We start from the raw sequence: 48,522 nt of genomic DNA on the forward strand, positions 1-48,522 counted from the left end.
CCTCGCGTCTCTCCTAATCTTGCCCGTCCCATTTTTTCTCCCCCCCCGGGGGTCTTTTGGCCCCTATGCCCCCCTGGGGGCGGGGCCCTCTCTACACCCCCCACGAATCGCGATCGGCGATTTCTGAGAAAACCCTCAGACGAGTCGTTCTATCCCTGAGCGCGGGGTGCGCATAGGGTGCAAATCGGGCCGTCGCGATGGAGCGGCGGCGGGACATAGGGAGCAGTATGAAACGTTCGTCGTTCGTCTCAGTCAGCCTCGCCATCGCCGGAGCCGCAGCGCTCGCGGTCGCTGTCACAGCACCGGCGTCCGCGGCCACACCCAGCGCCGCGACCCCCGACACCAGTGGCGTCTACAGCGTCCACCCGATCGTCGAGAAGGCCGGACTCGCCACCAGCGCCGTCACACCGTCGCTCACGCCGGCCCAGTGCCTCGCGCAGACCGCCGGCCGCGTGGCGTGCCAGACGCCGGACAGCATCCGGGCGGCGTACGACATCCCGGCCACCATCAACGGCGTCCCTGCGGGCACCGGGCAGACCGTCGTCATCGTGGACGCGTTCGGCAGCCCGACAGTCCAGTCTGACCTCGCGGCGTTCTCCGGGGCGTTCGGGCTCCCGACGCCGAATCTGACGGTCTACTACCCGGGCGGCAAGCCGACCTGGACGGGCAAGAAGACGCAGACCGGCTGGGCCGAGGAGACCTCCCTCGACGTCCAGTGGGCGCACGCGGTGGCGCCTGGCGCGAAGATCGCGCTCGTCGTGGCGGCGAACGACCGTGGGGCGACGATCGACAACGCGATCAAGTACGCGGTGGACAACAAGCTCGGAAACGTGCTGTCGATGAGCTTCGGTGAGGCGGACAACCTGATCAAGACGCCGAACGCCAACAACGGCCAGACCGCGCAGGGCGTGCAGGCCCTCGCGCAGGGTGCGGCTCAGGGGATGTCGCTCTTCGCGTCCTCCGGGGACAGCGGCTCCGACAACGGCGCCGGCTTCGCGAACTACGCGTTCCCGGCCTCCGACCTGAACGTGACCTCGGTCGGCGGCACCAACCTCTGGGCGGGCAGCGGACAGAACCAGCCGCGGGAGACCGTGTGGGGCGACTACGCGAACTGCCCGCTGACCTGCGCCTTCGGCGTGGTCGGTGAGACCGGCGGTGCGCCGAGCCTGTTCACCTCGAAGCAGGGCTCCGACGTCGCCTACAACGCGAGCGTCTACACCGGCGTGCTCACGTACCTCGGGTTCCTGGGCGGCGACAACAACGGCCTCTACTTCTTCGGAGGAACGTCGGCGGGCTCGCCGCAGTGGGCGGCCCTGACGGCCGACACCATCCAGGCGACCGGGCACACGGTCGGCAACGTCGGCCAGCAGGCGCAGGGCTGGGCGTCGAAGGGGCTGCTCTACGACGTGACGGTCGGCAGCAACACGACCCCGACGTTCAGCGGCGGCTACTCGGCGACGGCGGGCTGGGACCGCCCGACCGGGTGGGGGACGCCGGACGTGAATGGCATCATCGCAGCGCTGAAGTAAGGCGCGACGACGGCCCCGGTGTCCGATGGATGCCGGGGCCGCCGCATGCGCGCCGTGTCGTCGTCGGCGTGCGCTCACGCGTGGCCCAGCGCCTACCACAGCCCTCGCCGGAGGTGAATGGCCTTCCTGCATACGGAAGGCGGACGTACCGTCTGCAGGGATCGGCGCGTCGCGCGCCGGAGAGGAAACCTCGATGAACGACGACAGCATGTCCGACCAGCCGCTCTCCGCGGAGGAGCTCGCCGCAGAAGCCGCAACGCCCCTTCCCGACAAGGAGGTGGCCTCCATCCTCGACCTCAACGCCGACCTGAACCTCGGGCTCGGGCTGGTAGCACCTGTGGACCTCGGTGTCGCGGCCAACGCCAACGTCGCCGCTCCCATCGAGGCCTCCGCCGGCGCCAACGTGCTCTCGGCCGGCTCGACGGCCGTCGCGGGCGCCGACCAGAGCGCGGGCATCCATCAGGGCATCGCCGCGGACGCGGTCGCGAACTCCCACCAGGTGAGCCAGATGGCTCCCACGGCGGACACGACCCCTGCCCCTCCGCAGCCGGCCGCCACCCCGGGCTCGATCACGGACGGCAACCTCCTCAACGTGAACATCAACGCCGCCGCCGACGCGCACATCGCGGCCCCGATCAACGGCGCCGTCGCCGCGAACGCGAACGTCGCGGCGCCGATCGACGCCAGCGTGGCCGCCAACATCGGCTCGATCGACAGCCAGGCCGCCGCCGTCTCGCACCAGGACGCCGCGATCGATCAGAACATCACCGGTTCCGCGGACGCGACCGCGGGCCAGCAGTCGACCATCGGGCAGCCGCCTGCGCAGCCGTAACCCCGCAACGCTGTGACGATCGCATCGAAGCCGCCGGCCGAGCAGGACGGGCCGGCGGCGCAGGAGGACGGGCCGGCGGGGCAACAGACGCCGGCCTGGGGGAGCGCCGACCGCTCGACGGAGGTGCTCGCCCGCGCCGACGGCGTCCAGCTGATCGGCGCCATGCGCGGTTCGGGGTACCGCGAGCCGCCGTCGCTCGCCCGCCGCGGGGACGGTCAGGTCCTCCAGCTCACGCCGCTGCTTTTCGCGATCCTCGACCAGGTCGACGGCACGAGCGACATCGGCCGGATCGCGGAGCGGGTCGGCGAGCGGGTGGGCCGCGCCATCCGTCCCGACGACATCGCGCACCTGGTGGACTCATCACTGCGCCCGCTGGGCCTGCTCACCCGCGCGGACGGCGGCGAGCCGGAGGTCAAGCGGTCCTCCCCGCTGCTCGGGCTCCGGCTGCGGAAGGAGATCACCGATCCCGACCGCACCCGGCGGCTCACCGGGCCGTTCGCCCGGCTGTTCCATCCGCTCGTCGTCGTGCCGGTGATCTGCCTGTTCGTGGCGGCGTGCTGGTGGCTGCTGTTGGTGCAGGGCCTGGCGGCGGCGACGTACCACGCGTTCCAGGACCCGGGTGTCCTGCTGCTCATCGTCGCCGTGACCGTGCTGTCGGCGGGTTTCCACGAGTTCGGCCACGCGGCGGCGGCGCGGTACGGCGGCGCGACCCCGGGCCGGATGGGGATGGGCCTCTACCTGTTCTGGCCGGCGTTCTTCACCGACGTCACCGACTCGTACCGGCTCGGGCGGGTCGGCCGCGTCCGCACCGACCTCGGCGGCCTGTACTTCAACGCGATCGTCGCCGTCGCCATCGTCGGCGTCTGGTTCGCGACGCGCTGGGATGCGCTGCTGCTCGTGGTGCTCACCCAGCTCCTGCAGATGGTCCACCAGCTGCTGCCGACCGTGCGGTTCGACGGGTATCACGTCCTGGCGGACCTGACCGGTGTTCCGGACCTCTTCCAGCGCATCGGCCCGACCCTGCTCGGCCTGCTGCCGTGGCGCTGGCGTCGTCCGGAGTCCCGGACGCTGCGGCCGTGGGCACGCGCCGTGGTCAGCGTGTGGGTGCTCGTCGTCGTGCCGATGCTGCTGTTCTCGTTGGTCGCGATGGTGCTGACGCTTCCGCGTGTGATCGCCACGGCCTGGGCCGCGCTGACAGAGCGGGGTCACGCGCTCGCGCTCGAGTTCGGCCGCGGCGACACCGCAGCGGGAGCGGCGCAGCTCGTCCTCATGCTCGCGACGGCCCTGCCGATCCTCGGCACTCTCTACATCCTGTTCCGGCTCGCGCGGACCGGGCTCGTGCGGCTCTGGACGGGCACGCGCGGGAGGCCGGTGCGCCGCGGAGTCGCGGCCGCACTCGTGCTGGCGATGGTGGGGGGCCTCGCCTTCGCCTGGTGGCCGGCACCGCAGACGTATCGCCCCATCCAGCCCTACGAGCGCGGTACGATCACCGACATCCTCGCCCCGGCCTCCCTCCAGTCCGGACGGCTCTCCGCCGGCACGACGGGCGCCGTGCAGACGGTTTGGCCCGGCGCCGGCGCGCGGCCGACCGCCGACCATCCACAGCTCGCGATGGTCCTGGTCCCGCGCGACGGCCGGTCGCCGTCCTGGGTCTTCCCGTTCGACAAGCCGGCCCCGCCGCGCCCCGGCGACAACCAGGCGCTCGCCGTGAACACCACGAACGGGTCGACGCTGTACGACGTCGCCTTCGCGCTGGTCTGGGTGAGCGGCGGCCAGTCGGCCCTGAACACCAACTCCGCGTACGCGTTCGCGCACTGCTCCGGCTGCACGACCGTCGCCGTGGCCTTCCAGGTGGTGATCCTGGTCGGGGAGACCCACGTCGTGATCCCGCAGAACCTGTCGGAGGCGGCCAATTACGGCTGCATCGACTGCGTGACCGCCGCCCTCGCGAACCAGCTGGTGCTGACGGTGAGCAGCCGGCCCGACAGTGCGACGATGAGCCGGATCAGCGCGCTCTGGGCCAAGATCATGGCCTTTTCGCACAACCTCCAAGGCCTCGGGCTGTCGGCGGTGCAATCGCAGCTGCTCGTCTTCGAGCAACAGCTGAAGGACATCATCGCCCGCGATCCGGCCGCGGTTCAGGTGCCGGGCGGTGGAGCGGCCTCCGTGCCGGCGCCCGTTCCGTCGCCGGCGCCGACCGGCTCGGACGCGCCGGGCAGCACCCCCGGTCCGACCGCGAATCCCGGGCCCGCCCCCGCGCCCGCTCCGGCTCCCGCGCCGACGGGGACGCCGGCGCCCGCGCCGACCGACACCCCGGCGCCCGCGGCGACGCCGACGCCGGTGCCGACCGCCACGCCGTGAGGTGCGGGCGATGAGCGTGCGGCCACGCTGCGTGCGCTCAGAGCACGCTGAACAACCGGGTCCGCAGGGCGCTCGGTGACTGAACCCCGCCGAGCGCCCCGCGCGCGGCTCGTGCTGCGTGCCGCGGTCGACGTCCAACTGGGACGACGCCGACACAGGAGAGAGTGCGGGAGGCGGTGATCGTGACGCGGCGATGAGGTGAACGAGAGCGCCCGCTCCGTATCGCCGACCTCCACCCACCGGAGTACCCTCCCACCCAACGAGGGGAGCCCCACCCATGACCGTCCGCGACCTCGACGCGTTCCGCGGCCTGCACCACGGCGACCAGCCGCTCCTGCTCCCGAACGCCTGGGATGCCGGCAGCGCCATCGCCTTCGCCGCCGCCGGCTTCCCCGCCGTCGGCACGACGAGTTTCGGGGTTAATGCGTCCGCCGGGCGCCCCGACGCCGGCAGCGCCAGCCGGGATGCCACCATCGCGCTCGTCCGCCGGATCAACGCCCTCGACGTCTTCGTCACCGCCGACATCGAGGACGGCTACAGCGACGAACCGTCCGAGGTGGCCGCCCTCGTGGCGGCGCTCGCCGCGGACGGCGTGGTCGGCGTGAACCTGGAGGACTCCACGGATGGGCACCTGGTCGACCCGGCCGTCCCCGCGGCCAAGATCGAGGCCGTCAAACGGGAGGCTCCTGGCGTGTTCGTCAACGCGCGCGTCGACTCCTACTGGTTCCACGAGGACGACACGGTGGAAGCGGTCGCAGCCAGGGCCGCGACCTATGCCGACGCCGGAGCGGACGGGATCTTCGTGCCGGGCGTCACCGACCCCGCCACCATCGAGCAGCTCGCCGCCGCCATCCCGCTGCCGCTGAACGTCCTCGTCGTCCCCGGGCTCGGCCTGGACGACCTCCAGGTGCTCGGCGTCCGCCGGGTCAGCACCGGCTCGCTGCCGTACCGGGTGGCGATCGACGCGGCGGTGGACGCCGCCGAGGCCGTGCGCGACGGGCGGGACGTGCCGGTCGCGACCTCCTATGCGGAGTCGCAGCAGCGGCTGATCGCGTTCGCTCAGCGTGCGGACGCGGACGGAGATCGGCCCTCCAGTGCCGCACGGTAGCGCCGGTACCGCGGACGCCCCACCCACCGCCAGATCAGCACGACCGGCCCTGGCAGGTTCTTCTTCAGCCAGACGTCGCCGCCGTCCGGCTGCGCCGCGAGGATCGCGCCCAGCATGTTCCACTGCTGGCCTTTCGGCGTGCTGCGGCGGCCGTGGTCGGCGAACCACTTCTCCTCCTCCTTCGTGACCACATGCTCCATGACCGGGACGATGTTCGCCTCCTCGTCGGGGAGATGCTCGGCGAGCGCGGCGTTGATCCCCGTGAGCGCCGACCGCACCGGCTCGACGGTCGCGGCTCCGGGAGCCGCGCGCCAGCCGGGCAGCGCGGCATCGAGCGCCGTCAGCTGCACGAGCATCGCCGCGTGCTGCCGCTTCATCCGCTCGACGTGGAGGGCGCACGACGGCGCGCGCTCGTCGATCGCCGGCCAGAGCCTCGCGTCCTCGCCCTCGTGGTGGGCGTGCAGGGAGACCGAGATGAGGTCGAGCTGGGACGCGACGACGTCGGCGTGGGCGCTGTCGCCGTCGGCCACGCCGTCCACCAAGCCTCCCGCCTCGCCGAACGCGTGCCGGTAGAGCCGGTGGATGTCGATCATCCCTTCGGCGTCACAGGTCTTCGGGCCGTCGAGCGGTGGCTCGCCGGACGAGGGGAGGGGGGTCGCGGCCATGCTGCGAAATCTACGGGCTCGTCGGCCCGGTGGGGACCCCCCGCTTCTGGAGGTGCACATCAGTTGGATGCGGACGGCCCAACCGCGATCAAGTTGGTGATGAGGCGGATGACGGTCTCCTTTTCACGCGGCTCGCTGTTTGCGACCATGAGCGTGAGCGCCGTCAGCATGTTCGCCGGAACAAGCTCACGGCCGTCGGCGCTGGCCAGTACGCCGTTCGCGCCGAGGTAATGCGCGAAGAGGGCTGCTGCGCTGCGCTTGTTCCCGTCGGAGAACGGGTGATCCTTCGTGACGAAGTAGAGCAGGTGGGCGGCCTTCTCCTGCACGGTCGGGTATAGCTCCTGGCCCATGAAGGTCTGCTCGATGGCCTCGATCGCGCCGAGGAACGCTTCGCCGCGTTCGTTGCCGAGTAGGTCGTCGTCGGGAAACGTCCGCCGAAGCTGTTCAACCACCTCGCGCGCGTCTTCGTACCCGAGGCGATAGCTCGGCTCGGTTCCGGCAGGTTCGGGCAAGGCGTCACGGTCGTACTGTTCGAGCATGGTGAGGCTCGGAGCATATCGGCGCACAAGCGACGCGATTCCCGAGACCGCCCCATCCGCCGAGCGCTCGAGCATGTTTGCCACCAGCGCGATGTCGCGAAGGCGAGACTGGTTGGTAGCGACGCCATCGATGAGGTAGCGCCTCAGGACATCGCTCGCCCAGCGGCGGAACCGAACACCCTCAGGCGACTTCACGCGGTATCCGACAGACAGGACCAGGTCGAGGTTGTAATGCTCGACCTGCCTCTCCACCGTTCGCGAACCCTCGAATTGAACTGTCGCAAATTTTGCGACAGTTGGAATGCCGGCGAGTTCCTCTGCCTGAGCGTTCGTGACGTGCTTGCCGATGGTCTTCACATCTCGGCCGAAGAGCGTCGCCAGCTGCTGGCGCGTCAGCCAGACTGTCTCACCGTCGGTCTTGACATCGACGCTGACCGTACCGTCCTCCGACTGGTAGAGCTCCACAGCGGTCGCCTCTTCGTCGTCTGACGGAGAAGAAAGGCTGATCTCGGGATCCGAACCGGGATGCGACGCGTTTGAACCCGAGTTGGACGTTGCGGAGGTCTTCCCTCGATGTGCTTGCGGCGTCACGTCATTCCTCAATGCGGCAGGGCATCCGATCTGGCTACGCTGACATGCTACGGGGAGACCTCCGATGTCGCCGCTCCGGGCTGCGAAGCCGCAGAAATCAGGGTCCCCTCCCGCCCCGGCTCACGCCCGCCGGTACCGCGTCAGGCTCGCCGGCCCCACCTGCTCCGACGAGGTCAGCGTGAGGAGCGCTCCGTCCGGGAACAGCCGCCGTCCCGCACCGACCGCGGCCGGGAAGGTCAGCAGCCGGTACTCGTCCACGCGATCGGCGGCGGCGAGCCGGGCGAGCAGCGAGCCGCTGCCGATGACGACCACATCGCGCGTCGGCAGCGTCTTGTCGAGCCAGTCCTCCAGCGTCCCCGTCACCTGCTCGGTGTTCGACCAGTGCGCGACCTCCACCGGGCTGCCGCTCACGACCGCCTTCGCCGCCCGGTTCATCGACCGCGAGAAGTCGTCGTCGCGCGCCGGCCACAGCGTGCTGAAGTGCTCCCAGGTGCGGCGGCCGAACAGCAGCGTCCCCGTCTCCAGGATCGCGCCGAGCCGGAACTTGTCTCCGGCGACGCCCTGCGGTCCGAAGCGCATCGCCCAGCCACCGAACGGCGTGCCGTCGCTGCCGTCCGGGTCCTCCACGACGCCGTCCAGCGTGATGAACTGCACGACGATCAGCTGTCCCATGATGGTCCCTCCTGACGGCACCGCGTCTCGGTGCCATCAGTGGATACGTGCGGGAGGGCCGGAAATCATCGCACGGCCGCGGTCTCCTCGAACAACGCGAACAGCCGCGGGTGCTGGTAAACGAGCACATGCCCGATCGCGCCGCCGGCGTCCCCGTCGAAGAGCTGGAGCGTGTGCGGCTCGCGCGCCTCCCCGACGCCCCGGTAGAGCAGGAAGCCGGGCTGCCCGCCCGCCGAGACCGGCGTAGTCGACCACTCGACGCCGCGCCAGGAGAACAGGTGCTCCATGAACGCCAGGTAGGGCGCGACGCCGATCGACCAGTCGGGCACCGGCGGCATCTCGAACACCAGATCGTCGGCGACGAGGGAGGCCAGAGCGCCCACGTCGGCCCGCTCGATCGCCCGCGCGTAGCCTTCGACGGCCCCGGGCGCCGGCGGATGCGCGCGCTCGACCCCGGCGGCGATCGCGGCGCGCGCCCGCTGGAGCGCGGAGTTCGCCGACGCCACCGACACCTCCAGCACGGCGGCCGTCTCGGCGGCGCTGAGCCCGATCACGTCGCGGAGGACGAACGCTCCGCGCTGCGCCGGCGACAGGTACTGCAGCATCGCGGTCACCGCGAACCGCACCTCCTCGCGCCGCTCGGCGCGACCCTCGACCTCCGAGGCGGCCGCCCAGCCGGTCGGCGCCGGCAGCAGCCACGGCACGTCGAGCGCGGGCACCAGCGGGGCGCCGGCCTCCAGCCCTGGGTCCTGAAGGTCGCGCGGCAGCGGCCGCCGCGGCGCCTCCCGCAGCCGGTCGAGGCAGACGTTGCGGGCGATCCGGTAGCACCAGGTCGACAGCGACCCCTTGGCCGGATCGAAGCTGTCGCGGGCGCGCCAACTCCGCTCTAGGGCGTCCTGCGCCGCATCCTCCGCCTCGAACGGCGAGCCGAGGAGCTGGTAGCAGAACGCCGTCAGCCCTCGCCGGAGGCGGCCGAGCGCCGCCTCGTCGAATGCCGTCATGCGCCGATCCTAAGGCGACCATCCCGGTGCGCGTCCGCAGGCGACGGCGTGCGCGTTCAGCCCCAGCCGGGCGTAGGCGCCACGGCCGCCGTCTCCCTGCTCCGGACGCGCCGCACGACGTACAGCCAGGTGAGCCCGCTCGCCGCCGCGAACACCAGCGAGAGCAGCACCACGAGAATCCCGGACGCCGGGCCCAGGGCGCGGACGCTCCCCAGCCACTGCAGCGCGTCGAACAGCCCGTGCGCCGCTGCGACGCCGAGGTACGCGAGCACCACGCCGAACGTGATCCGGAACCGCCCGCCCCGCGCCGCGCCGAACACCGCGGCGCCGAGCAGCGCGGAGAACACCGGGTGCAGGAACGGTCCGCTCAGCTGGCGGGCCGCCGTCGTGGTGAGGAATAGCCCGAGCCCCGCGCCGTCGGCCTGCCCGAGCGCGAACGCGTGCTGCAGGTAGCCGAGGTTCTCGATGACACTGAACCCCAGGCCGACCGCACCGCCGACGAACAGCCCGATCCTGGCGTTCTTGACCGGCAGCCGCAGGCAGAGCAGCACAGCGCAGAGCATCTTGGCCAGCTCCTCCACCAGGCCGGCGGTGGCCAGCACGGCGAGGCTGGGATGCAGCGAGGAGCCTCCGGCCGCAATGTCGATGAGGCCTTCGAAGGGCAGCACGAGCAGGGTCGCGGCGGCGCCGCCGAGCAGCGCGACCGTGACGAGGCGCGGGACGCTGAGCCGGTCCTCCGGCCGGAGCTTGTAGGCCATCGTGTAGAAGATCGCGGCAGCAGCGGTGCCGCTGCCGGTCACCAGCAGGTACGGCGAGAGGACCGCGGGCGAGCCGTCGTGCGCGTGCGGGGAGAGGGCCGAGAACAGCAAGCTGAGGCCGAACAGCCACAGCCACACCACGGCGCTGGCCGCGACGATCAGCCAGCCGCCCCAGCGGCCCAGCCACTTGGTGCGGCGCGGGGAGCCGGGGGCGGCGGCGAACTCCTGGCCGCCGCCCCCGAACGGCACCGACGCGGCTGACACCGACGCGACCGCCGCCGTCGCGGCCAGCACCGACGCGGCCGGCGCCGCCGCGGCCTGCGCAGCGCCCGGCCAGGTGTACCCCGTCCACGACCCGCCGCTCCACCAGCGGTACGACGGCGTGGGGGTGGGGTCGGGATACCAGCCGGGCGGCGGCGGAGGGGGCAGGACGCTCATCCGATCAGGATAGGTATCAGTTCCCCTCGATAGCCGCTTTGAGCTTCGGAAGCTGCCCGACCTCCGCCGTCATGGTCTTCTCGATCATCCCGTTCATGAGCTTCTTCAGCCCGGTCGGCGTGTAGTCGAGGGCGAACAGCACGCGCGTGCCCGTCCCGTCCGCGGTGAGCGTGTAGACGCCCTCGGGACGCGCCGGCCCGGTGATGACCTCGAACCGCAGCTCCTGGCCGGGGAGCGCGGACGTGATCCGGTAGTCGCCCGCGATCGGCCGCCCGCCCGGCCCGGTGAGCGTCTGCGCGTACACGGCGCCGACCTCGCCGGCCGATCCGCTGCGCAGCGAGATCTCCTTCACCCCTGCCCGCCAGCGCGGGTTGTTCAGGCCGTCGGCCAGGAACGCGTACACCTCCGCCGGGGAACGGTCGATCGTGATGGTGCCGTCTGCGTGCGCCATGCTGCTCCTTCTGCTGCGCCGTCCGTCGGCGTGTGCTGCTCAGATTATGGCCCGGGAAGAAATCTTCCGCTGCCGCGTAACCTTTCGGCCCTCCCGGCGATCTATTCAGCGAAGGCATCGGCCTTCCCCGGATGTCAGGAAGGACCTGGATGCCCCTCTCGACCCCCGTCCCCACCTCCGCCGTCTTCGCCGCCCCCGCGGAGCCGGCGCCGGGTACGGGTGCCATCGCGGCGTGCTGTGCGGCTCCGGTCGCCCTCGTGAAGTCCGCCGCCCATCGTCTCCGTGTCACAGCTCCGGCCGGCGTCCGCTTCGCGGAAGCCCCGGCCGGGCCGGACGGACCCGCCGCGCCGACCCCCCGCGGCGCGCGGGCATCGACCGGCCCGGCCGGGGTGCCGGCCGGCTCGCGGAAGGCGTAGCCGATGGACCACTGCCTGCCGCGGGCTCGGGTTTTCGCGGCGGGCGGTGGTGATGGTGGCATCGCTCTGCGTGCCGCGGTCGGTCTCCTCCCGGCGGAGTGGCTGATCCCGCTAGAGTGGCCGCGTGAGGCCCGGCCCGTGAAGGATCACGCGCACCGTGAGACCGGCGGTACCGCCGTGCTCTTCACCGACGCCTACCGCACCCACGCTGCGGTGTTGCTCGCCTACCTCCGCTCGCAGGGCGTGGATGATCCGGAGGCCGTGACGCAGGACGTCTTCGTCGCCCTCTACCCGCGGCTGGAGTCGCTCTCCGGAGGGCGGGACGGCCTCCGCGCCCTGCTCTTCACCATCGCTCACGCCCGGGTGGTCGACCACCACCGGCGGCGCTCCCGCGTCCCGGTCGCCGTCGCCTACGACCCGCACACCGACACCCGCAGCACGCCCTCCGCCGAGGACGACGTCGTGCATGACACCGGCGTCGCCGAGCTGCTTGGGCGCCTGACCCCCGAGTACCGCGACGTCATCGCCCTGCGCATCCTGGCCGGGCTCAGCATTGAGGAGGTCGCCGGGATCATGGGCCGCAGCCCCGGGGCGATCAAGCAGCTGCAGCGCCGGGCCCTGCTCGCGCTGCGCCGGGAGGTCGCGAGCGATGAGGAGGCGGCCGCGCTCGTCGACGCCGGCCGGGACCCGGAGGCGGTGCGATGACCGCGAATCCTGCCGGCGACCTGGTGCTGCGCCTCCTGGAGGAGGCCGGCCTGGCGGACGACGCGGCGCTCGCCGCCGTGCTCGGAGAAATCGCGGCGACTGCCGCGGAGGAGCCGCCCGCGCCCTCGCGCGACGTGGTGCGGCTGATGTCCGGCCGCCGCCCTGCGCGCTCGTGGTTCGCCCGCCGCGGCGCGCGCACGACCACGGTGGTGCTCCTGGCCGCGGCGCTGGCCGGGGGAGCGTCGGCCGCCGCCGCGGCGAGTCCCGCGTTCCACACGGTCGTCGGCGACGCGTTCTCGAGCCTGGCGAAGCTCGTCGGGCCTCCCGCGCATCCGACGCCCGACGCGCCACGCGCCCCGGCATCGGGCCACGACGCGGCGAACGAGGCGAACCCGTCGCCGCGGAACGGCGGAGACCGTCCCGGCTCGACGTCGGCCGGGGCCGGCGACGCCCACGGGAGCCAGGCTGCCCCGCCGCCGACGGCGGTGCAGGAGCAGCCCGCGTCCGGAACCCAGCTCGGCGCGGGGTCGCAGGCGGCCGGGGGCGGAGCGGGAGCGTCCGGCGACGACCCCGGCCGCAGCGGAGGCACGAGCAGCGGGTCGGGCCAGGGCGCCAGCGGAGGTCAGGGCGACGATCAGGGAGGCTCCAAGGGCTCGTCCACACAGAAGCAGGCTCCCTTGCACCACGAGCCTGCTCCTGCGCCGTCCCCCGCGCCGCCGGCGGCCGGCTCACAGACCAGCCAGCCCGGTGGCGGCTCGGCGGGCTCCGACCGCTGATCCGCACCCCTCCGCGGGCGGCGCGCACCGGGCTAGGGTGTGCGGTGACGAGCGAGGAGAGTGCATGCGCGCGGCGGACTGGGTGAGGCGACACGACCCCGACTTCGCCGCCCTGCGCCGCGCCGGCCGTGCCGCGATCGTCATGCCGGTGCTGTTCGCGTTCGGGAGCCTCGTCCTCCACGACGGGCAGGTCGCCACGTTCGCGGCCTTCGGATCGTTCGCGATGCTGCTGCTCGTCGACTTCAGCGGGCCGCTCGTCGACCGGGTGCAGGCCCAGCTCGCGCTCGCGGTGGCCGGCGCGGTGCTCGTCTGCCTCGGCACCCTCGCGTCGCGGCCGGTCTGGCTGTCCGCCGTCGGGATGGCCGTCGTGGCGTTCGCCGTGCTTTTCGCTGGCTCGGTGAGCTCGGTCACCGCATCGGCGAGCACCTCCCTGCTGCTGGCGTTCATCCTGCCGGTCACGCTTCCCGGGACCGTCGCCTCGATCGGCCCGCGCCTGCTCGGCTGGGGGATCGCCGCCGTCGTCGCGGTCGTCGCGATCGTCGCGCTCTGGCCCGCTCCGGCGCGGGAGCCGTTGCGCACACCCGCCGTCGACGCCTGCCGGGCGCTCGCCGCCCGGTTGCGCGCCGAGGCCGCGGCGATGCTCCGCGCCGGCAGCCCCGACCTCGCGGCCGAGCGCGATCGGGCCGTCACGGAGGCCGACGCCGCGGTCGACGCCCTGCACACCGCGTTCCTGCGCACGCCGTACCGGCCGACCGGTCTCAGCACCTCGGCGCGGACGATCGTGCGGCTGGTGGACGAGCTGAACTGGCTGAACTCGGTGATCGCGCAGTTCGACCACGTCAAGATCACGGCGGCGATCCACGGGCCCGTGCACGTCGCCGCGTTCGAGGTGAAGAGCACGGCGGCGGCGGTGCTGGAGGAGGGCGCGACCCTCCTCGCGCAGCACGGCGGCGACCCCGCCAACCTGGACGCCGCGCTCACCCTGCTGGTGGAGGCGCGCACCGGCGTGGAGGCCGCCACGATGGCGCTCCCGGTCGGGCCCGGCCCGGACGGCGGCCGCCTGGTCGCCGACGAGATCGTGACGGCGCTCGACCCGGGTTTCCGCGCGCAGGAGCTCGCGCAAGCGGTCGCGACGGTCGCCGGCAACATCGCGCTCACCGCGCGGGCGGAGCGGCGCACCTGGTGGCAGCGCCTCCTGGGGCGGCAGCCCGGCGACCTGGCCGGCCCGGTCGCCGCCGCCGCCGAGCGCGCGAGCGGCTTCATCGGCTGGAACTCGGTGTGGCTGCGCAACAGCATCCGCGGCGCCATCGCGCTCGGGCTCGCCGTGGCGCTGGCCAACCTCACCGGCGTGCAGCACTCGTTCTGGGTCGTGCTCGGCACGCTCTCGGTGCTCCGCTCGAACGCGCTGAGCACCGGCCAGACCGTGCTGCGCGGCGTGGTCGGCACCGCGGTCGGCGTGCTGCTCGGCGCGCTCGCGATGCTCGCCATCGGCGACAACCGTCTCGTGATCTGGGTGCTGCTCCCGATCGCCATCCTGGTGGCGGGCGTCGCGCCCGCCGCGATCTCGTTCGCCGCGGGGCAGGCCGCGTTCACCATCCTGCTGGTGCTGCTGTTCAACCTCATCGCGCCGTCCGGCTGGACGGTCGGCCTGATCCGCATCGAGGACATCGCGCTCGGCTGCGCCGTGAGCCTGGTCGTCGGGCTGCTGTTCTGGCCGCGGGGAGCGGCCGCGTCACTCCGGCAGGCGCTCGCGGGGGCCTACCGGGAGAGCGTGCGGTACCTCGGCGCGACCGTCGCCTTCGGGCTGGCGCGCTGCGAGGCGGACGCGGCCGAGCATCCCGAGCCGCGGCAGCAGGCGCTCCGTGCGGCCGCCGCCGCACGACGGCTGGACGACGCGTTCCGCACCTACCTGGGGGAGCGCGGCAGCAAGCAGCGCCCGCTCGCCGAGGTGTCGGCGTCGGTCGGCGGCGTCGCCGGTGTCCGGCTGGCGAGCGACGCCATCCTCGACCTCTGGCGGCGGCAGGAGGTCGCGGGCGACGAGCGCGAGGGTGCCCGCCGGTCGCTGGAGGACTCCCTCGAACGGCTCGACGGCTGGTACGCGCAGCTCGCGTCGAGCCTGGTCGCGCGCGAGCCGCTCCCCGCACCCGTGCCGTCGGACCCGGAGGACCGCCACCGGCTGGCCGACGTCGTCGCGGACGACCTCGGCGACGGTTCAGGCCACATCGTCGCGCGGGCCGTCCGGATCATCTGGACCGGCGACTACCTCGACGTCGTGCGCCGCCTGGAGTCGGTGATCGTCGGCCCGGTGGACGCGCTGGGCGACGACCTGGTGGCGGCGAGGCGGGGCCGCGGCTCACGGATGCGGTGACTTGGTGTGCCCGGGGGCCGACCCGCTCTTCCCCGCGGAGGGGGCAGCGGGGGCAGGGGCGGGAGCAGGCGCCTGGACGACCGCGGCGGGAGGCGGAGCTGCCGGCGCCGGGGTGACGGCAGCCGCCGGCGGCGCCGCGACCGCGGGGGCCTGAGGGACGGTCGTCGCCGGCGCGGGCACAGCGTCCGGGGTCGGCCGCGACGACGTACCGCTTTGCGCCGGGTGCGCGCTCGGGGCATGCCCGGCGCTCGCCTGCGGCGCGCTCAGCAGCGCGAGCACGTCGAGGTGCGGCCCGGTCGCGAACAGCGTGAGCCCGAGAGCGACGCTCAGGGCGAGCGCGCCGACGACGAGTCCGCCGTTCGCCCGGGACCTCCGGCGACGCGGGCGGCGGACGGGCGCCGCGATCACCGGGTCGGCCGAATGCCGTCCCTTCGTCCCGCTCACGCCTCCACCTGCACGGTCACGAAGTTTAGACGACGGACCCGAGGGTGGATTATTAGTTGGTTTCTAGTAGATTGTTAGTACACTTTGCCAGTGTCAATTTAGCTGACTTCTATAGGATTTTCGGCGGTTGGTTGTTAGGGTTGTTAGTGGAGGTGGTTGCGGTGAACATGGCGACAACGACTCGTAACGCTCACGCGGCGTCCGCGAAGATCGGTATCCGAGAGATCACGAGGCGCTTGAACTCTGCGCTGGGCGCCACGCTGGTGGCATCCCTGGCCGGCAGCAAGGATCCGAAGATCAGCTACAAGTGGGCGCGCGCTGACGGTCCCGAGCCGAAGAACGATGCCGTGCGCCGGCTGCAGTTCGCGCACACTCAGTGGCTCGCGATCACGGCGTCTGAGGGTGAACATGTCGCGCGGATGTGGTTCATCGGGTCGAACCCGCTCCTGGATTACGACACCCCCGTGGACGCGATCCGCGAGAATCGCTTCAAGGAGGCGGCCGCGGCTGCTGCGGCGATGGTTGAAGATGGCTTCCTCGGGTGACGGGTCGCGTTGATTCGGCCTCAGGCCTGCGCGTTGTGGCGAGTCCGAGCGGGACGGTCTATCGGATCGCAAAGTCGTCCTACGGCCCCATGAATCCGCCGGTGCGGGAGGGCTCGAAGCGGCGCAAGTGGAACCGCTGGGACACCCTGGGGCGCACGATCTACGCCTCGGACAGCACCGAGACCGCGTCCATCGAGGCGTTGGCGTGGGCTCACGAGGAAGCGGCGAGCCGTGATCGAGCCATCCGGAAGACCGCCGAACTCTTCGGGATCTCCACCAAGCAGGCGCGTGAGATGGTCGAGGCCGACTGGCTGAAGGCCGGGAACATGCAGCCAGGCTGGCTGCCGACCATCTGGCGCGACGGACGGCGCATGTACCAGCTGACCTTCCCCGACGGCTGGTGGGTAGACGCAGCCAGCAGCGACACCCTCTCGGTCGTCTCGGCCGCGCTCGAGGAACACCTCTTGGAGCGCGGCATCACAGGCACGCTGACGACGTCGGAGCTGACATCGAACGACCGGAAGCTCACAACGCGAATCGCGACCTGGCTCCGGGAAGAGGTCACCCTGGACGACGGCACACAGCCGCTGGGCGTCCAGTTCACGTCGAAGTACGGACGCTCCGGAGAAGCAGAGGGGACGTCCTGGGCCTACTGGATGCGAGCGATCGACGCTGGCCTGTCAGCAGAGCCGGTCGTTGTCGACAGTGGTGAGCCGATCGAGCTCACTGACGCCGCTTTCAAGCGTGCGCTTCAGTTCCATCACATCCAGTCCCGCTAGCCGGCATAGGCCTCACTGCTGGTCTCCTGTGCCCGGCGCCCTCCCTGCGCTGTACTCAGGAGTGTGAGGACGTCGAGGTGCGGCCCGGTCGCCAACAGCGCTCTGACGACGACTCTAAACAGGTTCCGGGGCCCCCATGACCCGCCCGTCCACCACCGTGACCAGCTCGTCCAGAGCCGGCGAGTGGACGAGGTCGTGCGTGACCAGCAGCGTGGCGGTCCCGCGTTCGTGCGTGAGCCGCGCGATCAGCTCCATGACGGCGGCCCCGCTCCCCTGGTCGAGCGCGCTCGTCGGCTCGTCCACCAGCAGCACCTGCGGGCTTCGGACGAGGGCCCGCGCGATGGCCACCCGCTGCCGCTGCCCTCCCGAGAGCTGCGCGGGCCGTTTGTCCGCGTGCGCGCCCAGCCCGACCGCGTCGAGCAGCTCGTCCACCCGGTCGCGCACCTGCGCCCGGGCGGTCCGCCGCCGCGAGCCGCCGAGCTCGCCCATCACCTGGAGCTGCTCGCGCGCGGTGAGGGAGGCCAGCAGGTTCGACTGCTGGAACACGATCCCGATCCGCTCGCGACGCAGGCTTGTGGCCTCCTCCGCAGTCAGCGCCGCCGCATCCTCCCCGCCGATCAGCACGCTGCCCGAGTCCGGGCGGATGAGCGTGGCGGCGAGGGCGAGGATGCTGGACTTGCCGGACCCGGACGGCCCGGTGATCCCGGTGACCACGCCGGCGCGGCCGTGCAGGGTGACGTGGTCGACCGCGGTGACGCGGGAGGCCCCGTCGGGGAAGGTGAGGGTGACGTCGTCGAGGGTGATCATCGGTTGCTCCCGAGTGCGGTGAGGGGGTCGGCGGAGGTGACGGTGCGGAGGGCGAAGGCCGCGCCCGCGAGTCCGAGCAGGGTCATCGCGACGGCGGGGACCACCGTGGTGAGCGGGGCGACGAGGAAGGGGAGCGCGCCGGAGGCGAGGGCCCCGAGGCCGAGGACGACCAGCATCCCGGCGCCGATCCCGGCGACGAGTACGACGAGCGCCTGCCCGAGCGCGTCGGCCACGAGCGAGCGCTGCGTGGCGCCGAGCGCCTTGAGCACGGCGATGTCGCCCGAGCGCTGCATCGTCCACACCGTGAAGAAGGCGCCGACGACCAGGGCGGAGATGCCGAACAGCATCGCGACCATGAGGCCGAGCGAGCCGATCTCGCTCTTGAACGTCTCCAGTGCGGTCAGGCTCACGAGCGCGGGCTGGGCGGACGTGCCGGTGCGGCTCGCCACGGCGTCCCACTGCGGGCTGCCCGACACGGCCAGGACGGTCGGCTCCCCGTCGCCGCCCATCCGCTTGTCGGCCGCGGCCCAGGCGTCCGGGGTCAGCGCGATCACCGGGGTGTGGCTGTACCAGGCGTCGCCGCCCACGGTCCCGACACGGTAGTCCGCGCCGAGGATCGAGAGGGTGTCGCCGACGGCAGCGTGGAGGTCCTTCGCCGCACCGGCGGAGAGGCCGACCTCGGTGTCCGCGGTCGGAGCGAGACGGGTGAGTGCGGTCGCGCCGGAGTCGCCCGCGTCGGCGGGGAGGCCGAACAGCGCGACGCCCGCAGAGACGCCGTCGTGCGTCGCACGCGACTGCGCGATACCGACCGGCACCGCAGCCGTGACGCCGTCGGCCTGCCGCCACGCATCCACGGCCGACGCCGGCAGCGCCGACTCGCTGAAGCTCGCCGCGCCTCCCGCCGGCTTCTGCAGCACGAGCCGGTCGCCCGGGAGGCCGAGCACAGCGGAGACGTTCTGAGCGGCGAGGCCGCCGGTGAGTCCGGCGAGGAAGCCGACCAGCACCGTGATGAGGGCGACGACGCCGCCGATGAGGATGAACCGGCCGCGAGCGTGCCGGAGGTCGCGCCAGGCGACGAACACGAGGAGTCCTTTCTGCCGGGCGGAGGAGTTCCGCCCGTGTCCCTCCAGCCTTCGCTGTCCTGTCGCGGGTCACATCGTCGATCCGGTCGAACCTCCTCTCCGACTTTCCATTGATGCCGAACCCGGCCCGCGCTTCGTAGGCTGGGCCTGTCATGTCCCACAGCGCCCTCACCCCGGTCTTCGTCGGGCTGCGCGTCGGGCTGCATGTGCTCATCGCGGGACTGCTCGTCCTGGTGCTCGTGCGGCTGCCGGCGCTGCCGCCTCCCGCCGCTGTCGCCGGGCTCGTGCTGGTGCTGCTCTTCGCCGCCGTGTACAGCTCGAGCGCGTTCGTCCGGCGGGTGCCATCGGCGCGTCGGCGCACGGCCGCGACCGCCTGGGTGACCGCGCTGGCGCTGATCTGGGTCGGCCTCGTGGTCCTCGTGCCGGAGGCCGCGTACCTGTCGTTCCCGCTTTTCTTCCTCTTCCTCCACCTGCTGCCGCGCTGGCTCGGCCCCCTCGCCGTCGTGGTCACGACCGCGATCGCGATCCTCGCCCTCGGCCTCCACCAAGGCTTCTCGGTGGCCGCTGTCATCGGTCCGCTGATCGGCGCCGGCGTCGCCATCCTGCTCGGCCTCGGCTACCGCGCCCTCGCCCAGGAGGCCGCCGAGCGGGAGGCGCTCCTCGCGGAGCTGCTCTCCACCCGCGACCGGCTGGCCGAGACCGAGCGCGAGCAGGGCGCGCTGGCCGAGCGCGCGCGGCTGGCCAGGGAGATCCACGACACCGTTGCGCAGGGACTCTCCAGCATCCAGCTGCTCCTCCATGCGGCCGAGCGCGCCGACCCCGACCGTCCCGGCATCGAGCACGTCCGCCTGGCGCGGGAGACCGCCGCCGACAGCCTGGCCGAGACGCGCGCCTTCATCCGAGAGCTGACGCCGCCCGCGCTCGACGCCGGGCTCGGCGAGGCGCTGCGGCGGCTCGGCGAGGCGCAGTCCACGCCGGGCGGCCTCCGCGTGGAGGTGGAGACGCCGCCGTCGCTCGACTTGCCGATGGACCTGCAGACCGCCCTGCTCCGGATCGCCCAGGGCGCGATCGCGAATGTCCGCCAGCACGCCCGCGCGAGCCGCGCGTCGCTGACCGTACGGTCCGACAAGGAGGAGACCGTGCTGGTCGTCGCCGACGACGGCGTGGGCTTCGACCCGGCCGCGGTCGCGGCCGGCCCGGGCGGCGGCGACTCGTTCGGCCTCCGCGCCATCGCCGAGCGCGTCGCCCAGCTCGACGGGACCCTCGACGTCGACAGCGCACCCGGCCGCGGCACCCGGCTGACCGTGACCGTTCCCACCAGGTCGACGGGAGGCGAGGCATGATCCGCATCGTCATCGCCGACGACCACCCCGTCGTGCGCGCCGGCATCCGCGCGCTGCTCGACGCCGAGGACGACCTGGAGGTGATCCGGGAGGCCGCCACCGCCGACGACGCCGTGCTGCTCGCCGGGCAGCTCGCGCCCGACCTGGTGCTCATGGACCTCCAGTTCGCCGACGGCCCACGCGGCGCCGAGGCCACCCGCCGCATCCGCGCGCTCGACGCCCCACCGCACGTCCTGGTGCTCACCAACTACGACACGGACGCCGACATCCTCACCGCGATCGAGGCGGGAGCGAGCGGCTACCTGCTGAAGGACGCCCCGCCGGACGAGCTGGTCGCCGCTGTGCGCGCGGCGGCGGCGGGGGAGAGCGCCTTGGCCCCGGTGATCGCCAGCCGCCTGATGGCCCGCATGCGCACCCCACTGACCAGCCTCTCCGCCCGCGAGCTGGAGGTGCTGGAGCTGGTGGCCGAAGGGGCATCCAACACCGACATCGCCGCCCGCCTCCACATCACGGAGGCCACGGTGAAGTCGCACCTGGTGCATGTCTTCACGAAGCTCGACGTGGGTTCGCGGACGGCCGCGGTGAGCGCGGCGCGGTCGCTCGGGCTGCTGCGCTGACGCGCATATAGCCGGGCGCCGCCACCCGGCGTTACATTGTGCGCGACGTCGACCGGCCTGGTCGCGCGGGAGCGGAAGGTGATCGTCATGAGCACCAGGGATCGGGTCCGGCCGACGTTCGGCGGCCTCAGCGCACCGGCACGGCTCACGGTCGAGGGGGCCGGGATCGTGGTCGGTGCTGTCACGTTCGTGCTCGCGGGCGTCGTCGCCCTGCTCGTCTTCTGGGGCCACAGCCTCCCGATCGCGGGCCCGAACTCGATCGGCCAGTTCGTCGCGATCGCGGCCGGGGTGATCGCCTTCCTCGCGTACGTCGCCGGGCGGCTCTGGCGGCGCGAGGGCCTCACTCCGTTCCAGACCGCGGCAGCACCCGGCGCGCAACCGCACCGCGCGACGGGAGTCGACATCTTCGACACCTTCGCGATCGCGCTGGCCCACGGCATCCTGGCCCTGCTCGGTTGGCTGGTGCTGGGCGCCGTGCTCGCGAACGGGTTCCAGGACGCCACCGTCTACTTCCTCTCCGCGACCGTGCTCGCGGGCGCGGCCACTGGGGTGACCGCGTACGCCGTGTTCCTCTCGGCCGCCGGGATGGACCTGATGCGACTCTCCACCGTGCTGGCGGCGTTCGCGGTCATCGGCATCCTGGCCTCCATGCTGAGCGCGCCCGACCCGCACTGGTGGCAGAAGCACCTCAGCGCGCTCGGGATGTCGCAGAGCATCTCGTCGCTGACCTTCAACCTCACGCTCATCGTGACCGGCGTCATCGTGACCGCGATCGCCCGGTACGCGACCGACGCCCGAGGCATCGTCGAGCCCAAGCGGCGGTCGGCCGTGCTGCGGGTGCGCGTCGGCCTGATCCTGATCGGCGTGCTGCTGGCCTGCGTCGGGATCTTCACGCTGAACATCTCGATCCTCCTGCACAACGTGTCGGCGGTCGGGATGGTGCTCGTCTTCGCGCTCGTCGTCTTCTGGGTGCGGCCCGCGCTGCCGACCGCGCCGAGGTCGTTCTTCGTGCTCGGCTACGTGTTCTTCGCCACGATCGTGGCGGTCCTGGTGCTGTTCGTGATCGGCTACTACGTCCTCACGGCCGCGGAGCTGGTGGCGGGCGTCCTGGTCTTCAGCTGGCTCATCGTCTATCTGCGGATGACCGGCGCCGCGTCGGCGGAGGCGCGCGCCGAGCAGCAGAACGTACACGTCGTCGAGGGTTGACTCGCCTCTTCGACAGCGTGTACAGAATGTGGCGTTGCGCGCCCGCCTAGCATCCTCGTGAACCCCGATGGAGGAGTGATAGCCATGAACAGCATCGAACGTGACGTGGTCATCGTCGGCGCTGGAGCCTCCGGCCTCACGGCCGCGACCGAACTGACGAAAGCCGGCCTGAGCGTCGCCGTGCTGGAGGCCCGCGACCGCGTGGGCGGCCGGCTCTGGACGAACGACATCGACGGCGCCACCCTGGAGATCGGCGGCCAGTGGGTCTCGCCCGACCAGGACGCCCTGATCGACACGCTGGAGGAGTTCGGCCTCGAGACCTACTCCCGCTACCGCGAGGGCATCAACATCTACCTCGGCGAGGGCGGCGTGCGCCGCACGTTCGAGGGCGAGATCTTCCCGGTCGCCCCGGCGACCGAGCAGGAGATCGTCGGCTTGATCGAGCGGCTCGACGCGCTCGTCGCCGAGATCGACCCGGACCGCCCGTGGGAGCACCCGCAGGCGAAGGAGCTGGACGAGATCTCGTTCCGCCGTTGGCTGGAGACCCAGACCGACGACGAGGAGGCCCGCCGCAACATCGGCATGTTCATCGCCGGCGCCATGCTCACCAAGCCCGCGCACGCCTTCTCCGCGCTGCAGGCCCTGCTCATGGCCGCCAGCGCCGGCAGCTTCAGCCACCTGGTCGACGCCGACTTCATCCTCGACAAGCGCGTGAAGGGCGGCCTCCAGCAGGTGCCGCTGCTGCTCGCCGAGCGCCTGGGCGACGACGTCCACCTGGACTCCCCGGTGCGCACGCTGCGCTGGGACGGCTCCGGCGTGACCGCGATCACCGACGAACTGCAGGTGAACGCCCGATTCGCGATCCTGGCCGTGCCTCCGGTGCTGATCAGCCGGATCTCCTACGACCCGCCGCTGCCGCGCCGTCAGCAGCAGCTGCACCAGCATCTCTCGATGGGCTTCGTCATCAAGGTGCACGCCGTCTACGAGACGCCGTTCTGGCGCGACCACGGCTACAGCGGCACCGCCTTCAGCCCGTACGAGCTGGTGCACGAGGCCTACGACAACAGCTACGACGGCGACCCGCGCGGCACCCTGGTCGGATTCGTCTCCGACGAGTCCGCCGACGATGTCTTCCGGCTCAGCCCGGAGGAGCGCAAGGCGCGCATCCTCGAGTCGCTGTCGCACTACTACGGTGCGCAGGCGCTGAGCCCCGTCGTGTACTACGAGAGCGACTGGGGCAGCGAGGAGTGGACCCGCGGCGCCTACGCGGCGAGCTTCGACATGGGCGGCCTGGCGCGCTACGGCGCGGACCTGCGCACGCCGGTCGGCCCGATCCACTTCTCCTGCAGCGACATGGCGGGCAAGGGCTACCAGCATGTGGACGGCGCGATCCGCGTCGGCCGCGAGACCGCCGCGGCGATCGTGGCGGCGCTGCAGCCCGCCGGCAGCTAGCCGGCGACGGGCTGCTCGCAGCCCCTCCAGACCGCGCGCGGCCAGTCGTGGATGGCCGCGCGCACCACTCCGGCCGGCCGGGCCGCGCACCGTCGTGGGATGCGCGCCCCGGCCGCCGGGACACCGCTAATGCATGCATAGCATCGCGGAAGTCTGTGAAATCTTTCATCGAGCATGTATCGTCTAATCACGAGCACCGTGAAGCATCCGGTGGCTCAGTGGTAGACGGAAGGCTTGAACGGGTACTTGTCTCCGTCGTGACGCCACGCTGCTCCTAGTGCAGCCATCGATGCCCCCAGCCGGGTCGGGTTCCGCTGGGGGCATCACCCGTTTCCGGGGCGGGTGGGGGCGCAGGGTCGGGGCAGAAGAATGTGTGGTGCTTGACGTTTCGGCGGCGGTGAAGCAGAGTCTCCTCGATGGGTGCCGCGGGTGCGGTGCCCGCTGGGCCGCTCGGGTAGTGGCCCGGACCGGCGAGGGGGCGGACCGTGACGAGTGAGCCGGCGAGGGGGCGGACCGTGACGAGTGAGCCGGCGAGGGGGCGGACCGTGACGAGTGAGCCGGCGAGCGCGTCGCGCACCACGCTGACATGGGGCGGGGCCGGCCTCATCCTCGCGACGGTGGTCCCGATCGTGGCGGAGCTGGCCTTCCTCTTCCCTCCGCCGGGCACCTCGTGGCTGTACTCCGCGGAGACGCCCGCCGCCGGGACGGCGTCCGCTGTCGTCCTGGTCATCACGTTCGTCGTGCTGGCGTTCGGCATCCGCGGCGAACGCGGCATCGCCGGGCCGTCCCGGGCCGGGAGGGGCGCCCTCGTGCTCTTCGCCCTGACGAGCGTCGTGTCCGCCGGCTATGTCGGTATGAATCTGACCGTGGTCGCCGTGAGCTCCGGAGCGCTGGCCGTCATGAGCATCCTGTCCTGGGCCCTGCAGATCGCCCGGGTGGTCGCGCTGATCGTCGCCGCGATTCTTGTCTTCCGAGCGGGAGTCGTCACGGGAGCGGCCCGCTGGGCGCTTCCGATCGTCGCGTTCGTGCTGGTCGCCGTGAAGGTGGTGAGCCGTGTTCCGTTCCCCGCGGTGGTCGACGTCTGGCTCTGGGGGCTCGCCGCGATCCCGCTCGGGCTGCTGCTGACCGGTGTGCTGTTCCTCGTCCAGGGGCTGCGTTCGCCGCGCACGATCGAGACGCCGACGGTCCCTGCGGCCTAGCGCCGGCTCACAGCGCCCGGATCGTCCACCCTGCGGCCGCCGACGCCCCGGGCTCCAGCACGATCAGATCGGTACCCGAGTTGAACGCGTCCGGCGGGCAGGTCATCGGCTCGACCGCGAGCCCGAGCCGGTTCAGCTCGGGCACGTCGCGGTCCGCCGTGTGCACCTGCACCCACGGGCACGCCGCGTCCCAGGTCATCGCGACGCCGGTGCCCTCCGGGGCGAGCAGCGAGACCGTGGCGGTGCCGTCGGCGTCGCGGCGCAGCCCGGTGAAGGCGTGGTCGATGAAGGTGTCGGCGATCGGGCGGGCGGCCCGGAAGTCGTAGGGGCCGTTCATCACGTCGGCGAGCCCGACCGGGATCAGCCGGTCCTCGGTCACCGTGAGCACCTTGTCGGCCGGGAGGTCGAGCGTCCAGTCGTCCACCCGGCCCTCGCCCGCCACCAGGTAGGGGTGCGGACCGGTGCCCCACGGCGCGGGCGTCGTGCCGGTGTTTGTGCCGGTGACCGTGGTGTGGAGGCCGTCCTCGTCCAGCTCGAACGCGACCGCGACCTCCACGCGGTGCGGATAGCCGTCCTGCGCCTCGATCGTCGCGGACAGGGTGACGCTGCTGGGCGAGCGGTCGATGGCGGTGAACTCGAGCCAGGTGGCGAGGCCGTGCAGCGAGTGGCCGCGGCCGGGCTCGGTGAGCGCGAGCTGCCGCTCGGTCCCGTCGAAGGTGTAGCGGCCGTCGACGACCCGGTTCGGCCACGGCGCCAGCGTCGCGCCGCGGAACGCCGGCCGCACCTCGTCGGCGGAGAACGGCACGACCAGGGGCCTGCCGTCGAACTCCAGCGTGCGCAGGGAGGCGCCGACCGACGCGATGGTGGCGTGGTAGTCGCCGGCAGTGAGACCGAAGTGGGTGCCGGAGATCGGGATGCTCATCCGCCCATTCTGGCGGCAATCGCCCGCCGACCCGAACCCCGAGGTTGTGACGAACGCGAAACGTGGGGAAATCTGCGGGTAACCGGCGCTCGGTAGCGTCCTGGCATGGGTGATCTGTTCGGCGGGTACGGCACGCAGGCCGCTCGGCGCCGGCGCGGCAGGGCCACGCCGTTCGACGAGATGTTCGCCGACGCGCGCGGCGGCGTCGCCGAGCGCACCCGGCCCGCCTACCGCGAGCTCTTCGCAGCGCTGGCCGCCCTGACCCAGGAGGAGCTGCGCGGCCGCACCGACGCGCTCGCCAGCTCGTACCTCGCGCAGGGCGTGACCTTCGACTTCGCCGGTGAGGAGCGGCCGTTCCCGCTCGACGCGGTCCCCCGGGTGATCGAGCAGGCCGAGTGGGCGCGGATCGAGAGCGGGGTGAAGCAGCGCGTCCGGGCGCTGGAGGCGTTCCTCAGCGACGTCTACGGCGCGCAGAACGCGGTGCGCGACGGCGTCATCCCGGCCGGGCTGATCACCTCGTCCGCGCACTTCCATCGCGCGGCCGCCGGGGTGGAGAGCGCCAACGGCGTGCGAATCCATGTGTCGGGCATCGACCTGATCCGCGACGAGCAGGGCGCCTGGCGGGTGCTGGAGGACAACGTGCGGGTGCCGAGCGGCGTCTCGTACGTGATCTCCAACCGCCGCGTGATGGCGCAGACCCTCCCCGAGCTGTTCACGTCGATGCGCGTGCGGCCGGTCGGCGACTACCCGTATCGGCTGCTGCAGGCGCTGAAGGCGAGCGCGCCGGGCGGCATGGAGAACCCGAACGTCGTCGTCCTCACCCCCGGCGTCTACAACTCCGCCTACTTCGAGCACACCCTCCTCGCCCGGCTGATGGGGGTGGAGCTGGTGGAGGGCCGCGACCTGTTCTGCTCCGGCGGCACGGTGTGGATGCGCACCACCTCCGGCCCGCAGCGCGTCGACGTGATCTACCGGCGGATCGACGACGAGTTCATCGACCCGTTGCAGTTCCGGGTCGACTCGGTGCTCGGGACGCCGGGGCTGATGCTCGCCGCGCGGCTCGGCACCGTGACGATCGCCAACGCGATCGGCAACGGGGTCGCCGACGACAAGCTCGTCTACACCTACCTGCCCGACCTGATCCGCTACTACCTGGCCGAGGAGCCGGTGCTCCCGAACGTCGACACCTGGCGGCTGGAGGAGCCGGACGCCCTCGCCGAGGTGCTCGACCGCCTGGACGAACTCGTCGTCAAGCCGGTCGACGGCTCCGGCGGCAAGGGACTGGTGATCGGACCGGACGCCGACCGCAAGGAGCTGGCCCGGCTGCGGGCGCTGCTCGTCGCCGACCCGCGCGGCTGGATCGCGCAGCCGGTCGTGCAGCTCTCCACCATCCCCACGCTCGTGGACGACGGGATGCGGCCGCGGCACGTCGACCTGCGGCCGTTCGCCGTGAACGACGGGCGGGAGGTCTGGGTGCTGCCGGGTGGCCTGACGCGGGTGGCGCTCGCCGAGGGGCAGCTCGTCGTCAACAGCAGCCAGGGCGGCGGGTCGAAGGACACCTGGGTGGTCGGGATGGCGGCGCCCGGCGAGCCGGCGCGGGCCGAGGAGAAGCCGGAGCCCCGGAACGTGCCAGGACTGGTCGCCGACCAGGCCGCGGCGCCTCCGCTGCCCGCGCCCGACCACTCCCGCGAGGACGCCCCGCGCACCGACCAGCAGCAACAGCAGCAGCAGCTCGCCGAAGGGCACGTTGTTGTCACTTACGAGCCCCGAAAGCGACAACGACGTGCCCCTCGGGCTCACGAGCGACGGGAGGTGGGGTGATGTTGAGTCGGATCGCGTCGTCGTTGTTCTGGATCGGCCGCTACGTCGAGCGCAGCGACGGCACCGCGCGCATCCTCGACGTGCACCTCCAGCTGCTGCTCGAGGATCCGTGGATCGACGAGGACACCGCCTGCCGGTCGCTGCTCGGGGTGATGGGCTCCGCGACCGTGCCGGGACCGATCGCCCGGGAGGACGTGCTGCGCCTGCTCGCCGTCGACCGCACGACACCGGCCTCCATCGCCTACTCGCTCGGCGCCGCGCGCGAGAACGCCCGGCGCGCACGGGAGATCGTCTCGACCGAGCTGTGGGAGTGCCTGAACACCACGGCCGCGCGGGTGCCGCGGCGGGTGGCCAGCGACAAGGTCCACGAGTTCTTCACCTGGGTGCGCGACCGCACCGCGCTCGCCGTCGGGATCATGGACTCCGGCGCCAGCCGCGACGAGGCCTGGCACTTCTTCACGCTCGGCCGCAGCCTGGAGCGGGCGGACATGACCGCCCGGCTGCTCGCGACCCGCTCGCTGACGGAGGCGAGCGGCCCGAGCTGGACGACCATCCTGCGCTCCTGCGGCGCCTACGAGGCGTACCTGCGCACGTACCGCGGGGTGCCCTCCACCCGGAACGCCGCGGAGTTCCTACTGCACGACCGGCTGTTCCCGCGCTCGATCCTCTACGCGGTCACGCGCGCCGTGGAGAGCCTGCGCGACATCGAGCCCCGGCACGAGCGCGCGGGCGTGTCCGACCGGGCCGTCCGGCTGCTCGGCCAGGTGCAGAGCGAGCTGGAGTTCCGGCCGGTCGCGGAGGTGCTCGACGACCTCCCGGCGCACATGGCTGTCGTCCAGGAGGCGACCAGTGCGGCGACCTCCGCGATCACCCGCCGCTACTTCCCGGAGAGCACGGCGCCGAGCTGGACGGGGGAGCGGGGATGAAGCGGCTGCGGGTGACCCACTCGACCGGTTACCGGTACGGGGCGGAGGTGTCGGCCTCCTACAACGAGGCGCGGATGATGCCGGCGTCCGGCGACCGGCAGCTCGTGCTGCACAGCGCGCTCGATGTGCGCCCGGTGTCGTCGCACCACCAGTACACCGACTACTGGGGCACCCGCGTGCTCGCCTTCGACGTGCTGAACCCGCATCGCGAGCTGACGATCACGGCCACGAGTCTGGTGGAGGTCCTGGACGCGCCGCACGCGCCGGACCCGCTCGGCTGGCCGGAGCTGCGGGAGGCCGTCGCGCAGTCGGGCGAGTGTGTGCAGCAGCTCCGGCAGACTCCGCTGACCGAGCCGCCCGCGTCGCTGGTCGCGCTGGCGGCGTCGTCCGCCGGCGCCGGTGATCCGTGCTCCGTCGCGCAGACCATCGCCGTCGCGGTGGGGGAGGCGATGACCTACGAGAGCGGGGTGACGGGGGTGCGGACCACGGCGCGGGAGGCCTGGGAGTCACGCAGTGGCGTCTGCCAGGACATCGCGCACGTCGCGATCGGGGCGCTGCGCTCGGCCGGCATCCCGGCCAGGTACGTGTCCGGCTACCTGCACCCGAAGGCCGACGCGGCGGTGGGGGAGACGGTGGTCGGCGAGTCGCACGCCTGGGTCGAGTGGTTCTGCGGCGGCTGGCACGGCTACGACCCGACCAACGGCATCGCGATCGGAGACCGGCACGTCCGCGTCGGCCACGGCCGCGACTACGCCGACGTGGCACCGCTGCGCGGCGTCTACTCGGGAGCCGCCGGCTCCGAGCTGTTCGTCTCGGTCTCCATCACCCGGGAGGCCTGACCGCGCTCCGCCCTCGCGGATCGTTCGCTTACCCGTCGGGTTGTGGGTACGGTGGCGGGATGCGGATCGCAGTGCTGTTCGGAGGCTCCAGCGAGGAGCGGGATGTCTCGATCGCGAGCGCGGCGCCGGTGGTGCGTGCGCTCCGCGGGCTCGGCCACGAGGTGCTGGCCGTCGACACGGCCTCCGGCGCCCTCGACGCGGCCGCGGAGGCGCGCGTCCTGACCGGCGCGGTCGGCGTCGCGCCGCCCGAGTCGACGGCGCTCGCGCGGTTGGCCGGCGCCGGGAGCGCGCTGCGGCTGCCCGCGGAGGTCGCCGGCGTCGACCTGGTCTTCCTCGCGCTGCACGGCGGGTCGGGGGAGAACGGGGAGCTGCAGGCGCTGCTGCAGCTCGCCGGCATCCCGTACACCGGGTCTGGTCCGCTCGGCAGCGGGCTGGCGATGGACAAGGAACTCACCAAGCGCGTGCTCCTCCAGGCCGGCGTGCGCACGCCCGACTGGGTCCTCGACCCGCTCGAGCCGGGCGCCGCGGCGGCGGAGCTCGGGCTCCCGGTCGTCGTGAAGCCGAACGCGCAGGGCTCGACCGTCGGGCTGAGCATCGTGCGTGACCCGGACGACCTGGACGCCGCGGTCGAGCGCGCGGCCGCGTTCGGCCCCGTGCTCGTCGAGCGCTTCGTGCCGGGGCGCGAGCTGACGGTCGGCGTGCTCGGCGACGAGGCGCTCGCGGTGGGGGAGATCGCGGTCGACTCGGACTCGGCGTTCAGCTACGGCGACAAGTACCAGCCGGGCGCGGTGGCGGAGACGTTCCCGGCCGACCTGCCGGCCGAGGTGGCCGCGGAGGCCCGGGCGGCGGCGCTCACCGTGCACCGGGCGCTGCGGCTCTCCGGCTACAGCCGCACCGATTTCCGGCTCGACCGGGACGGCGTCCTTTGGACGATCGAGGTCAACTCGCTGCCCGGTTTGACCGCGACCAGCCTGCTCCCGCAGTCCGCGGCGGCCGTCGGCATCGGCTACGCCGACCTCTGCCGCCGCATCGTCGACCTCGCCGTGCGCCTACCGCCAACCAACTGACAGGACACGCCGTCTGCGCCGCCCGCGAGACGGCGTGTCCTGTCAGTTCGTTCGTTGGTTCGGAACCTGAACGACCGATAACGATCGGCCCGGCGGGGTTGTCCGGCGCATCCGGTGGGTTTGAATGGGACCATGCGCAGTGTCGGTTGGTCGTTGTTCGGGTTCGCGTTCGTCGTGTCGGCGGTCGCGCTTGGCGCCCTGACCACGCCGGCCGTCGACCACGGCCTCGCGACGGTGGCCGTCGGGCACCACCTGGGCTTCACCCGCCGTCAGTGGGTGGACCTCGCCATCGCCGCACTGTTCTTCATCGCGGCCGCAGCGGCCGCCGGAGCGCTGGTCGTCACCCGCATCCGCGCCTCCGCGCACGCCGCCGCCGCGCACGCCGACGCTCCGCCCGTCGACGCCCTCGTGCCCGCCGACTGACCCAGCAATCTCTTCCGGACTTAAGTACGCGACACGCCGCGCAGAAGCGTACACAACTCCGGGAGAGATGGTCACTCAGCCGCCCGCAGCGCGGCGTAGAGGTCCGCGCGGGCGGCGAAGCCGCCGAGGTCGCGCCCGAGCAGTCGCTCGGCGTCCGCGACCCGCGCCCGCAGCGTGTGCCGGTGCATCCCGAGCCGCCGCGCCGCCACGTCGTACACCCCGTCCGCGTCGAGCCAGGTGCGCAGGATGCCCGGCAGCGCCGGGTCGGCCTCCGCCAGCGGCGCGAGGGCGGTCGCCGCGACCGCGCGCGCGTCCGGCGTCTGGAGGAGGGCGAGCATCCCGGCCGCCGCCACGTCGTCGAACGACGGCACCCGGTCGTCCCTGCTCGACCGGCGGGCCGCGACGCCGGCCTGCGTCACGCCCGACGTCAGCGCCCCGAACGTCACGGGCGCCGACGACCCGCCGCGCAGCTCGAACCGCTCCGCCAGCCCGGCGATCGCCTCCGGCGCCGACCCGAGCACCACGAGGTCCTGCCCGTCGCGGGCGAAGAACCCGTCGCCGCCGGCCTCCAGCCAGTCCGCCGCGGCGGCGACCGCGGCCCCGTGCAGGACGGTCACGCGCGCGGGCTGCTCGGGCAGCGCGCCGAGCACCGGCTCGGCCACCCCCTCCGCCAGCGCGACGTCGCCGGCCAGCAGCGCCCGCCACACCGCCGTGCGGAGGCGCGCCCGCGCCGCGTCGGTCGCCCTGCTCTGCTCCAGCGCGAGCCCGGCGAGCGCGACCACCCCCGTCACCACCTGCTGCGCCGCCTGGTCGAGCCCCTCCGACCCGATCGCGAGCACGCCGCGCAGCCGTCCCGCCGCGCCGAGTGTCTGGAGGGAGAACGGTCCGGCCTCCGTCTCCGCCGTCCCCGCCGCCCGGCGCCGGCTGCGCAGCAGCGGCTCGGCCGCGCCGATCAGCACCGCCCGCGCGGCCGCGTCCAGGGCTCCGGCCGGCGCGAGTCTGTCCAGCGTCCCGTCCGCGCCGATCAGCGCCACCGGCCGGTCGATCTGGCGCGCCAGCTCCGCGAGCACCGCGCCGAGCGCGTCCGGCCGGAGCGCCGCGAGCGAGATGGCTCGGGAGGCCCGCAACGCCCAGGTGTTGCGCGCGTACGCGTCGGCGGCCAGCCGGTCGGCGACGAACCGCGCCACCGCGATGAACGGCGTCCGGTACGGCACCTCGAACAGCGGGAGGCCGTGCCGGGCGCACGCCTCCAGCAGCGGCTCCGGGGTGTCGCGCACGACCTCCGTGCCGAAGCCCAGCCCGGCGATCCCGTGCTCGACCAGCCGGGACACGTACGGGTCGACGTCCTCCGGCGTCCCGGTCACGAGCAGCACCTGCCCGGGCGACAGGAACGGCGTCGGGTCGGGGAGGTCGGAGGAGTGCGCCCACGACAGCGGCACGTCCAGCTCGCCGACGTCGGCCGCGGTGAGCAGGTGGAGGCCGAGCTCGGGCCGGGCGAGCAACTGGGCGAGGGTCGCGGGCATCGGAAGCACTCCATCCGCCAGGGTGTCGATTCCTGACGTTCGAATTGTACGGCCCGTCCAGGCGCAGAACACGCCGTTTCCCTACGATGCCGCCATGACCATCGTTACTCCCGCCTCCGCAACAATCGTCGGCGGACCCTCGCTCCCGCAGGAGCGCCGGCTCGTCACCCCCATCCCCGGCCCCGAGTCGCGCAAGCGCGCCGAGCGCAAGGCGCAGGCCGTCGCCGCGAGCGTCGGCGCCACCATCCCCGTGTTCACCGTCGCAGCCGGCGGGGGTGTGCTCGTCGACGTCGACGGCAACTCCCTCATCGACTTCGGCTCCGGCATCGCCGTGACCGGCGTGGGCAATGCTGCCCCGCGCGTCGTCGAGGCCGTGACCGCGCAGGTCGCCGCCTTCACCCACACCTGCTTCACGGTCGCCCCGTACGACTCCTACGTGGAGGTCGCCGAGGCCCTCAACCGCCTCACCCCCGGTGACTTCGTCAAGCGCAGCGCCCTGTTCAACTCCGGCGCCGAGGCCGTGGAGAACGCGGTCAAGGTGGCCCGCCACTACACCGGCAAGCAGGCCGTCGTCGCGTTCGACCACGCCTACCACGGCCGCACGAACCTCACGATGGGCCTCACCGCCAAGAATCAGCCGTACAAGAACGGCTTCGGCCCGTTCGCGCCCGAGATCTACCGCGCCCCGCTCAGCTACCCGCTGCGCGACGGCGGCCTCTCCGGCGCCGAGGCGGCCAAGCGTGCGATCACCCTGATCGAGAAGCAGATCGGCGCGTCCAACCTGGCCGCGATCATCATCGAGCCGATCCAGGGCGAGGGCGGCTTCATCGTCCCGGCCGACGGCTTCCTCCCCGCGCTCCAGGAGTGGGCGAACGAGAGCGGCGTCGTCTTCATCGCCGACGAGGTGCAGACCGGCTTCGCCCGCACCGGCACCATGTTCGCCTCCGAGCAGTTCGGCATCGTGCCCGACCTGATCGTCACCGCCAAGGGCATCGCCGGCGGCCTCCCGCTGTCGGCCGTCACCGGCCGCGCCGAGATCATGGACGCTCCGCAGGTCGGCGGCCTCGGCGGCACCTACGGCGGCAACCCGCTCGCCTGCGTCGCCGCGCTCGCCGCCATCGAGACCTACGAGCAGGAGGACCTGGCCGGGCGCGCCCGCGCCATCGGCGAGATCCTCTTCGAGAAGCTGGGCGCCCTCCGCGCCGCCGACCCGCGCGTCGCCGAGGTGCGCGGCAAGGGCGCGATGGTCGCGATCGAGCTGGTGGACCCGGAGACCGGCGAGCCCGACGCCGCGCTGACCGCCACGGTCGCCGCCGCCGCGCACGCGGCCGGCGTCGTGCTGCTCACCTGTGGCACCTACGGCAACGTGATCCGCTTCCTTCCGCCGCTGAGCATCCCGGACCACCTCCTCATCGAGGGGCTGGACGTCGTCGCGGAGGCGGTGGCCAACGCATGAGCGCCGTCGACACCGTGACCACCCAGTTCACTGAGGCCGAGGCCGAGGCCGAGGCCGACCTCCTCGCCCGCGTCCCCGACGGCTTCTTCATCGGCGGCGTCTGGGAGCAGGGCACCCGCCCGCAGATCCAGGTGCAGGACCCGGCCACCGGCCGCGTCATCAAGCGCATCGCCAACGCGACGCCGGAGGACGGCATCCGCGCCCTCGACGCCGCCGTGGCCGCTCAGGACGCCTGGGCCGCGACGCCGCCGCGCACCCGCGCCGAGATCCTGCGCCGCGCGTTCGACCTGCTGCAGGAGCGTCGCGCGGACTTCGCGCTGCTCATGACGCTGGAGATGGGCAAGCCGCTGGCCGAGGCCAACGGGGAGGTCACCTACGGTGGCGAGTTCCTGCGCTGGTTCTCCGAGGAGGCCGTGCGCATCGCCGGCCGCTACGGGCAGAACCCGGAGGGCACCGGCACGATGGTCGTCTCGCAGCGACCGGTCGGGCCGAGCTTCTTCATCACGCCGTGGAACTTCCCGCTCGCGATGGCGACCCGAAAGATCGCTCCGGCGCTCGCCGCGGGCTGCACGGTCGTCGTGAAGCCGGCCGAGCTGACCCCGCTGACCACGCTGTTCTTCGCGCAGCTGCTCGCCGACGCGGGCGTTCCCGCCGGTGTGGTGAACGTCGTCCAGACGAACACCTCCGGTGCCGTCTCCGCGCCGATCATCGCGGACCCGCGTCTGCGCAAGCTGTCGTTCACCGGCTCCACGCCGGTCGGCCGCGCGCTGCTCGCGCAGGCCGGCCAGAACGTGCTGCGCACCTCGATGGAGCTCGGCGGCAACGCCCCGTTCGTCGTCTTCGAGGACGCCGACCTGGACAAGGCCGTCGAGGGCGCGATGCTCGCGAAGTTCCGCAACATCGGCCAGGCCTGCACCGCCGCGAACCGCTTCATCGTCCACCAGGACGTCGCCGAGGAGTTCGCCCGCCGCGTCACCGAGAAGGTCGACGCCATGAAGATCGGCCCTGGCACGGAGCCCGGCGTCACCATCGGCCCGCTCATCGACGACCGCGCGGTCGCCTCCATGACGGCGCTGGTCGACGACGCCGTGTCCCGCGGCGCGCGCGTCCTCAGCGGCGGAAAGGCCCCGGAGGGCGACGGCTTCTTCTTCGAGCCGACCGTGCTCGTGGACGTGCAGCCCGGCAGCGAGATCCTCCGCGAGGAGATCTTCGGCCCGATCCTCGCGATCACGACGTTCTCCACCGAGGAGGAGGCCGTGGCACGCGCGAACGAGACCGAGTACGGTCTGGTCGGCTACGTGTTCACCCGGGACCTCGCGCGCGGCCAGCGCATGATCGACCGCGTGGACACCGGGATGATGGGCCTCAACACCGGGCTCGTCTCAAACGCCGCGGCACCGTTCGGCGGCGTCAAGCAGTCGGGCCTCGGCCGTGAGGGCGGGCTCGAGGGCATCCACGAGTACCTGAGCACGAAGTACACGCTCATCCCCGCCTGACCCGGCGGAACGGGCGGCCCGCCTCACGCCGGCGGGCCGCCCTCCACTACCCCGATCCTCCGAACCACCCGAGCCGGAAGAAGCAGACCATGACCACCACCCAGCGCATCCTCGTCGGCTACGAGGCCACTCCGGCCGGAGACGACGCCCTCGCCGCCGGTGCCGCGCTGGCCGCCTCTTTCGGGGCGGGCCTCGACGTGGTCCTGGTCATGCCGGACACCTCCCGGCGCGGAAACGTGCCGAACGACCCGGCCTACGACGCCCTCCTGCGCGACACCGCGGAGGGCTGGCTGGCGGACGCGCGCACTCGCGTCCCGTCGTCGGTCGCCTTCAGCGGGCGGGTCGTCTTCGGCGACTCGCTCGCCGAGGGCCTCCTCACCGCCGCGGAGGAGCTCGGCGCGACCCTGATCGTGGTCGGCGCCGCGCGCGGCGGCCTGCTCGGCCGCTTCACCGTCGGCTCGGTCGCGGGAGCGCTGCTGCACGCCTCGCCGGTTCCGGTCCTGCTGGCGCCGGAGGGCTGGCGCGACCACGCGCCGCAGCTCACCCGCGTGACCAGCATGGTCGGCACCCGTGCAGGCGCGGCAGACGTGCTCACGACCGGCGAGCGGCTGTCGGCCGCTGCCGGCGTCCCGCTGCGCCTGGTCTCGCTGCTCGCCCTCGACCTCCCGGGCGACGCGGCCGCACCCAAGCAGAGCGTCGGCGAGCACCACGCCGCCGCGGTGCTGGAGGAGGCCAGCGCGGCGACCGGCGTCGTCGCGACGGCAATCGTCGCCAAGGGCGACAACATCCAGAACGCCGTCGCCCGCCTCGACTGGGAGCCCGGTGAGATCGTCGTCGTCGGCTCCAGCCGCCTCGCGCAGCCCAGCCGCCTGTTCCTCGGCTCGACCGCGGCCGCCATGCTGCGCGAGCTGCCGGTGCCGATGGTCGTGGTGCCGCGGACGGAGTGAGTCTGCGACTCCTCTCACTTGATTCTGTGTAAGGGGAGGCTTACCTTACAATCGAATGCGGCCGGAGCCCGCCGGTTCGATGTCAACAGCCTCCACAAAGGATCTTCATGCCTCCCATGGGTGTCGCCGCTCTCGGCGCCGTCGCCGGTCTCACGATCTTCCTCGGCCTCCCGATCGGCCGTCTGCGCTCGAACGCGGTCGGCCTGAAAGCCGCCCTGAACGCCCTCGCGACCGGCATCCTGATCTTCCTGCTCTGGGACGTCCTCTCTCAGGCGTGGGAGCCGGTGGACAAGGCGCTCTCCGCCCACCAGCTCGGCCCGGCTCTCGGGCAGGGGTTCCTGATGGCCGCGTGCATCGGCCTCGGCCTGCTCAGCCTCACTTACATGGACCGCTACATGAAGCGGCGCGCGCTGGCGCTGGCGTCGCCGATCCGGCCCCCGGCGGCCCCGGACGGGTCGCATGGAACTCAGGGCGGTTCGCACCCGCACGGCGCAGGCACGAGCCCGGCCGTCGGCACCGCGACCGGCGTCGCGATCGTCGCCGCCACCGAGCTGGAGTCGCGCGCGGGCGCCCGCCGCCTGGCGCTCACCATCGCGATCGGCATCGGCCTCCACAACTTCGCCGAGGGCCTTGCGATCGGCACGGCCGCCGCGCAGGGCGAGCTCGCCTTCGCGGTGCTGCTCATCGTGGGCTTCGGCCTCCACAACGCCACCGAGGGCTTCGGGATCGTCGCCCCGCTCAGTGGCACCCGGCCGTCCTGGGGCTACCTGGCCCTGCTCGGCCTAATCGGCGGCGGCCCGACCTTCCTCGGCACCGTGATCGGCCAGGCGTTCAGCAGCGACATCGTCTCCATCGCGTTCCTCGGGCTGGCCGCCGGCTCCATCCTGTACGTCGTCATCGAGCTGCTGGCCGTCGCGCGCCGCACCGGGATGAAGACACTGGTCGCGTGGTGCATCTTCGCCGGGATCGTCGCCGGCTTCGCGACCGACGCGATCGTCACCTTCGCCGGGGCCTGATCCCGAGACCCGACACCGGGCCCGACACCCGCCAGTAGGGTGGTCGGAGAGCCGAGCAGGGAGGGCCGCATGCGCCAGGTCGTCGATTTCGTCACCGTGTCCACCGAGGGACTGGACTCCAGCCCGGTCGCGCCCGCCCTGGCCGGGCTGCGCGCCAACGAGTCCCGCTACTTCAAGAACAAGTACGACCTCGACTTCGCGACGGCCCCGGCCGCCGAGGAGCGGGAGTCGCTCGACTGGGTGAGCCGGATCCTCGCCGACGAGCGCGGTATCGTGATCGCCTCGCCCGCTCTCGAGGTCACCTCGTTCGAGGTCGACGGCATCCGGATGGCCTACGTCTTCTACGAGTCCGGCCTGTCGATCAACGTCATGTACACGATCGACGACGCGGGCAAGCGCGCCGTCGGCTTCAAGCTGTCCGACGGCATGGAGGTGCCGGAGGAGCTGTCGACGTTCAAGTTCGCGCGGCAGAAGTCCCGGCTGGCTGGGACGATCCGCGGGTCCTACTTCGTCATCAAGGGTGAGTACTGAGCCCAGCTGCTCTCACGCCAGCGGGGTCACCTCCGCCGCCAGCTCCCGTTTGACGTCGTGCTCGATGAGCACGGGGATGAAGTCGCGCACCGGCGCGCCGGTGTACTCGATGTGTCGCTGGTGCACCAGGTCGACGATGCGGTCCCGGGGGACCTTCGGGAAGCGCTCCGCGAGCCGGTCGACGGCGTGGTCGATCGCGACCGCTTCGTCGTAGGGGGCGGCGGGGGTGGGGTCCTCGTCACTCATGGCGGGATTATGCACCGCATGCCAGGGTGGAGGCTATGGATGAAATCGAGGTAGTGGTCCTCCGCGTCTTCACCGACGAGCGCGGCGCGAACGGCAACGAGCTGGGCATCGTCACCAGCTCACCGGCGACGGCCGGGAGGGAGCAGGACATCGCGGCGGCGCTCGGATTCAGCGAGACGGTCTTCGTCGACGCGCTGGACTCCGCGGGCGGTATCGCGACGATCCGCATCTTCACCCCCGCGTCCGAGCTCCCGTTCGCCGGCCACCCCAGCGTCGGGACCGCCTGGTGGCTCGCGCACGAGCGCACGCCCGTCGGCGCCCTCGCCGAGAAGGCCGGTGACGTCGCCGTCTCCGTCGACCTCGACGGCGACTGGGCCGCGATCGACGCCCGCGCCGCCTGGACCCCCGACTTCACCTGGCTGCCGCTGGACTCCCCGGAGGCGGTGGAGGCGCTCGACCCGTTCGCGTTCACCGAGGGCCAGCACTATGCGTACGCGTGGATCGACGAGCCGTCCGGATCGCTGCGCGCCCGCATGTTCGCCCCCGCGATGGGGATCGTGGAGGACGAGGCCACCGGCGCCGCGGCCGTCGCCCTCACCGCGAAGCTCGGCCGCGCCCTGCGCATCGTGCAGGGCGAGGGCTCCGAACTGGCCACCGAGCCGCTCGAGGGCGGCCTCGTCCGCGTGGGCGGGACCGTGGTGTACGACCGCACCATCGACGCGACGCTGTGAGCGCGACGGTCGAGCTGTTTCCGGTCGGGGAGCCGGGCGACGGTCCCGACGGCGACGGCCTCGTCGGCGTGGCCGCGACCGACGACGGCGCGGTGTGGTTCACCTTCAGCGAGACGGGGAAGGTCGGGCGGCGCGCGCCGGACGGTGCGCTGACCTTCCTTGAGCTCGGCCCCGATGCGCGGCCGGTCGGCGTCCGCGCGGCGACCGAGGACACGGTCTGGGTCGTGGACCGCGGCGACCGCCTGCTGCACCTCGGCCCGGGAGTCCGCGTCGTCGGCCAGCTCGCCGTCCCCACCCCTGGCGCCCTCCCGCTCGACGTGGTGACGCTCCCCGATGGCACGACCTGGTTCACCGAGCAGTTCGGCGAGGCGCTCGGCCGCATCGACATCCTCGGCCGCGTCGAGGAGTACCCGGTGGGTTCCGAGCGGGCCCCCTCCGGGATCGCCGCCTCCGGCGACAGCGTCTGGTTCTCGCTCCAGGGCCACAGCCCGGCGCTCGGCCATGTGCGCGGCGGCGACGCCGCGATCGAGTTCGTGGAGCTGCCGCTCGGCTCCGGCCCGCTCGGCGTCACCGTGGCGGAGGACGGCGCGGTCTGGACCGCTCTGCATGCCGCGGACGCACTGGCGCGCGTCGCCCGCGACTGCACGGTCACCCTGCTCCCACTCGAGGAGGGCGCCGCTCCGTACACCGTCGCGTCCACCCCCGACGGCGCCGTGTGGGCGTCCCTCTGGGGCGTCGACGCCCTGCTCCGCATCGCCCCGGACGGCGCCGAACTCCGCATCCCCCTCCCGGAGGGCTCCGCCCCCCGCGGCCTCACCGTCACCCCCGACGGCACCCTCTGGGCCGCCCTGACCTCCGGCACCCTGGCCCGCATCCACCCCTGACCCCCCTCCCGCAGCCCTCGCGGCCAATGGAGGACATCCACCCCGCCCGGGCCCCGATCTCCTCCGCTGACTGCTTTCCGGCCCCTCCCGGCCCCGGATCTCCTCCGTTGCCGACCACGCAGCGAACGGAGGAGATCGGCCTCCGGCAGACCCCGGAAACGCAGCGAACGGAGGAGACCCGGGCCGATACCGGCCGGATCTCCTCCGCTCGCGGAGGCGGGGAGGCCTACTCGGCCACCCCCACGTACTCAGCCGCCTCGTCCGGATCGGCCACGTCCGCCTCCAGCCGCGCCCGCAGCGCCGCGCCGAGCTCGGCGTCCACGTTCGTCCAGTACTGGATCGCCCGCTCGCGGATGTCGTCCCGCGTCACCCCGCCGACCGCTCCCGCGATCGTGTCGAGGAACCGCTCACGAGCCGCATCGTCGTACACCTCGCGGTACAGCGTCCCCGCTTGCCCGAAGTCGTCGTCCTCCGCGTGGAGGGTCGCCGCCGCGCGCACGAGCGTGCCGTCCGACTCCCACGAACCCTCGCACGCAGCCTCAGCCGACGCCGCCGGCCCGCCGAAGGAGTTCGGCGCATACACCGGAGCCGACGCCGCCTTGTACCCGTGGCGCCCCGCGCCGTCCTGCGAGTAGTTGTGCACCGGCGCGACCGGGGCGTTCACCGGCAGCTCGTTGTAGTTGGTGCCGACGCGGTACCGCTGGGCGTCCGGGTAGGAGAACACGCGCGCCATCAGCATCTTGTCCGGGCTGATGTCGATGCCCGGGACCGTGTTGGCGGGGGAGAACGCCGCCTGCTCGATCTGCGCGAAGAAGTTCTCCGGGTTCTCGTTGAGCGTGTGGACGCCGACCTCGATGAGCGGGTAGTCGCTGTGCGGCCACACCTTCGTCAGGTCGAACGGGTTGAACCGGTAGGTCTTGGCGTCCTCGTACGGCATCACCTGCACGCTCACCTTCCACGCCGGGAAGTCGCCGCGCTCGATCGCCTCGTAGAGGTCGCGGCGGTAGTAGTCGGCGTCCTCACCCGCGATCCGCTGCGCCTCGGCGCCACGCATCTCCTCGTTGCCCTGCAGCGCGTGGAAGTGGTACTTCACCCAGAACCGCTCGCCCGCCGCGTTGATCCACTGATAGGTGTGCGAGCCGTAGCCGGGCATGGTCCGCCATGAGCGCGGGAGGCCGCGGTCGCCCATCAGGTAGGTGACCTGGTGCGCCGACTCCGGGGACAGCGTCCAGAAGTCCCACTGCATGTCCGCGTCGCGCAGGCCGGAGCCCGGGAGGCGCTTCTGCGAGTGGATGAAGTCGGGGAACTTGATGCCGTCCCGGATGAAGAATACGGGGGTGTTGTTGCCGACGATGTCGTAGTTGCCCTCGGTCGTGTAGAACTTCACCGAGAAGCCGCGGACGTCGCGCCAGGTGTCGGGCGAGCCCATCTCGCCGGCGACCGACGAGAACCGCTGGACGGTCCGCGTGGTGGCGCCGGGCTGGAAGACCGCGGCCTTCGTGTACGCGCTCACGTCGCCGGTGACGACGAACTCGCCGAACGCGCCGCCGCCCTTGGCGTGGACGATCCGCTCCGGGATGCGCTCGCGGTTGAACTGGGCGAGCTTCTCGACCAGGTACCGGTCGTGGAGCGCGGTCGTCCCGTCCGGTCCGGACGTCAGCGAGTGCGCGTCGCTGGCGACCGGGGTGCCGGTCTGGGTGGTCGTGTGGTTCTCCGTCATGGTTCTCCTAACCTCATTCGGCACGCGACGGGGCTTTCGCCGCGCGCTCCTGACAGGACGGGCACAGCCCCCAGAAGGTGACCTCCGCGACGTCCACCACGTACCCGGCCGCCCCCGAGGGGTGCAGGCAGGGCGCGTGGCCGACGACGCACTCCACATCCGCCACCGCGCCGCACGAGGTGCAGACGACGTGGTGGTGGTTGTCGCCGACGCGCCGTTCGTACAGCGCGGGCGAGTGCGCCGGCTCGATCCGTCGGAGCAGGCCGGCGGCGGTGAGATCGCCGAGGACGTTGTGGACGTTCTGGATCGACGTGCCGGGCAGCGCGGGCAGCACCGCTCGGTACACCGTCTCGGCGTCCACATGGGGATGCGCGTCGAGCGCGTTCAGGACGGCGAGCCGCCCCTGCGTCACGCGCAGTCCCGACGCGCGCAGGGCGCCTTCGAGCTGTGCGGTGTCCATCCCTGCCACGCTAGCGGTTCTCTTTTGAACTATTCAAAACTACGTGCATCCCGGGAGTGGCGTGAGGGCCGTCTAATCTGGCATGAGAAGTTTCAAGCCGAAGGGATGGATCAGGGTGACGCGCGAATTCCAGGTGGATGCTCTCGGCGCGCGGCTGCGCGTCGCCCTGGACGGGTTCGCGGAGTCCGACGCCGATCGGCTCCGCGACCAGTGGCGACGCCTGGCGGCCGAGGACGATGCGGCGGACACGATCACGGTCTCCGCCGCCCCGGGGTCCGGCGCGGACGTCTCCGGCCACGACCTCGACGCGGTGGGCGTGGCCCTGCGCCGCGCCATCAACCAGCGTGCGATCGAGGCGAACCGCGGGGAGCTGGTGGCTTTCCACGCGGCGGGCCTGGCCGATCCCGCGACGGGCGGCGTCATCGCGCTCGTCGGCCCGTCCGGTGCCGGCAAATCGAATGCGGCCGCGATGCTCGGGACGGCACTGGGCTATGTGTCGGATGAAACGGTCGCGGTCACGCCCTCCGGCGAGGTGCTCGCCTTCCCCCAGCCGCTGGCGTTCAAGGAGTCGGAGGCCCGCGGCCGGTTCGTCGCCGGTCCCGACGCGCTCGGGTTGCTCCGCCCGGGGCCGCGGCTGCGGCTGGCGCGGATCGCCCTCCTCGACCGCACGGACGCGGCGACGACGCCGATGATCCGGACGGTCGGGCTGCGGGAGGTCTTGGACGACCTCGTCGCGCAGGTCAACTACTTCAACGCGCTGCCGCGGCCGCTGAGCCTGCTCGACGGGCTGGTCCGGCGCTGCGGGGGCGTCCAGGTGATCAGCTACCGGGAGGCCGCCGACCTGGTGGAGCCCGTGCGCGAGCTGCTGCAGAGCGGGACGGACTCGGGCCCGACGTACAGCCGCGCGGCGGTCGACGACTGGGTGGACCTCGACGGCGACGCGGTCGTGCTCGCCCGGGACACGATCACCCGGCTGAGCCCGGTCTCCTCGCTGGTCTGGCGGCTGCTCGAGGTTCCGCTGACCCTGACCAGGCTCGTCGCCGCCGCCGAGCGGGAGTTCGGCCCGGCGCCGGACGGGGGCAGCGCTGAGGCGCTCCGTGCGGTGCTCCAACAGCTCGCCGACGCCGGCCTGATCCGGTCGAGCGGCGCCGGGCGTCACCGCGCCCGGGACTGAAGCCGCGTCTCCTCGATGTCGAGCATGGACTGCGCCTCGCTGAGGATGCGCGACGGGTAGGCGCCACGCGCACGCTCCTCCAGCAGCCGGTCGCGCTCGGCGTCCACCACCGCGAGCCGCAGCGTGCGGTACACATGGTGCGGGCGGCCTTCCGGTGGCGTGTCGTAGAGCACGATCCGCTCCCAGGCCGCCTCGGCGCGGAGGTAGGTGGTCTGGCGCACGCGCTCCACGAGCTCAGGGTCGACCGGCGCGGTGGCGCCCGAGGCGGACTCGGGGTCGTCCAGCACGGCGAGGCCGGCCTCGCTGAGGTCGTCGAGGAGCTGCGCGAGCAGCCTCCTGTCGTCCTTGACGTCGATGCCCTGCAGCCCCAGCACCCGGATCAGCCACGGGAGGGTGCCGCCTTGCACGACCAGGCTGACGAACGCGACCGTGAACGCGATCAGGATCAGCTGCGGGCGGTACGGGATGTCCGCGGGAAGCGACTGCGCCGCCGCGAGGGTGACGACGCCGCGCATCCCCGACCAGCCGAGGACGACCCCGCCCTTCCAGTCGATGGCCTCCTGGCGGAACTCCTCCAGGTCGCTGCGATGCCGCCAGTAGCGCTGCTCGGCCCGCTGCTTGCGCTGGGCCTGCCAGCGGTAGCGCACCGGATGGTCTCGGAAGTAGCTGATCATCAGCCACTCCCGCAGCACTTGTTTCTCGGCGCGCTCCCCGCGTCTTCGGAGGGCGAAGATGAGCGGCCCCATCAGGATGTAGCGGATGACCACCAGGGAGGCCATCGCGATCAGGCCGATGCCGACCGCGTCCCAGACGCTGAGGATCTCGGGGTGCTCGACGTCGGCGATGAGCGTGCGCAACTCCAGCCCGATGAGCAGGAAGACGCCGTTCTCGAGCAGGAACTGGATGGTGCGCCAATTGATCTGGTCGCTGATCCGCGCCTGCGCGCTGAACTGCCGCGGCGCCGCGTGCCCGGTGTAGAGGCCGGTGACGACGACGGCGAGCACGCCGGAGCCGTGCAGCGCCTCCGTCGGGGCGAACGCGGCGAACGGCACGACGACCGACAGCGCGGTGTCGAGCACCGGGTCGCTCAGCTTCGACCGCACCCAGACGGTGACGAAGCCGACCACGAACCCGATCACCAGCGCGATGATCACGGCCGAGAAGAAGTCGAGCACGCCCGCGAGCGGGGTGGCGAGGGTGCCGACCGCCGCGGCCAGGGCGGTGCGCAGCAGTACCAGGGCGGTCGCGTCGTTGACCAGGCCCTCGCCCTCCAGCACCGTCAGCAGCCGGGGCGGGAGGCCGAGCTTGCGGCCGATGGAGGTCGCGGCGACCGCGTCCGGTGGACTGATGATCGCGCCGAGCGCGATCGCGGCCGCCAGGTTGAGGTCGGGCAGCATCGTGTAGAGCAGGAAGCCGGTCGCGAACGCGGTGACGACGACCAGGAAGATCGACAGCCCCGCGATCGGCGCCAGATTGCGGCGGAAGTCGGTGAGCGGCACGCTGATCGCCGCCGCGTACAGGATGGGCGGCAGCAGCCCGTCGAGGATGACCTCCGGCGGCACCTCGATGTCCGGCACCCCGGGCAGCACCGAGAGGGTGACGCCGACGATCACGAGGATGATGGGGGCGGCGACGCCGAGTCTGCGGGCGAAAGCGGCTACGCCGACGATCACCGCGACGGCGATCACCGCATAGACACCGAGCTCCATGGCTTCAACCCTATGAGAACTCTCAGCAGCGGCGCGCCACCCGTCCCGCAGCGAGGGGCCGCGCGGACGGATGCCGCGCGACCCCTCTGTCCGGCCGGTCGGTGCTCAGTGCCGGTCGCCGCCTCCGCGCTGCGGGGCGCCGGCGGCCAGGGCGAGCGTCTGCTGCAGAGCCGTGTACTCCGGCTTCGGCTGCAGGTTCTCGTCATAGATGTCCGCCGCACCTTCACCCGCGAACACCGCAGGCACCCACGAGTAGCCGTCGCCGAAGCCCCAGACCGTGTAGGAGATGCAATCGCGGACGGCGAGGCAGGCCTGCAGGGTGGAGGTGTAGCCGGCGACCTGCGCGTTCTGCTCGACCGGCGTGACCGGGAGGGTGGTCCGCACGTCGACCTCGGTCTCGGCGACCTTCAGGCCGAGGGCGGAGAACCGCTGCAGGTTGTTCTGCAGGTCGGGCAGGCCGTACTGCGTGTCCAGGTGGGTCTGGAATCCGACGCCGTCGATCGGGACGCCCTGCGCTTTGAGCTGCTGCACGAGGCTGTAGGCCGCATTGCTCTTGGGGCCGGTGAACTCGATGTTGTAGTCGTTGTAGAACAGCAGCGCCTTCGGGTCGGCGGCGTGCGCCCACCGGAACGCGTCGGCGATGTAGCCGGGGCCGAGCTTCTGCAGCCAGATGGAGTCGCGCAGGGTCCCGTCGTCGTTGAACGCCTCGTTGACGACATCCCACTGCCAGATCTTGCCCTTGAAGTGGGTGACCTCATCGGTGATGTGCTTCTTGAGGATGGCCCGGAGCTGGTCCGGTGTCATCGACGGCGCCGCGGCGCTCAGCCAGGCGGGCAGCTGGTTGTGCCAGACGAGGGTGTGGCCGCGCACGAGCTGCCCGTTCTGCTGGGCGAAGGCGACGAGCTGGTCGGCCGGGGCCCAGTTGTACGCGCCCTGGATCGGCTCGATCGTGTCCCATTTCATGACGTTCTCTGGCGTGACCGTCGAGAACTGCGTCGCGGCGATCGACCGGTAGTCGCTGTTCGACGCGAGGGCGTCCGTGTTGACGGCGGTGCCGATCCGCAGGCCCACGCGCGAGGCGAGGCTGCGCAGGGAGTCAGCGGGGGCGGAGGTCTGATGACCGGGCGCCGCCGGGGGCGTCGCGGGCACGGAGGCGAAGGCCGCCCCTTGGGCGAGGATGACGGCGCCGGCCCCCACCACCGCAGTGGTGATGAGACCGGCTCGAAGGCGCAATGACACGCTGATACTCCTTTGTATGCGAGCGCGCGCCGACGGCGAGACCGCGGCGTCGCGATTGTCCGAATATGTTGCGTCAGACAGCTAATTACACCCGCACACGGGGGTCAAACATTTTGGAAAAGCTTGCGCTTTCGCAGTCGCGGTGCTGTGATTCGGCGCCTCAACGGGCGCGGAGGCCGTCGATGGCCATCGCGACGACCCGGTCGCGTTGTTCGTCGTCGTCGAATGCGACGCCGGCGACACCGGACACCATCCGGATGACGTCGCCGATGGAGGCGTCGGGGCGGAGCTCGCCGGCCTCCTGAGCGCGGCGGACCAGCGGCTCGCCCGCATCGTAGAGGGAGGTGCGGCAGCTCAGCAGGACGGGGGAGTCCTTGTTGAGGCCTTCCAGCAGAGCCTTCTTGGTGCCGACGTAGAGCAGGAACCGGCGCAACCAGGCCTGCACGGCCTCCCAGGGCTCGAGGGCGGCGGCGTCGTCGGCGGCGCGGACGACGGCCTCCACCTCTTCGACGTAGACGGCCTCGACCAGGGCGTCGCGGGTGGGGAAGTTGCGGTACAGCGTGCCGATGCCGACGCCGGCGCGGCGGGCGATGTCCTCCAGGGAGGCCCCGGCGCCGTCCTGCGCGAACGCGTCGCGGGCGGCGGCGAGCAGGGCGTCGAAGTTGCGCCGGGCGTCCGCGCGCTGCGGGCGCTGGATGAGCGGACGCGCGATGGCGCTGTCGGCTACTTCTGTGCCGGTCACGGCGGTGATCCTTCCGAGGTCCTTGAAACTGAGGGTTGCGAAGCGGAGGCACCCTCCGGTATCGTTGTCGATGTAACCGGAGGCACCCTCCGAACGGAGCCTCCCTCCAATTGTAACTCCTCTTCTGCAGAGATTCACCCGGTCGACCAGATGTCGGCCTCCCCTCGAGAACGGAAAACCGTACCCCATGTCTCGATCCCGTCCCTCCGCCACCTTCGCCGTCCTGGCGCTCAGCGTGGCCTCCTTCGCGACGCTCCAGTCGCTCGTCGTCCCGGTCCTCCCGGTCATCCAGCAGGACCTCCACACCACCACCGCCGGCGTCACCTGGACCATGACCGCCTGGCTGATCGCCGCCGCCGTCGCCACGCCCCTGCTCGGGCGCGTCGGCGACCTGGTCGGCAAGCGCCGCGTCTTCGTGCTCGCGCTGCTCGCCGTCGCGCTCGGCAGCGTGATCGCCGCCGTCGCGCCCACCATCGGAGTGCTCATCGCCGGCCGCGTCGTCCAGGGCCTCGGCGGCGCGATGTTCCCGCTCGCGTTCGGCATCATCCGCGACGAGTTCCCGCCGCACCGCCTCCCGTCCGCCATCGGCGCGATCGCCTCGATCATCGCGATCGGCAGCGGCCTCGGCACCGTGCTGGCGGGTCCGCTCGCCGCCGCCCTGAGCTGGCGCGGACTGTTCCTCGTGCCGGTCGCCCTCACCGTGACCGCCGCGGTGCTCGCCCTCGTGATCGTCCCCGAGTCGCCCACCCGCGCGACCGGAGGCGTCAACCCGTGGGCGGCCGCCCTGCTCTCGGGATGGCTGATCGCCCTCCTGCTGCCGCTCAGCACGGGCGCGCAGTGGGGCTGGTCGTCGCCGGTCGTGATCGGCCTGTTCGCGCTCGCCGCGGTACTGCTCGCCGCCTGGGTGATCGCGGAGCTGCGCTCCCGGCACCCGCTGGTGGACATGCGGCTCATGCGCGAGCCGGGCGTCTGGTCGATGAACGCCGCCGCGGTCTTCATCGGAGCCGCGATGTTCGCGGTCTTCGCGTTCTTCCCGCGCTTCGTGCAGACCCCGGTCTCCACCGGCTATGGCCTGGGCGCGACGGTCGCCGAGTCCGGGCTGCTGATGCTGCCCATGCTCGTGACGATGGCCGTGACCGGCTTCCTGAGCGGACCGCTGGAGCGCTGGCTCGGCTTCCGCACCCAGATCGTGATCGCGGCGACCATCATGGCCGCGGCGAGCCTGTCGCTGGCCTTCGTGCACGGCTCGCTGGCCGCGGTCGCCACGGCGTCCGGGGTGTTCGGCGTCGGCCTCGGACTGATCTACGCCGCGATCACGAGCGTGGTCGTGCAGAGCGTGCCGGCCACGCAGACCGGCGTGGCGAGCGGGATGAACGCCAACCTCCGCACGGTCGGCTCCGCGATTGGGGCGGCGGTGATGACGGCGCTCGTCACCGGCACTCTCGGCGCGGGCGGCCTCCCCGCCGAGACCGGGTACACCGAGGGCTTCGCGACGGCGGGCGTGCTCGCCTTCGGCGCGGCCGTGGTCACGGTGGCGGCGGCGGTCGTGATGCGGTCGCGGGCGCGGAGCGCGGCGACGCCGGCCGCCGAGCTGCCCCCGGCCGAGCCGGCGGCGATCGAGCTGGCGACGATCGAGCGCGCCTCGACCGAGCTGGCCGCGACCGAGCCGGCGGCGATCGAGCTGGCCGGGGCCGACCTGGCGGCGACCGAGCTGGCGACTACTGAGCTCGCGGCGACCGAGCTGGCCGTTGCCGAGCGCGCCCGGCTCGTCGCGGCCCGTGTCGCGGAGCCGCTGCGCGTCGCGGCCTCCGCCGAGGCGGCCGACATGGCGCGCCTGGTCGAGAAGGTGGAGGCCGACCTCCCCACCGAGGCCACCGTGTCGGCGGCATAGCCCCCGCCGGTAACGGAGGAGATCCGCCCGCCACGACCTCGAGAAGGCAGACAAGGGAGGAGACCGGCCGCGACC

46 protein-coding genes are annotated in these 48,522 nt (G+C 72.4%); 29 read left to right on the forward strand and 17 right to left on the reverse strand.

Annotated features, from left to right (window positions below; genetic code table 11):
* Nucleotides 1–227 precede the first annotated feature (227 nt).
* From ACFRFH_RS09125 to ACFRFH_RS09140, 4 genes are all read left to right on the forward strand, one after another.
* Complete coding sequence (locus ACFRFH_RS09125) at nucleotides 228–1,529, forward strand: hypothetical protein (protein ID WP_382462659.1); 1,302 nt, start codon at nucleotides 228–230, stop codon at nucleotides 1,527–1,529.
* A gap of 193 nt (nucleotides 1,530–1,722) precedes the next feature.
* Nucleotides 1,723–2,361, forward strand: coding sequence for a peptidoglycan-binding protein (locus tag ACFRFH_RS09130; protein ID WP_382462660.1), 639 nt, complete (start codon nucleotides 1,723–1,725; stop codon nucleotides 2,359–2,361).
* 12 nt (nucleotides 2,362–2,373) lie between these two features.
* Nucleotides 2,374–4,722 carry a hypothetical protein gene (locus ACFRFH_RS09135; RefSeq protein WP_382462661.1) on the forward strand — a complete coding sequence of 783 codons (2,349 nt, stop codon included), beginning with the start codon at nucleotides 2,374–2,376 and terminating at the stop codon, nucleotides 4,720–4,722.
* 277 nt (nucleotides 4,723–4,999) lie between these two features.
* Nucleotides 5,000–5,830, forward strand: a complete 831-nt coding sequence (locus ACFRFH_RS09140; RefSeq protein ID WP_382462662.1) for an isocitrate lyase/phosphoenolpyruvate mutase family protein — start codon at nucleotides 5,000–5,002, stop codon at nucleotides 5,828–5,830.
* On the opposite strand, the gene ACFRFH_RS09145 is transcribed toward ACFRFH_RS09140, so the two are convergent.
* The 6 genes from ACFRFH_RS09145 to ACFRFH_RS09170 form a co-directional block, all read right to left on the reverse strand.
* A complete protein-coding gene (locus ACFRFH_RS09145; RefSeq protein ID WP_382462663.1) occupies nucleotides 5,782–6,495 on the reverse strand; it encodes a hemerythrin domain-containing protein in 714 nt (237 codons plus the stop codon). The genes ACFRFH_RS09140 and ACFRFH_RS09145 overlap by 49 nt on opposite strands.
* Before the next feature lie 59 nt (nucleotides 6,496–6,554).
* On the reverse strand, nucleotides 6,555–7,499 hold the full coding sequence (gene rhuM / locus ACFRFH_RS09150) for a RhuM family protein (protein WP_382462664.1): 945 nt from the start codon (nucleotides 7,497–7,499) through the stop codon (nucleotides 6,555–6,557).
* Between the two features lie 246 nt (nucleotides 7,500–7,745).
* Entirely contained in the window at nucleotides 7,746–8,297 is a 552-nt protein-coding gene (locus ACFRFH_RS09155) for a dihydrofolate reductase family protein (protein ID WP_382462665.1), read from the reverse strand.
* A gap of 65 nt (nucleotides 8,298–8,362) precedes the next feature.
* Entirely contained in the window at nucleotides 8,363–9,298 is a 936-nt protein-coding gene (locus ACFRFH_RS09160) for an RNA polymerase subunit sigma-70 (RefSeq protein WP_382462666.1), read from the reverse strand.
* Nucleotides 9,299–9,354: 56 nt separating this feature from the next.
* Nucleotides 9,355–10,494, reverse strand: coding sequence for a PrsW family intramembrane metalloprotease (locus tag ACFRFH_RS09165; RefSeq protein ID WP_382462667.1), 1,140 nt, complete (start codon nucleotides 10,492–10,494; stop codon nucleotides 9,355–9,357).
* A gap of 16 nt (nucleotides 10,495–10,510) precedes the next feature.
* Nucleotides 10,511–10,945 carry an SRPBCC family protein gene (locus ACFRFH_RS09170; RefSeq protein ID WP_382462668.1) on the reverse strand — a complete coding sequence of 145 codons (435 nt, stop codon included), beginning with the start codon at nucleotides 10,943–10,945 and terminating at the stop codon, nucleotides 10,511–10,513.
* A gap of 149 nt (nucleotides 10,946–11,094) precedes the next feature.
* Here ACFRFH_RS09170 and ACFRFH_RS09175 point away from each other — a divergent pair, with 149 nt between their 5' ends.
* The 4 genes from ACFRFH_RS09175 to ACFRFH_RS09190 all read left to right on the forward strand — a co-directional run bounded on the left by ACFRFH_RS09175 (nucleotide 11,095) and on the right by ACFRFH_RS09190 (nucleotide 15,210).
* Nucleotides 11,095–11,361, forward strand: coding sequence for a hypothetical protein (locus ACFRFH_RS09175; protein ID WP_382462669.1), 267 nt, complete (start codon nucleotides 11,095–11,097; stop codon nucleotides 11,359–11,361).
* A 138-nt stretch (nucleotides 11,362–11,499) separates the two neighbouring features.
* Nucleotides 11,500–12,066 (forward strand): RNA polymerase sigma factor, encoded by a 567-nt coding sequence (locus ACFRFH_RS09180; RefSeq protein WP_382462670.1) that lies wholly within the window; start codon nucleotides 11,500–11,502, stop codon nucleotides 12,064–12,066.
* Entirely contained in the window at nucleotides 12,063–12,842 is a 780-nt protein-coding gene (locus ACFRFH_RS09185) for a hypothetical protein (RefSeq protein ID WP_382462671.1), read from the forward strand. The genes ACFRFH_RS09180 and ACFRFH_RS09185 overlap by 4 nt, the downstream gene beginning before the upstream one ends.
* 64 nt (nucleotides 12,843–12,906) lie before the next feature.
* On the forward strand, nucleotides 12,907–15,210 hold the full coding sequence (locus ACFRFH_RS09190; RefSeq protein WP_382462672.1) for an FUSC family protein: 2,304 nt from the start codon (nucleotides 12,907–12,909) through the stop codon (nucleotides 15,208–15,210).
* On the opposite strand, the gene ACFRFH_RS09195 is transcribed toward ACFRFH_RS09190, so the two are convergent.
* Nucleotides 15,196–15,654 carry a hypothetical protein gene (locus tag ACFRFH_RS09195; protein ID WP_382462673.1) on the reverse strand — a complete coding sequence of 153 codons (459 nt, stop codon included), beginning with the start codon at nucleotides 15,652–15,654 and terminating at the stop codon, nucleotides 15,196–15,198. The two genes, ACFRFH_RS09190 and ACFRFH_RS09195, sit on opposite strands and share 15 nt — an antisense overlap.
* A 167-nt stretch (nucleotides 15,655–15,821) precedes the next feature.
* Between ACFRFH_RS09195 and ACFRFH_RS09200 the strand changes: the two genes are divergently transcribed.
* The gene (locus ACFRFH_RS09200; RefSeq protein ID WP_382462748.1) at nucleotides 15,822–16,199 is read left to right on the forward strand and encodes a hypothetical protein; all 378 of its coding nucleotides are present in this window, start codon (nucleotides 15,822–15,824) and stop codon (nucleotides 16,197–16,199) included.
* 89 nt (nucleotides 16,200–16,288) lie between these two features.
* The gene (locus tag ACFRFH_RS09205; RefSeq protein ID WP_382462674.1) at nucleotides 16,289–16,978 is read left to right on the forward strand and encodes a hypothetical protein; all 690 of its coding nucleotides are present in this window, start codon (nucleotides 16,289–16,291) and stop codon (nucleotides 16,976–16,978) included.
* A gap of 114 nt (nucleotides 16,979–17,092) precedes the next feature.
* On the opposite strand, the gene ACFRFH_RS09210 is transcribed toward ACFRFH_RS09205, so the two are convergent.
* Both ACFRFH_RS09210 and ACFRFH_RS09215 read right to left on the reverse strand, forming a co-directional pair.
* Complete coding sequence (locus ACFRFH_RS09210) at nucleotides 17,093–17,785, reverse strand: ABC transporter ATP-binding protein (RefSeq protein WP_382462675.1); 693 nt, start codon at nucleotides 17,783–17,785, stop codon at nucleotides 17,093–17,095.
* Nucleotides 17,782–18,867 carry an ABC transporter permease gene (locus tag ACFRFH_RS09215; RefSeq protein ID WP_382462676.1) on the reverse strand — a complete coding sequence of 362 codons (1,086 nt, stop codon included), beginning with the start codon at nucleotides 18,865–18,867 and terminating at the stop codon, nucleotides 17,782–17,784. Before ACFRFH_RS09215 ends, ACFRFH_RS09210 begins: the two co-directional genes overlap by 4 nt.
* Before the next feature lie 152 nt (nucleotides 18,868–19,019).
* On the opposite strand from ACFRFH_RS09215, the gene ACFRFH_RS09220 reads away from it, so the two are divergent.
* The 5 genes from ACFRFH_RS09220 to ACFRFH_RS09240 all read left to right on the forward strand — a co-directional run bounded on the left by ACFRFH_RS09220 (nucleotide 19,020) and on the right by ACFRFH_RS09240 (nucleotide 24,684).
* Nucleotides 19,020–20,210: a sensor histidine kinase gene (locus ACFRFH_RS09220; RefSeq protein ID WP_382462677.1), complete on the forward strand. Its 1,191-nt coding sequence runs from the start codon at nucleotides 19,020–19,022 to the stop codon at nucleotides 20,208–20,210.
* The gene (locus tag ACFRFH_RS09225; protein ID WP_382462678.1) at nucleotides 20,207–20,827 is read left to right on the forward strand and encodes a response regulator; all 621 of its coding nucleotides are present in this window, start codon (nucleotides 20,207–20,209) and stop codon (nucleotides 20,825–20,827) included. Before ACFRFH_RS09220 ends, ACFRFH_RS09225 begins: the two co-directional genes overlap by 4 nt.
* Nucleotides 20,828–20,914: 87 nt before the next feature.
* Nucleotides 20,915–22,033 (forward strand): DUF998 domain-containing protein, encoded by a 1,119-nt coding sequence (locus tag ACFRFH_RS09230; RefSeq protein WP_382462679.1) that lies wholly within the window; start codon nucleotides 20,915–20,917, stop codon nucleotides 22,031–22,033.
* Nucleotides 22,034–22,117: 84 nt separating this feature from the next.
* Nucleotides 22,118–23,485 carry a flavin monoamine oxidase family protein gene (locus ACFRFH_RS09235; protein WP_382462680.1) on the forward strand — a complete coding sequence of 456 codons (1,368 nt, stop codon included), beginning with the start codon at nucleotides 22,118–22,120 and terminating at the stop codon, nucleotides 23,483–23,485.
* A 545-nt stretch (nucleotides 23,486–24,030) separates the two neighbouring features.
* Nucleotides 24,031–24,684, forward strand: coding sequence for a hypothetical protein (locus ACFRFH_RS09240; protein WP_382462681.1), 654 nt, complete (start codon nucleotides 24,031–24,033; stop codon nucleotides 24,682–24,684).
* A 7-nt stretch (nucleotides 24,685–24,691) separates the two neighbouring features.
* Here ACFRFH_RS09240 and ACFRFH_RS09245 read toward each other — a convergent pair whose 3' ends face one another.
* Nucleotides 24,692–25,606 carry an aldose 1-epimerase family protein gene (locus tag ACFRFH_RS09245; protein ID WP_382462682.1) on the reverse strand — a complete coding sequence of 305 codons (915 nt, stop codon included), beginning with the start codon at nucleotides 25,604–25,606 and terminating at the stop codon, nucleotides 24,692–24,694.
* 105 nt (nucleotides 25,607–25,711) lie between these two features.
* Here ACFRFH_RS09245 and ACFRFH_RS09250 point away from each other — a divergent pair, with 105 nt between their 5' ends.
* The 5 genes from ACFRFH_RS09250 to ACFRFH_RS09270 all read left to right on the forward strand — a co-directional run bounded on the left by ACFRFH_RS09250 (nucleotide 25,712) and on the right by ACFRFH_RS09270 (nucleotide 30,682).
* Nucleotides 25,712–27,427 (forward strand): circularly permuted type 2 ATP-grasp protein, encoded by a 1,716-nt coding sequence (locus ACFRFH_RS09250; protein ID WP_382462683.1) that lies wholly within the window; start codon nucleotides 25,712–25,714, stop codon nucleotides 27,425–27,427.
* On the forward strand, nucleotides 27,427–28,353 hold the full coding sequence (locus tag ACFRFH_RS09255; protein ID WP_382462684.1) for an alpha-E domain-containing protein: 927 nt from the start codon (nucleotides 27,427–27,429) through the stop codon (nucleotides 28,351–28,353). Before ACFRFH_RS09250 ends, ACFRFH_RS09255 begins: the two co-directional genes overlap by 1 nt.
* Complete coding sequence (locus ACFRFH_RS09260; protein WP_382462685.1) at nucleotides 28,350–29,192, forward strand: transglutaminase N-terminal domain-containing protein; 843 nt, start codon at nucleotides 28,350–28,352, stop codon at nucleotides 29,190–29,192. Before ACFRFH_RS09255 ends, ACFRFH_RS09260 begins: the two co-directional genes overlap by 4 nt.
* A 59-nt stretch (nucleotides 29,193–29,251) precedes the next feature.
* Nucleotides 29,252–30,259, forward strand: coding sequence for a D-alanine--D-alanine ligase (locus ACFRFH_RS09265; protein WP_382462686.1), 1,008 nt, complete (start codon nucleotides 29,252–29,254; stop codon nucleotides 30,257–30,259).
* Between the two features lie 132 nt (nucleotides 30,260–30,391).
* Nucleotides 30,392–30,682: a hypothetical protein gene (locus tag ACFRFH_RS09270; RefSeq protein ID WP_382462687.1), complete on the forward strand. Its 291-nt coding sequence runs from the start codon at nucleotides 30,392–30,394 to the stop codon at nucleotides 30,680–30,682.
* Between the two features lie 71 nt (nucleotides 30,683–30,753).
* Here the strand turns inward: ACFRFH_RS09270 and ACFRFH_RS09275 are convergent, their stop codons facing one another.
* On the reverse strand, nucleotides 30,754–32,205 hold the full coding sequence (locus ACFRFH_RS09275; protein WP_382462688.1) for a PucR family transcriptional regulator: 1,452 nt from the start codon (nucleotides 32,203–32,205) through the stop codon (nucleotides 30,754–30,756).
* Nucleotides 32,206–32,299: 94 nt separating this feature from the next.
* Between ACFRFH_RS09275 and gabT the strand changes: the two genes are divergently transcribed.
* The 5 genes from gabT to ACFRFH_RS09300 all read left to right on the forward strand — a co-directional run bounded on the left by gabT (nucleotide 32,300) and on the right by ACFRFH_RS09300 (nucleotide 37,651).
* The gene (gene gabT, locus ACFRFH_RS09280; protein ID WP_382462689.1) at nucleotides 32,300–33,661 is read left to right on the forward strand and encodes a 4-aminobutyrate--2-oxoglutarate transaminase; all 1,362 of its coding nucleotides are present in this window, start codon (nucleotides 32,300–32,302) and stop codon (nucleotides 33,659–33,661) included.
* Nucleotides 33,658–35,157 carry an NAD-dependent succinate-semialdehyde dehydrogenase gene (locus tag ACFRFH_RS09285; RefSeq protein ID WP_382462690.1) on the forward strand — a complete coding sequence of 500 codons (1,500 nt, stop codon included), beginning with the start codon at nucleotides 33,658–33,660 and terminating at the stop codon, nucleotides 35,155–35,157. The genes gabT and ACFRFH_RS09285 overlap by 4 nt, the downstream gene beginning before the upstream one ends.
* A gap of 89 nt (nucleotides 35,158–35,246) precedes the next feature.
* A complete protein-coding gene (locus ACFRFH_RS09290) occupies nucleotides 35,247–36,104 on the forward strand; it encodes a universal stress protein (protein ID WP_382462691.1) in 858 nt (285 codons plus the stop codon).
* A gap of 107 nt (nucleotides 36,105–36,211) precedes the next feature.
* Nucleotides 36,212–37,120 (forward strand): ZIP family metal transporter, encoded by a 909-nt coding sequence (locus ACFRFH_RS09295; protein WP_382462692.1) that lies wholly within the window; start codon nucleotides 36,212–36,214, stop codon nucleotides 37,118–37,120.
* Between the two features lie 69 nt (nucleotides 37,121–37,189).
* Entirely contained in the window at nucleotides 37,190–37,651 is a 462-nt protein-coding gene (locus ACFRFH_RS09300; RefSeq protein WP_382462693.1) for a phage tail protein, read from the forward strand.
* Nucleotides 37,652–37,663: 12 nt separating this feature from the next.
* Here ACFRFH_RS09300 and ACFRFH_RS09305 read toward each other — a convergent pair whose 3' ends face one another.
* A complete protein-coding gene (locus tag ACFRFH_RS09305) occupies nucleotides 37,664–37,897 on the reverse strand; it encodes a three-helix bundle dimerization domain-containing protein (protein WP_382462694.1) in 234 nt (77 codons plus the stop codon).
* A gap of 35 nt (nucleotides 37,898–37,932) precedes the next feature.
* Here ACFRFH_RS09305 and ACFRFH_RS09310 point away from each other — a divergent pair, with 35 nt between their 5' ends.
* Both ACFRFH_RS09310 and ACFRFH_RS09315 read left to right on the forward strand, forming a co-directional pair.
* Complete coding sequence (locus ACFRFH_RS09310) at nucleotides 37,933–38,628, forward strand: PhzF family phenazine biosynthesis protein (RefSeq protein ID WP_382462695.1); 696 nt, start codon at nucleotides 37,933–37,935, stop codon at nucleotides 38,626–38,628.
* On the forward strand, nucleotides 38,625–39,512 hold the full coding sequence (locus ACFRFH_RS09315) for a hypothetical protein (RefSeq protein ID WP_382462696.1): 888 nt from the start codon (nucleotides 38,625–38,627) through the stop codon (nucleotides 39,510–39,512). The genes ACFRFH_RS09310 and ACFRFH_RS09315 overlap by 4 nt, the downstream gene beginning before the upstream one ends.
* Nucleotides 39,513–39,738: 226 nt before the next feature.
* Here the strand turns inward: ACFRFH_RS09315 and ACFRFH_RS09320 are convergent, their stop codons facing one another.
* Together ACFRFH_RS09320 and ACFRFH_RS09325 are read right to left on the reverse strand one after the other, a co-directional pair.
* Nucleotides 39,739–41,232 (reverse strand): catalase, encoded by a 1,494-nt coding sequence (locus ACFRFH_RS09320; protein ID WP_382462697.1) that lies wholly within the window; start codon nucleotides 41,230–41,232, stop codon nucleotides 39,739–39,741.
* Nucleotides 41,233–41,245: 13 nt separating this feature from the next.
* Nucleotides 41,246–41,692: a Fur family transcriptional regulator gene (locus ACFRFH_RS09325; protein ID WP_382462698.1), complete on the reverse strand. Its 447-nt coding sequence runs from the start codon at nucleotides 41,690–41,692 to the stop codon at nucleotides 41,246–41,248.
* Nucleotides 41,693–41,807: 115 nt separating this feature from the next.
* Here ACFRFH_RS09325 and ACFRFH_RS09330 point away from each other — a divergent pair, with 115 nt between their 5' ends.
* Entirely contained in the window at nucleotides 41,808–42,866 is a 1,059-nt protein-coding gene (locus ACFRFH_RS09330) for a PqqD family peptide modification chaperone (RefSeq protein ID WP_382462699.1), read from the forward strand.
* On the opposite strand, the gene ACFRFH_RS09335 is transcribed toward ACFRFH_RS09330, so the two are convergent.
* The 3 genes from ACFRFH_RS09335 to ACFRFH_RS09345 all read right to left on the reverse strand — a co-directional run bounded on the left by ACFRFH_RS09335 (nucleotide 42,848) and on the right by ACFRFH_RS09345 (nucleotide 46,556).
* Nucleotides 42,848–44,575, reverse strand: a complete 1,728-nt coding sequence (locus tag ACFRFH_RS09335) for a cation:proton antiporter (RefSeq protein ID WP_382462700.1) — start codon at nucleotides 44,573–44,575, stop codon at nucleotides 42,848–42,850. The two genes, ACFRFH_RS09330 and ACFRFH_RS09335, sit on opposite strands and share 19 nt — an antisense overlap.
* A 105-nt stretch (nucleotides 44,576–44,680) precedes the next feature.
* Entirely contained in the window at nucleotides 44,681–45,814 is a 1,134-nt protein-coding gene (locus ACFRFH_RS09340) for an endo-1,4-beta-xylanase (RefSeq protein ID WP_382462701.1), read from the reverse strand.
* Nucleotides 45,815–45,974: 160 nt separating this feature from the next.
* Entirely contained in the window at nucleotides 45,975–46,556 is a 582-nt protein-coding gene (locus ACFRFH_RS09345; protein WP_382462702.1) for a TetR/AcrR family transcriptional regulator, read from the reverse strand.
* A gap of 187 nt (nucleotides 46,557–46,743) precedes the next feature.
* Between ACFRFH_RS09345 and ACFRFH_RS09350 the strand changes: the two genes are divergently transcribed.
* Complete coding sequence (locus ACFRFH_RS09350) at nucleotides 46,744–48,447, forward strand: MFS transporter (protein WP_382462703.1); 1,704 nt, start codon at nucleotides 46,744–46,746, stop codon at nucleotides 48,445–48,447.
* Nucleotides 48,448–48,522 lie beyond the last annotated feature (75 nt).

This window comes from Leifsonia sp. NPDC056824, assembly GCF_042789575.1.
Taxonomy (GTDB): domain Bacteria; phylum Actinomycetota; class Actinomycetes; order Actinomycetales; family Microbacteriaceae; genus Leifsonia.

Coding starts and splice junctions, on each gene's coding strand:
- ACFRFH_RS09125 (WP_382462659.1), top strand. CDS start 228: ATGAAACGTTCGTCGTTCGTCTCAGTCAGCCTCGCCATCGCCGGAGCC.
- ACFRFH_RS09130 (WP_382462660.1), top strand. CDS start 1,723: ATGAACGACGACAGCATGTCCGACCAGCCGCTCTCCGCGGAGGAGCTC.
- ACFRFH_RS09140 (WP_382462662.1), top strand. CDS start 5,000: ATGACCGTCCGCGACCTCGACGCGTTCCGCGGCCTGCACCACGGCGAC.
- ACFRFH_RS09145 (WP_382462663.1), bottom strand. CDS start 6,495: ATGGCCGCGACCCCCCTCCCCTCGTCCGGCGAGCCACCGCTCGACGGC.
- ACFRFH_RS09155 (WP_382462665.1), bottom strand. CDS start 8,297: ATGGGACAGCTGATCGTCGTGCAGTTCATCACGCTGGACGGCGTCGTG.
- ACFRFH_RS09160 (WP_382462666.1), bottom strand. CDS start 9,298: ATGACGGCATTCGACGAGGCGGCGCTCGGCCGCCTCCGGCGAGGGCTG.
- ACFRFH_RS09165 (WP_382462667.1), bottom strand. CDS start 10,494: ATGAGCGTCCTGCCCCCTCCGCCGCCGCCCGGCTGGTATCCCGACCCC.
- ACFRFH_RS09170 (WP_382462668.1), bottom strand. CDS start 10,945: ATGGCGCACGCAGACGGCACCATCACGATCGACCGTTCCCCGGCGGAG.
- ACFRFH_RS09175 (WP_382462669.1), top strand. CDS start 11,095: ATGCCCCTCTCGACCCCCGTCCCCACCTCCGCCGTCTTCGCCGCCCCC.
- ACFRFH_RS09185 (WP_382462671.1), top strand. CDS start 12,063: ATGACCGCGAATCCTGCCGGCGACCTGGTGCTGCGCCTCCTGGAGGAG.
- ACFRFH_RS09190 (WP_382462672.1), top strand. CDS start 12,907: ATGCGCGCGGCGGACTGGGTGAGGCGACACGACCCCGACTTCGCCGCC.
- ACFRFH_RS09200 (WP_382462748.1), top strand. CDS start 15,822: ATGGCGACAACGACTCGTAACGCTCACGCGGCGTCCGCGAAGATCGGT.
- ACFRFH_RS09205 (WP_382462674.1), top strand. CDS start 16,289: ATGAATCCGCCGGTGCGGGAGGGCTCGAAGCGGCGCAAGTGGAACCGC.
- ACFRFH_RS09210 (WP_382462675.1), bottom strand. CDS start 17,785: ATGATCACCCTCGACGACGTCACCCTCACCTTCCCCGACGGGGCCTCC.
- ACFRFH_RS09220 (WP_382462677.1), top strand. CDS start 19,020: ATGTCCCACAGCGCCCTCACCCCGGTCTTCGTCGGGCTGCGCGTCGGG.
- ACFRFH_RS09225 (WP_382462678.1), top strand. CDS start 20,207: ATGATCCGCATCGTCATCGCCGACGACCACCCCGTCGTGCGCGCCGGC.
- ACFRFH_RS09230 (WP_382462679.1), top strand. CDS start 20,915: ATGAGCACCAGGGATCGGGTCCGGCCGACGTTCGGCGGCCTCAGCGCA.
- ACFRFH_RS09235 (WP_382462680.1), top strand. CDS start 22,118: ATGAACAGCATCGAACGTGACGTGGTCATCGTCGGCGCTGGAGCCTCC.
- ACFRFH_RS09245 (WP_382462682.1), bottom strand. CDS start 25,606: ATGAGCATCCCGATCTCCGGCACCCACTTCGGTCTCACTGCCGGCGAC.
- ACFRFH_RS09250 (WP_382462683.1), top strand. CDS start 25,712: ATGGGTGATCTGTTCGGCGGGTACGGCACGCAGGCCGCTCGGCGCCGG.
- ACFRFH_RS09255 (WP_382462684.1), top strand. CDS start 27,427: ATGTTGAGTCGGATCGCGTCGTCGTTGTTCTGGATCGGCCGCTACGTC.
- ACFRFH_RS09260 (WP_382462685.1), top strand. CDS start 28,350: ATGAAGCGGCTGCGGGTGACCCACTCGACCGGTTACCGGTACGGGGCG.
- ACFRFH_RS09265 (WP_382462686.1), top strand. CDS start 29,252: ATGCGGATCGCAGTGCTGTTCGGAGGCTCCAGCGAGGAGCGGGATGTC.
- ACFRFH_RS09270 (WP_382462687.1), top strand. CDS start 30,392: ATGCGCAGTGTCGGTTGGTCGTTGTTCGGGTTCGCGTTCGTCGTGTCG.
- ACFRFH_RS09275 (WP_382462688.1), bottom strand. CDS start 32,205: ATGCCCGCGACCCTCGCCCAGTTGCTCGCCCGGCCCGAGCTCGGCCTC.
- gabT (WP_382462689.1), top strand. CDS start 32,300: ATGACCATCGTTACTCCCGCCTCCGCAACAATCGTCGGCGGACCCTCG.
- ACFRFH_RS09285 (WP_382462690.1), top strand. CDS start 33,658: ATGAGCGCCGTCGACACCGTGACCACCCAGTTCACTGAGGCCGAGGCC.
- ACFRFH_RS09290 (WP_382462691.1), top strand. CDS start 35,247: ATGACCACCACCCAGCGCATCCTCGTCGGCTACGAGGCCACTCCGGCC.
- ACFRFH_RS09295 (WP_382462692.1), top strand. CDS start 36,212: ATGCCTCCCATGGGTGTCGCCGCTCTCGGCGCCGTCGCCGGTCTCACG.
- ACFRFH_RS09300 (WP_382462693.1), top strand. CDS start 37,190: ATGCGCCAGGTCGTCGATTTCGTCACCGTGTCCACCGAGGGACTGGAC.
- ACFRFH_RS09305 (WP_382462694.1), bottom strand. CDS start 37,897: ATGAGTGACGAGGACCCCACCCCCGCCGCCCCCTACGACGAAGCGGTC.
- ACFRFH_RS09310 (WP_382462695.1), top strand. CDS start 37,933: ATGGATGAAATCGAGGTAGTGGTCCTCCGCGTCTTCACCGACGAGCGC.
- ACFRFH_RS09320 (WP_382462697.1), bottom strand. CDS start 41,232: ATGACGGAGAACCACACGACCACCCAGACCGGCACCCCGGTCGCCAGC.
- ACFRFH_RS09325 (WP_382462698.1), bottom strand. CDS start 41,692: ATGGACACCGCACAGCTCGAAGGCGCCCTGCGCGCGTCGGGACTGCGC.
- ACFRFH_RS09335 (WP_382462700.1), bottom strand. CDS start 44,575: ATGGAGCTCGGTGTCTATGCGGTGATCGCCGTCGCGGTGATCGTCGGC.
- ACFRFH_RS09350 (WP_382462703.1), top strand. CDS start 46,744: ATGTCTCGATCCCGTCCCTCCGCCACCTTCGCCGTCCTGGCGCTCAGC.